The sequence below is a fragment of the Microbacterium sp. 22296 genome (assembly GCF_052045385.1).
Taxonomy (GTDB): domain Bacteria; phylum Actinomycetota; class Actinomycetes; order Actinomycetales; family Microbacteriaceae; genus Microbacterium.
Window position 1 is genome coordinate 115,344 of the sequence record NZ_JBQEOS010000002.1, and the last position, 54,641, is coordinate 169,984.

Annotated in this window: 60 protein-coding genes, 1 tRNA gene and 1 riboswitch (2 of these 62 cut by a window edge); of the genes, 15 read left to right on the forward strand and 46 right to left on the reverse strand. The window is 70.0% G+C overall.

Annotation, left to right across the window (positions count from 1 at the left end):
• On the forward strand, positions 1 to 541 hold the final stretch of the coding sequence (gene glpK / locus ACTJJP_RS04175; protein ID WP_440773770.1) for a glycerol kinase GlpK. Its footprint begins 971 nt before the window's first position; only the last 541 of its 1,512 coding nucleotides appear in the window; the start codon falls outside the window, past its left edge; its stop codon occupies positions 539 to 541.
• 215 nt (positions 542 to 756) lie between these two features.
• Here glpK and ACTJJP_RS04180 read toward each other — a convergent pair whose 3' ends face one another.
• Both ACTJJP_RS04180 and ACTJJP_RS04185 read right to left on the reverse strand, forming a co-directional pair.
• Positions 757 to 1,236 carry a hypothetical protein gene (locus tag ACTJJP_RS04180; RefSeq protein WP_440773771.1) on the reverse strand — a complete coding sequence of 160 codons (480 nt, stop codon included), beginning with the start codon at positions 1,234 to 1,236 and terminating at the stop codon, positions 757 to 759.
• A 78-nt stretch (positions 1,237 to 1,314) separates the two neighbouring features.
• A complete protein-coding gene (locus ACTJJP_RS04185; RefSeq protein ID WP_440773772.1) occupies positions 1,315 to 1,785 on the reverse strand; it encodes an OsmC family protein in 471 nt (156 codons plus the stop codon).
• Positions 1,786 to 1,888: 103 nt separating this feature from the next.
• Between ACTJJP_RS04185 and ACTJJP_RS04190 the strand changes: the two genes are divergently transcribed.
• Positions 1,889 to 2,869, forward strand: coding sequence for an asparaginase (locus tag ACTJJP_RS04190; RefSeq protein WP_440773773.1), 981 nt, complete (start codon positions 1,889 to 1,891; stop codon positions 2,867 to 2,869).
• Positions 2,870 to 2,886: 17 nt separating this feature from the next.
• Here the strand turns inward: ACTJJP_RS04190 and ACTJJP_RS04195 are convergent, their stop codons facing one another.
• The 16 genes from ACTJJP_RS04195 to prmC all read right to left on the reverse strand — a co-directional run bounded on the left by ACTJJP_RS04195 (position 2,887) and on the right by prmC (position 17,594).
• Complete coding sequence (locus tag ACTJJP_RS04195; RefSeq protein WP_440773774.1) at positions 2,887 to 4,419, reverse strand: APC family permease; 1,533 nt, start codon at positions 4,417 to 4,419, stop codon at positions 2,887 to 2,889.
• Positions 4,420 to 4,629: 210 nt separating this feature from the next.
• Positions 4,630 to 5,403: a PP2C family protein-serine/threonine phosphatase gene (locus ACTJJP_RS04200; RefSeq protein ID WP_440773775.1), complete on the reverse strand. Its 774-nt coding sequence runs from the start codon at positions 5,401 to 5,403 to the stop codon at positions 4,630 to 4,632.
• Between the two features lie 252 nt (positions 5,404 to 5,655).
• Positions 5,656 to 6,303 carry a large exoprotein gene (locus ACTJJP_RS04205; protein WP_440773776.1) on the reverse strand — a complete coding sequence of 216 codons (648 nt, stop codon included), beginning with the start codon at positions 6,301 to 6,303 and terminating at the stop codon, positions 5,656 to 5,658.
• A gap of 95 nt (positions 6,304 to 6,398) precedes the next feature.
• Positions 6,399 to 7,154, reverse strand: coding sequence for a YaaA family protein (locus ACTJJP_RS04210; protein ID WP_440773777.1), 756 nt, complete (start codon positions 7,152 to 7,154; stop codon positions 6,399 to 6,401).
• A 70-nt stretch (positions 7,155 to 7,224) separates the two neighbouring features.
• Positions 7,225 to 7,485, reverse strand: a complete 261-nt coding sequence (locus ACTJJP_RS04215) for a F0F1 ATP synthase subunit epsilon (protein WP_440773778.1) — start codon at positions 7,483 to 7,485, stop codon at positions 7,225 to 7,227.
• 1 nt (position 7,486) lies between these two features.
• Positions 7,487 to 8,935 (reverse strand): F0F1 ATP synthase subunit beta, encoded by a 1,449-nt coding sequence (gene atpD, locus ACTJJP_RS04220; RefSeq protein WP_440773779.1) that lies wholly within the window; start codon positions 8,933 to 8,935, stop codon positions 7,487 to 7,489.
• A gap of 22 nt (positions 8,936 to 8,957) precedes the next feature.
• A complete protein-coding gene (locus ACTJJP_RS04225) occupies positions 8,958 to 9,857 on the reverse strand; it encodes a F0F1 ATP synthase subunit gamma (protein ID WP_440773780.1) in 900 nt (299 codons plus the stop codon).
• A gap of 25 nt (positions 9,858 to 9,882) precedes the next feature.
• Positions 9,883 to 11,514, reverse strand: a complete 1,632-nt coding sequence (gene atpA / locus ACTJJP_RS04230) for a F0F1 ATP synthase subunit alpha (RefSeq protein WP_440773781.1) — start codon at positions 11,512 to 11,514, stop codon at positions 9,883 to 9,885.
• Between the two features lie 62 nt (positions 11,515 to 11,576).
• A complete protein-coding gene (locus tag ACTJJP_RS04235; RefSeq protein ID WP_440773782.1) occupies positions 11,577 to 12,365 on the reverse strand; it encodes a F0F1 ATP synthase subunit delta in 789 nt (262 codons plus the stop codon).
• Positions 12,365 to 12,925: a F0F1 ATP synthase subunit B gene (locus ACTJJP_RS04240; RefSeq protein WP_440773783.1), complete on the reverse strand. Its 561-nt coding sequence runs from the start codon at positions 12,923 to 12,925 to the stop codon at positions 12,365 to 12,367. The genes ACTJJP_RS04235 and ACTJJP_RS04240 overlap by 1 nt, the downstream gene beginning before the upstream one ends.
• Positions 12,926 to 12,959: 34 nt before the next feature.
• Positions 12,960 to 13,193, reverse strand: coding sequence for a F0F1 ATP synthase subunit C (atpE, locus tag ACTJJP_RS04245; RefSeq protein WP_043360904.1), 234 nt, complete (start codon positions 13,191 to 13,193; stop codon positions 12,960 to 12,962).
• Between the two features lie 44 nt (positions 13,194 to 13,237).
• Positions 13,238 to 13,957 carry a F0F1 ATP synthase subunit A gene (gene atpB, locus ACTJJP_RS04250; RefSeq protein WP_374206528.1) on the reverse strand — a complete coding sequence of 240 codons (720 nt, stop codon included), beginning with the start codon at positions 13,955 to 13,957 and terminating at the stop codon, positions 13,238 to 13,240.
• Positions 13,958 to 14,269: 312 nt separating this feature from the next.
• Positions 14,270 to 14,758, reverse strand: coding sequence for a hypothetical protein (locus tag ACTJJP_RS04255; RefSeq protein WP_440773784.1), 489 nt, complete (start codon positions 14,756 to 14,758; stop codon positions 14,270 to 14,272).
• On the reverse strand, positions 14,755 to 15,930 hold the full coding sequence (locus tag ACTJJP_RS04260; RefSeq protein ID WP_440773785.1) for an MraY family glycosyltransferase: 1,176 nt from the start codon (positions 15,928 to 15,930) through the stop codon (positions 14,755 to 14,757). The genes ACTJJP_RS04255 and ACTJJP_RS04260 overlap by 4 nt, the downstream gene beginning before the upstream one ends.
• Entirely contained in the window at positions 15,927 to 16,664 is a 738-nt protein-coding gene (locus ACTJJP_RS04265) for an L-threonylcarbamoyladenylate synthase (RefSeq protein WP_440773786.1), read from the reverse strand. The genes ACTJJP_RS04260 and ACTJJP_RS04265 overlap by 4 nt, the downstream gene beginning before the upstream one ends.
• A gap of 39 nt (positions 16,665 to 16,703) precedes the next feature.
• Positions 16,704 to 17,594 carry a peptide chain release factor N(5)-glutamine methyltransferase gene (prmC, locus tag ACTJJP_RS04270; protein ID WP_440773787.1) on the reverse strand — a complete coding sequence of 297 codons (891 nt, stop codon included), beginning with the start codon at positions 17,592 to 17,594 and terminating at the stop codon, positions 16,704 to 16,706.
• 98 nt (positions 17,595 to 17,692) lie between these two features.
• Between prmC and cysK the strand changes: the two genes are divergently transcribed.
• The 3 genes from cysK to ACTJJP_RS04285 all read left to right on the forward strand — a co-directional run bounded on the left by cysK (position 17,693) and on the right by ACTJJP_RS04285 (position 20,716).
• The gene (cysK, locus tag ACTJJP_RS04275) at positions 17,693 to 18,631 is read left to right on the forward strand and encodes a cysteine synthase A (protein ID WP_440773788.1); all 939 of its coding nucleotides are present in this window, start codon (positions 17,693 to 17,695) and stop codon (positions 18,629 to 18,631) included.
• 2 nt (positions 18,632 to 18,633) lie between these two features.
• The gene (gene epsC, locus ACTJJP_RS04280; protein WP_440773789.1) at positions 18,634 to 19,203 is read left to right on the forward strand and encodes a serine O-acetyltransferase EpsC; all 570 of its coding nucleotides are present in this window, start codon (positions 18,634 to 18,636) and stop codon (positions 19,201 to 19,203) included.
• 112 nt (positions 19,204 to 19,315) lie between these two features.
• Entirely contained in the window at positions 19,316 to 20,716 is a 1,401-nt protein-coding gene (locus tag ACTJJP_RS04285) for an amidase (RefSeq protein WP_440773790.1), read from the forward strand.
• A gap of 161 nt (positions 20,717 to 20,877) precedes the next feature.
• Here ACTJJP_RS04285 and prfA read toward each other — a convergent pair whose 3' ends face one another.
• The 6 genes from prfA to lysA all read right to left on the reverse strand — a co-directional run bounded on the left by prfA (position 20,878) and on the right by lysA (position 29,260).
• Positions 20,878 to 21,954, reverse strand: a complete 1,077-nt coding sequence (gene prfA, locus ACTJJP_RS04290) for a peptide chain release factor 1 (RefSeq protein ID WP_440774153.1) — start codon at positions 21,952 to 21,954, stop codon at positions 20,878 to 20,880.
• A gap of 33 nt (positions 21,955 to 21,987) precedes the next feature.
• Complete coding sequence (gene rho, locus ACTJJP_RS04295; protein ID WP_440773791.1) at positions 21,988 to 24,315, reverse strand: transcription termination factor Rho; 2,328 nt, start codon at positions 24,313 to 24,315, stop codon at positions 21,988 to 21,990.
• A 151-nt stretch (positions 24,316 to 24,466) separates the two neighbouring features.
• Complete coding sequence (gene thrB / locus ACTJJP_RS04300) at positions 24,467 to 25,399, reverse strand: homoserine kinase (RefSeq protein WP_440773792.1); 933 nt, start codon at positions 25,397 to 25,399, stop codon at positions 24,467 to 24,469.
• On the reverse strand, positions 25,396 to 26,478 hold the full coding sequence (gene thrC / locus ACTJJP_RS04305; RefSeq protein WP_440773793.1) for a threonine synthase: 1,083 nt from the start codon (positions 26,476 to 26,478) through the stop codon (positions 25,396 to 25,398). The genes thrB and thrC overlap by 4 nt, the downstream gene beginning before the upstream one ends.
• Before the next feature lie 2 nt (positions 26,479 to 26,480).
• Complete coding sequence (locus ACTJJP_RS04310) at positions 26,481 to 27,833, reverse strand: homoserine dehydrogenase (protein WP_440773794.1); 1,353 nt, start codon at positions 27,831 to 27,833, stop codon at positions 26,481 to 26,483.
• Positions 27,830 to 29,260 carry a diaminopimelate decarboxylase gene (lysA, locus tag ACTJJP_RS04315; protein ID WP_440773795.1) on the reverse strand — a complete coding sequence of 477 codons (1,431 nt, stop codon included), beginning with the start codon at positions 29,258 to 29,260 and terminating at the stop codon, positions 27,830 to 27,832. Before lysA ends, ACTJJP_RS04310 begins: the two co-directional genes overlap by 4 nt.
• A gap of 318 nt (positions 29,261 to 29,578) precedes the next feature.
• On the opposite strand from lysA, the gene ACTJJP_RS04320 reads away from it, so the two are divergent.
• Positions 29,579 to 30,682, forward strand: coding sequence for a hypothetical protein (locus tag ACTJJP_RS04320; protein WP_440773796.1), 1,104 nt, complete (start codon positions 29,579 to 29,581; stop codon positions 30,680 to 30,682).
• Positions 30,683 to 30,700: 18 nt separating this feature from the next.
• Here ACTJJP_RS04320 and ACTJJP_RS04325 read toward each other — a convergent pair whose 3' ends face one another.
• Genes ACTJJP_RS04325 through ACTJJP_RS04350 form a run of 6 tightly spaced genes read right to left on the reverse strand, consistent with a single transcriptional unit; the run spans position 30,701 to position 36,150 of the window.
• Positions 30,701 to 31,483, reverse strand: coding sequence for an LmeA family phospholipid-binding protein (locus ACTJJP_RS04325; protein ID WP_440773797.1), 783 nt, complete (start codon positions 31,481 to 31,483; stop codon positions 30,701 to 30,703).
• A 2-nt stretch (positions 31,484 to 31,485) separates the two neighbouring features.
• Positions 31,486 to 33,150, reverse strand: a complete 1,665-nt coding sequence (argS, locus tag ACTJJP_RS04330; protein ID WP_440773798.1) for an arginine--tRNA ligase — start codon at positions 33,148 to 33,150, stop codon at positions 31,486 to 31,488.
• A 39-nt stretch (positions 33,151 to 33,189) separates the two neighbouring features.
• A complete protein-coding gene (locus tag ACTJJP_RS04335; RefSeq protein WP_440773799.1) occupies positions 33,190 to 33,999 on the reverse strand; it encodes a transglutaminase-like domain-containing protein in 810 nt (269 codons plus the stop codon).
• Between the two features lie 54 nt (positions 34,000 to 34,053).
• Positions 34,054 to 34,617, reverse strand: a complete 564-nt coding sequence (locus ACTJJP_RS04340) for a hypothetical protein (protein WP_440773800.1) — start codon at positions 34,615 to 34,617, stop codon at positions 34,054 to 34,056.
• Positions 34,614 to 35,864 (reverse strand): serine/threonine-protein kinase, encoded by a 1,251-nt coding sequence (locus tag ACTJJP_RS04345; protein ID WP_440773801.1) that lies wholly within the window; start codon positions 35,862 to 35,864, stop codon positions 34,614 to 34,616. Before ACTJJP_RS04345 ends, ACTJJP_RS04340 begins: the two co-directional genes overlap by 4 nt.
• A gap of 31 nt (positions 35,865 to 35,895) precedes the next feature.
• A complete protein-coding gene (locus ACTJJP_RS04350; protein WP_285135798.1) occupies positions 35,896 to 36,150 on the reverse strand; it encodes a DUF6458 family protein in 255 nt (84 codons plus the stop codon).
• Between the two features lie 119 nt (positions 36,151 to 36,269).
• Between ACTJJP_RS04350 and ACTJJP_RS04355 the strand changes: the two genes are divergently transcribed.
• Positions 36,270 to 36,467 (forward strand): DUF2188 domain-containing protein, encoded by a 198-nt coding sequence (locus ACTJJP_RS04355; RefSeq protein WP_440773802.1) that lies wholly within the window; start codon positions 36,270 to 36,272, stop codon positions 36,465 to 36,467.
• Positions 36,468 to 36,519: 52 nt separating this feature from the next.
• On the opposite strand, the gene ACTJJP_RS04360 is transcribed toward ACTJJP_RS04355, so the two are convergent.
• From ACTJJP_RS04360 to ACTJJP_RS04370, 3 genes are all read right to left on the reverse strand, one after another.
• Positions 36,520 to 36,595 (reverse strand) — tRNA-Arg (locus ACTJJP_RS04360).
• Between the two features lie 90 nt (positions 36,596 to 36,685).
• The gene (locus ACTJJP_RS04365) at positions 36,686 to 36,871 is read right to left on the reverse strand and encodes a hypothetical protein (protein ID WP_440773803.1); all 186 of its coding nucleotides are present in this window, start codon (positions 36,869 to 36,871) and stop codon (positions 36,686 to 36,688) included.
• Between the two features lie 84 nt (positions 36,872 to 36,955).
• On the reverse strand, positions 36,956 to 37,405 hold the full coding sequence (locus tag ACTJJP_RS04370; protein WP_440773804.1) for a hypothetical protein: 450 nt from the start codon (positions 37,403 to 37,405) through the stop codon (positions 36,956 to 36,958).
• A gap of 109 nt (positions 37,406 to 37,514) precedes the next feature.
• On the opposite strand from ACTJJP_RS04370, the gene ACTJJP_RS04375 reads away from it, so the two are divergent.
• On the forward strand, positions 37,515 to 37,907 hold the full coding sequence (locus ACTJJP_RS04375) for a DUF5684 domain-containing protein (RefSeq protein WP_440773805.1): 393 nt from the start codon (positions 37,515 to 37,517) through the stop codon (positions 37,905 to 37,907).
• A gap of 64 nt (positions 37,908 to 37,971) precedes the next feature.
• Here ACTJJP_RS04375 and ACTJJP_RS04380 read toward each other — a convergent pair whose 3' ends face one another.
• From ACTJJP_RS04380 to ACTJJP_RS04395, 4 genes are all read right to left on the reverse strand, one after another.
• Positions 37,972 to 39,141, reverse strand: coding sequence for an RtcB family protein (locus tag ACTJJP_RS04380; protein WP_440773806.1), 1,170 nt, complete (start codon positions 39,139 to 39,141; stop codon positions 37,972 to 37,974).
• Positions 39,142 to 39,474: 333 nt separating this feature from the next.
• On the reverse strand, positions 39,475 to 39,828 hold the full coding sequence (locus ACTJJP_RS04385) for a hypothetical protein (protein ID WP_440773807.1): 354 nt from the start codon (positions 39,826 to 39,828) through the stop codon (positions 39,475 to 39,477).
• A gap of 70 nt (positions 39,829 to 39,898) precedes the next feature.
• A complete protein-coding gene (locus tag ACTJJP_RS04390; protein ID WP_440773808.1) occupies positions 39,899 to 40,078 on the reverse strand; it encodes a hypothetical protein in 180 nt (59 codons plus the stop codon).
• Complete coding sequence (locus tag ACTJJP_RS04395; RefSeq protein WP_440773809.1) at positions 40,075 to 40,623, reverse strand: MarR family winged helix-turn-helix transcriptional regulator; 549 nt, start codon at positions 40,621 to 40,623, stop codon at positions 40,075 to 40,077. The genes ACTJJP_RS04390 and ACTJJP_RS04395 overlap by 4 nt, the downstream gene beginning before the upstream one ends.
• 113 nt (positions 40,624 to 40,736) lie before the next feature.
• On the opposite strand from ACTJJP_RS04395, the gene ACTJJP_RS04400 reads away from it, so the two are divergent.
• From ACTJJP_RS04400 to ACTJJP_RS04410, 3 genes are all read left to right on the forward strand, one after another.
• Positions 40,737 to 41,120 carry a DUF7882 family protein gene (locus ACTJJP_RS04400; protein ID WP_440773810.1) on the forward strand — a complete coding sequence of 128 codons (384 nt, stop codon included), beginning with the start codon at positions 40,737 to 40,739 and terminating at the stop codon, positions 41,118 to 41,120.
• 1 nt (position 41,121) lies between these two features.
• On the forward strand, positions 41,122 to 41,463 hold the full coding sequence (locus tag ACTJJP_RS04405; RefSeq protein WP_440773811.1) for a hypothetical protein: 342 nt from the start codon (positions 41,122 to 41,124) through the stop codon (positions 41,461 to 41,463).
• A 125-nt stretch (positions 41,464 to 41,588) separates the two neighbouring features.
• The gene (locus ACTJJP_RS04410; RefSeq protein ID WP_440773812.1) at positions 41,589 to 41,759 is read left to right on the forward strand and encodes a hypothetical protein; all 171 of its coding nucleotides are present in this window, start codon (positions 41,589 to 41,591) and stop codon (positions 41,757 to 41,759) included.
• A 128-nt stretch (positions 41,760 to 41,887) separates the two neighbouring features.
• On the opposite strand, the gene ACTJJP_RS04415 is transcribed toward ACTJJP_RS04410, so the two are convergent.
• From ACTJJP_RS04415 to ACTJJP_RS04430, 4 genes are all read right to left on the reverse strand, one after another.
• The gene (locus tag ACTJJP_RS04415; protein ID WP_440773813.1) at positions 41,888 to 42,712 is read right to left on the reverse strand and encodes a DNA-formamidopyrimidine glycosylase family protein; all 825 of its coding nucleotides are present in this window, start codon (positions 42,710 to 42,712) and stop codon (positions 41,888 to 41,890) included.
• A 2-nt stretch (positions 42,713 to 42,714) separates the two neighbouring features.
• Entirely contained in the window at positions 42,715 to 44,196 is a 1,482-nt protein-coding gene (locus ACTJJP_RS04420; RefSeq protein ID WP_440773814.1) for a phytoene desaturase family protein, read from the reverse strand.
• The gene (locus ACTJJP_RS04425; RefSeq protein ID WP_440773815.1) at positions 44,193 to 44,696 is read right to left on the reverse strand and encodes an SRPBCC family protein; all 504 of its coding nucleotides are present in this window, start codon (positions 44,694 to 44,696) and stop codon (positions 44,193 to 44,195) included. Before ACTJJP_RS04425 ends, ACTJJP_RS04420 begins: the two co-directional genes overlap by 4 nt.
• Before the next feature lie 141 nt (positions 44,697 to 44,837).
• Complete coding sequence (locus ACTJJP_RS04430; RefSeq protein ID WP_440773816.1) at positions 44,838 to 46,013, reverse strand: sensor histidine kinase; 1,176 nt, start codon at positions 46,011 to 46,013, stop codon at positions 44,838 to 44,840.
• A 110-nt stretch (positions 46,014 to 46,123) separates the two neighbouring features.
• Here ACTJJP_RS04430 and ACTJJP_RS04435 point away from each other — a divergent pair, with 110 nt between their 5' ends.
• Positions 46,124 to 46,408 carry a hypothetical protein gene (locus tag ACTJJP_RS04435; protein ID WP_440773817.1) on the forward strand — a complete coding sequence of 95 codons (285 nt, stop codon included), beginning with the start codon at positions 46,124 to 46,126 and terminating at the stop codon, positions 46,406 to 46,408.
• A 63-nt stretch (positions 46,409 to 46,471) separates the two neighbouring features.
• On the opposite strand, the gene ACTJJP_RS04440 is transcribed toward ACTJJP_RS04435, so the two are convergent.
• From ACTJJP_RS04440 to ACTJJP_RS04460, 5 genes are all read right to left on the reverse strand, one after another.
• Positions 46,472 to 47,785, reverse strand: a complete 1,314-nt coding sequence (locus ACTJJP_RS04440; protein ID WP_440773818.1) for a hypothetical protein — start codon at positions 47,783 to 47,785, stop codon at positions 46,472 to 46,474.
• Between the two features lie 129 nt (positions 47,786 to 47,914).
• Entirely contained in the window at positions 47,915 to 48,238 is a 324-nt protein-coding gene (locus ACTJJP_RS04445) for a DMT family transporter (RefSeq protein ID WP_440773819.1), read from the reverse strand.
• Positions 48,239 to 48,248: 10 nt separating this feature from the next.
• Positions 48,249 to 48,313, reverse strand: a riboswitch (guanidine-III (ykkC-III) riboswitch).
• A 64-nt stretch (positions 48,314 to 48,377) separates the two neighbouring features.
• Positions 48,378 to 49,238 (reverse strand): CPBP family intramembrane glutamic endopeptidase, encoded by an 861-nt coding sequence (locus ACTJJP_RS04450; RefSeq protein WP_440773820.1) that lies wholly within the window; start codon positions 49,236 to 49,238, stop codon positions 48,378 to 48,380.
• Positions 49,235 to 49,957 (reverse strand): tRNA (guanosine(46)-N7)-methyltransferase TrmB, encoded by a 723-nt coding sequence (gene trmB, locus ACTJJP_RS04455; protein ID WP_440774154.1) that lies wholly within the window; start codon positions 49,955 to 49,957, stop codon positions 49,235 to 49,237. Before trmB ends, ACTJJP_RS04450 begins: the two co-directional genes overlap by 4 nt.
• Before the next feature lie 59 nt (positions 49,958 to 50,016).
• A complete protein-coding gene (locus tag ACTJJP_RS04460; RefSeq protein WP_440773821.1) occupies positions 50,017 to 50,850 on the reverse strand; it encodes a DUF3097 domain-containing protein in 834 nt (277 codons plus the stop codon).
• Between the two features lie 135 nt (positions 50,851 to 50,985).
• Here ACTJJP_RS04460 and ACTJJP_RS04465 point away from each other — a divergent pair, with 135 nt between their 5' ends.
• From ACTJJP_RS04465 to ACTJJP_RS04475, 3 genes are all read left to right on the forward strand, one after another.
• Positions 50,986 to 53,112 carry a TPM domain-containing protein gene (locus ACTJJP_RS04465; RefSeq protein WP_440773822.1) on the forward strand — a complete coding sequence of 709 codons (2,127 nt, stop codon included), beginning with the start codon at positions 50,986 to 50,988 and terminating at the stop codon, positions 53,110 to 53,112.
• A gap of 93 nt (positions 53,113 to 53,205) precedes the next feature.
• Positions 53,206 to 53,961: a PspA/IM30 family protein gene (locus ACTJJP_RS04470; protein ID WP_285135773.1), complete on the forward strand. Its 756-nt coding sequence runs from the start codon at positions 53,206 to 53,208 to the stop codon at positions 53,959 to 53,961.
• Positions 53,962 to 54,027: 66 nt separating this feature from the next.
• Positions 54,028 to 54,641, forward strand: partial view of an arginase family protein gene (locus tag ACTJJP_RS04475; protein WP_440773823.1) — the 5' portion only. It continues 199 nt past the right edge of the window; the window shows 614 of its 813 coding nt (coding positions 1-614); its start codon is at positions 54,028 to 54,030; its stop codon lies off the right edge, out of view.

A 54,641-nucleotide genomic window follows, 5' to 3' on the forward strand; every position in this document is an offset into this window, starting at 1 on the left:
CTCCTCGGCCCCCGAGGTGGAGGCCCTGGCCCGTACCGTCGACGACAACGGCGGGGTGTACTTCGTCCCGGCGTTCTCGGGGCTCTTCGCGCCCTACTGGCGTCCCGACGCCCGTGGCGCCATCGTCGGCATGACCCGCTTCGTCAACAAGGGCCACATCGCCCGCGCGGCGCTGGAGGCCACGGCCTTCCAGACCCGCGAGGTGCTCGAGGCCGTGAACGCCGACTCGGGCGTTGATCTGACCGAGCTCAAGGTCGACGGCGGCATGACCGCCAACGACGAGCTCATGCAGTTCCAGGCCGACATCCTCGGCGTCCCGGTTGTTCGCCCCGTCGTCGCCGAGACCACGGCGCTCGGCGCCGCATACGCCGCGGGTCTCGCCGTGGGCTTCTGGGACAACCTCGACGACCTCCGCGCGAACTGGCAGGAGGACAAGCGCTGGGAGCCGAACATGGACTCCGGCGAGCGCGACCGCGAGCTGCGCCTGTGGAAGAAGGCCGTCACCAAGTCGATGGACTGGGTCGACGACGACGTCCGCTGACCCCGCTCTCGAGAACCCCGTCGGCTTTTGCCGGCGGGGTTCTCCCTTTCTCGGGCGGGGCCTGCTCGCACTCGGCGATCCGCGCATCCTGCACCGTCGGATCCCGGATGCCACGGAGAGCGGATCGATGACACCCGCGGCGCCGCTCCCGGTCCCCGAGCCTGCCGAACGGACCGAGCCCCCGAGGAGTGCCCGTTCTCATGGTGTCCGTTCGGTCAGCGCTTCGGCTTCGGGAACGCCGCGCGCACCGCATCCGACTGCAGGTAGTCCGAGACTCCGATCAGCAGGATCGCGAAGAGGATCTGTTCGGTGACCACCCAGAACGGGTAGAGGCCGGGGATAGCCGCGAGGACGAGCGCGACGACGGGGAAGATGCGGCTGAACAGCTGCAGACGCCGGAACGCCCAGTACCATCCCGCCCGCGCCCGCCAGAGGAAGTAGAACAGCGTGGTGGTGATCGCCGGCACCACGAGGCAGCGCATCCACACCGCGAACCCGACGTCGTCGCCGTTCAGCGTCATCACGAAGGCGATGGCCACGGTCGCGACGCCGAGCACGAAGCCGGCGGCCAGCAGGAGGGTCATCGCGCGGAACGCGCGCCCGACCTTCGGCTCCTCGGAGACGGCCACGCGATGGTGGGCCATGCGCCCGCCGGCGAATCGGTCGAGGCGGCGCAGGGCGGGTTCGAGCTGCATGCGCTTACTGTACGACGCCGCTCCCGCACCGCCGTCTCCGGTGCCGCCGGTCGCCATCGCCCTCCCCGCGCGTCACCCTCAGCCGACGGTGATCTCCGGCTCGTGTCGGACGGGGAAGTTGACCGAGTTCGCGATGAAGCACCACTCGCGCGCCTGTCGATGCGCCGCGCGGGCGGCATCCACCATCGACTCGTCCGCGACTCGCACGCGGGGGCGCAGCACCACCTCGGTGAACGCTCCGCCGCTGTTGCCGTCCTCCTGCATCGTGCCGATCGCGTCGTCCTCGTACGCGGTGACGACGACCCCGGTCGTGGTGCACGCGTGCAGGTAGGACAACAGGTGGCACTCGCTGAGAGCCGCGAGCAGCAACTCCTCGGGGTTCCACTTGGCCGGGTCGCCCCGGAAGGGTTTGTCGGCGGATGCCGCGATGACCGGCTTGCCCTTGACCTCGAGGGTGACGGCGCGGTCGTAGTCGCGGTAGCCGCTGGTGCCGCTCCCCCGGTCGCCGGTCCAGGTCGATCGCAAGCGATAGTGATGCTCTCCGTTCATGCCCCCAGTCTGCCGCCCCCGGTTCCTGTTCGGGCCGCTCGCCCTCGCGGGTTCGCCCCGGCGCCACCGGTGCCCCTGGAGGTGTCCGGGATACGATGGAAGGATGCCCACGCCCCCCGCTTTCGCCGAGCTCGCCGTCGTCGACCGCAACGGATTTCCCGAGTCACGGCACCACGGTGTCGCGGTCGTACTCGCCCCCGACGGGTCCGAGAAGCTCGCCCTCGGCGACGCCACGGCCGCCTTCCTCCCCCGTTCGAGCATGAAGCCCCTGCAGGCGCTCGCGTGCCTGTCAGCCGGGGTCGACCTCGCCGACGAGCGACTCGCGATCTCGATGGCGAGTCACTGCGGCACCGAGCGGCACGTCGAGGTCGCCCGCGGCATCCTGCAGTCGGCGGGACTGACCGAGGACGACCTGGGCTGCCCCGCCGCGTGGCCGACCGACACCGCGTCGCGCGACGAAATCGTACGCGACCATGGTGCGCCCTCGCCGCTGCGCATGAACTGCTCGGGCAAGCACGCGGCCATGCTGCTCACCTGCGTCGCGAACGGGTGGGCGACCGAGGGGTATCTCGATCCCCAGCACCCCCTTCAGGTGCACATCCGCGAGGTGATCGAGCGTCTCGTCGGCGAGCGACTCACCACCACCGCGATCGACGGCTGCGGAGCACCGGTCTACGCGATGAGCCTCGTGGGCCTGGCGCGTGCCATCCAGCGCATCGCGACGTCGTCGGAGCGGTCGCCCTTCGCCCTGCACCGCAGCGCCGGAACACTGGTGCGCGCCGTGCGCGAGCACCCCTGGACGATCGACGGGCCGGGCCGCCCCGATACCGTCGTCATCGAGCGTCTCGGCGTCTTCAGCAAGATGGGCGCCGAGGGCGTTCAGGTCATGACCGCACCCGACGGCACGACGGTCGCCCTGAAGATGCTCGACGGGTCGAACCGCGCAGGGCACGTGGTCGCTCTGCGCCTGTTGGAACGTGTCGGAGCGCTCGCACCGGATGCCGTTGCCGACGTCCTCTCCCACCTGTCTCTGTCGGTGCTCGGCGGTGGCCACGAGGTCGGCGCCATCCGTTCCGCCGTCTGAGGGCGACGACCCGGGGCTCAGATGCCGCCGTCGACCGACCTCGGGTAGGCGATCGGCTCGTCGGGCACGAGCACCTCGGTGTCGCGGTTCAGGCTCTCGCCCCGGAAGAACGGCTTCGCCCCGGGGAAGGCGAACCAGATCAGCATGAGCACGACTCCGACCGCGAGCGCTCCGATCCCCACGACGAAAGTCCCCCCGATCCCGAGCAGCACCGTGTTGCCGTACTCGGGGTCGTACATGTCGATCGCCGACTGGATGAAGGCGTAGGTGAGCATGAGGGCTCCGAGAAGCGGCAGGATGCCACGGGTGACGAGGTTCTTCGCCGAGCTGGTCAGCTCACGGCGGAAGTACCAGACGCAGGCGTACCCGGTCATCGCGTAGTAGAACGCGATCGCTAGTCCGAGGGACAGGATCGAATCCTGCAGGATGTTGTCGCTGATCAGCGTCATGCCTACGTAGTACACGCTCGCGACGATGCCCATCACGAGCGTCGAGAACGACGGAGTGCGGTAGCGGGGGTGCACCGTCTGGAAACGGCGCGGCAGGGCCTTGTACGCCGCCATGGCCAGGGTTCCGCGCGCGGTGGGGAGGATGGTCGTCTGCGTCGACGACACCGCGGAGATGAGCACCGCGATGATGAGCACCCACCCGAAGGGCCCGAACAGATCGTCCTTCAACGCGAGGAAGACGTCGTCGGCGTTCTCGGCGTTGGCGAGGCCCGAGCCGTCTTCGCCGACACCGGCGTACATCATGGCTGCCACGGTCACCGTGACGTACGTGCCGAGCAGGATCACGGTCGTCAGCAGGGCCGCCCGACCGGGGATGCGGGTGGGGTCCTTGGTCTCCTCGTTGAGGGCGAGACAGGTGTCCCAGCCCCAGTAGATGAACAGCGCCAGCAGAACAGCCTCGATGAAGCCGCTGTAGTCGCTGAAGCCGAACGGGTTGAACCACGCGAAGTCGAACGGGGTCGGATGGGGGGCGGTGCCGTCGAAGAACTTCCACAGCGCCAGCACCACGAACAACGCCAGCACCAGGTATTGCACCCCGAGCAGGACGTTCTGGATTCGCTCGCCGATCTCCACCCCGCGGTAGCTGACGTAGGTCATCGCCGCGATGAAGGCGACACCCGTCGCCGTGACGAGCGGCACGTTCTCCGCCAGGGACCCGTCGCCGAACAGCGACCACAGGTAGATGCCTGCGATCTGGGAGAGGTTCGCCAGCACCACCATGCCGGCCACGGCCACGCCCCACCCGCCCATCCACCCGATCCACGGCCCGAAAGCCTTGGTGCTCCACGTGAACGTCGTGCCGCAGTCGGGCACATCGTTGTTCAGCTCGCGGTAGGCGAACGCGATGAACAGCATCGGGACGAACGCGATGATGAAGGCGATGGGTGCCGAGGACCCCACGGCGAGCACGACGAAGCCCAGGGTGGCCACGAGGGAGTACACCGGGGCCGTGGATGCGAGACCGATCACGGTCGAGCCCCACAACCCCAGGGTGCCGGAGGCCAGGCCCTTGCCGGCCGTGCGTTCGGGTGCAGCGGTCATGTCCTGAACGTAGGATCCGTGGCCCACCGCGGTCAAGCGCAGGCGTCGAGTCGGGCGAGGCGCGATGTCAGGCGTCGCCGTCGCGCCGGCCTCGGGCGCACCACGTGATCGCGCGTCGCGGCGGGGCCGTCGGGCGGCGCGGCGATCTCAGCGACGCCGGGGCGGGCGGGCGCAGACGGCGGGCGTCACGGCCGCAGGGACGTCGGGATGTCAGGCGTCGCGGCGCACGACGTCGAGGATGACGATGGTGATGTTGTCGCGGCCGCCGTTCTCGAGGGCAGCCGCCATCATCGCCTCGACGGCGGCGGCGGGGTCGGAGTTGGCCTCGAGGAAGTGACGGATGCCGAAGTCGGTGAGCTCTTTGGTGAGCCCGTCCGAGCAGATCACGAACCGATCGCCGTCGAGGACGTCGAGTCGCAGGTAGTCGGGCTTGACGCTGTCGCTGGGTCCGACGGCGCGGGTGATGACGTTGCCGTACGGGTGGTTCTCGGCCTCTTCGGGGCTGAGCCGACCCGCGGCGATGAGTTCTTGGACGACGGAGTGATCGGTGGTGACCTGCACGATCTCGCCGTCGCGCAGCACGTACACCCGCGAGTCGCCGATGTTCAGGGTGACCCAGTGGGGCTCTTCGGTATGCGTTTCGAGGTAGACCCCGGTGAGTGTCGTCCCGGTGCCCTCGTCGGTGGTCTCGGGATGCGAGACGATGTCTTTCACCGCGCGGGACAAGGCTTTCTCGATGTTCTTCGTCGAGACCGCGCCCCCTTCCACGACGGCACGCAGACGGTCGACCGTGCTCGCACTGGCGATCTCTCCGCCCAGATGACCGCCCATTCCGTCGGCGACGACGAAGAGCGGGAACTCGGCGAGGACGGCATCCTGATTGACCTCGCGCCGCCGACCGGTGTCGGTGCCCGCAGCCCACGACAGCTCCAGCGTCGTCGACCCCAACGGGACGTTGCGCGTGTGGGTGGTCACCTCGGGCACGAACGATCCTCCGGTTGGCCGACGACAGCGCCGGCGGAACCGCGCGGCTCTGTCATCCTAGTAGACGCCTGGACGCGAGCCGCGAACCTCCCCCTCGGGGTCGGTCCATCCGGGGGTCGCCCCGGTCCCCTGGGCGCATCTCACCTTCCGCTCGGATCAACCCCGAGGCAGCCCCTCGCCGGTCCCGATCGACACCTCCGGCCGCGGCGACGACGAAGGGCCCCTCGCACGCGCGAGAGGCCCTCCCCCGGATCAGTACTGCGGCGGAGCGGGCGGCGGGGGCGTGGTGCCCGGAGCCGGCGGAGGCGTGGAGCCGGTTGCGGGGCCGCCGTAGCCGGGGCCGCCGTAGCCGGGGCCGCCGGTGACCTGCTGGCCGGGCTGCACCGGCACACCCTCCCAGACGGTCTTGTCCGCGGCGATGGTGTTCGCCCACGGCGCCGGCGCGATGGCCGGGTTCCAGCGGGCGGAACCGAACGCGAGGATGCCGAGCCAGATCAGCGTCCCGATGCCGGGGATGAGCCACAGCAGCAGCAGCGGCCAGTCCTTGCCGAACTTCAGACCGATGCGCCAGGCGACCACGATGCTGGCCGCGACCGCGACGAGACCGAAGACGAAGCCGATGACCGGGATGTTGCTCAGGACGCTGGCACCGACGACCACGATCAGGTAGGCCCAGGGCGAGACGTCGCCGAGCTTCGCGGCCACGAGGGTGTTGTAGATCGGTACCCAGGCGCGCCACTTGCCCTGCACTCCGGCCTTCTCGAAGATCTTCATGAGGAAGAACGACGAGATGATGTAGCCCGCGAAGATGCTGATGAGCAGCAGGGGCAGAAGAACGATCAGGAACGCGAGGGCCGCGAGGCCGCTCCCGTCGTCGTAGGTGTAAGACGGATCACTCATGTGGATTCCTTTCCAGGCGAGTGCGCGACGAAGCATCCGTGCGCCCCGTGTGCTCACATGCTAGCGAAGCTGTGAGAACACTGAAAGACGCGTCTTCACCGCTGCACGACGAGGGCGATTTCGCCGTCTCGGCCATCGACGATCGTCCACCCCGACGATGTCGCCCACGCGCGAAGCTCGTCGACGTCCGCGATCTCCGGCCGATCGAGCGCGAGCGCACGAACGAACGCGCCCTTCGCGTGCTTGTTGAAGTGATTCAGAGCGCGCGCCGCTCCCCCCGGCGTCGGCGTCACGACACGGACGAACGCGGACGCGACGGTCGATGGAAGGGGCCCGAGTGCCACATACGCCTCCGATCGGAGGTCGAGCACGAAAGCAGGGGCGCTCGCGGCGATCGCATCGCGGACCGCCTCGGCCCAGATGCGTCGCAGCGACGTGACACCCGGGAGCGAGGTTCCCGCCGCCAGCCGATACGCCGGGATCAGATCGAGGGCGCCCACCGGGCCCAGAGGTGCCGACTGGATCGCGACGTGGGCCCCGAGCCACGACCGCGCCGCCTCGTCGAGAGACCCGGCATCCAGCGCGTCGTAGAGCACGCCGGTGTAGCGGTCGACGGCGGCCAGCGTGGGCGCGGTGCGAAGCGCGGCGTTGTCGGCGATCTCGTGACGGCGCTTGACGCTCAGCTTGAGCACCCGCGCGGCCGCGTCCTCATCGGCCGACAGGGTGATCAGGGCCTCCACGACGGCCTCGCGGGGCTCACGGAGGGCCGGGAAAGCGAGACGACCGATGTCGAGCGGGACGCTCTCGCCTCCGAGGCGCTTGGTCTCGGAAGGGGGAAGCAGGACGAGCATGTGCACTCCGGAAAAACGCGACGCGCGCCGCCCGAGTGATCGGGCGACGCGCGTCGGAGATGAAGCGGCGTCAGGAGACGAGCGAGGCGTTTCCCGCGACGATGGTCAGCTCGTCGTTCGCCATGGACAGGAAGCCGTCCGCAGCGCTCGCGAGGATCTTCGTGCCGTCGGTGCGGGTGATGCGCACCTCGCCCTGCGCGAGGATCGCGAGCACCGGCTCGTGCCCCTGCATGAAGCCGATCTCGCCCTCGACGGTCTTGGCCACGACGAGAGAGGCTTCTCCCGTCCACACCTCGGCGTCGGCCGAGACCAGGCTCACGCGCAGCGGCATGTCAGCCGTTCTCCTTCTGGATCTGCGCCCACTTGGCCTCGACGTCGGCGATGCCACCGACGTTGAAGAACGCCTGCTCGGCGACGTGGTCGAAGTCGCCCTTGACGATCGCGTCGAACGACTCGATGGTCTCCTTGATCGGGACCGTGGAGCCCTCGACACCGGTGAACTTCTTGGCCATGTAGGTGTTCTGCGAGAGGAACTGCTGGATACGACGCGCACGCGACACGACGATCTTGTCCTCTTCCGAGAGCTCGTCGACACCGAGGATCGCGATGATCTCCTGCAGCTCCTTGTTCTTCTGCAGGATCTGCTTCACCGAGGTGGCCACGCGGTAGTGGTCCTCGCCGATGTAGCGCGGGTCGAGGATGCGGCTCGTCGAGGTGAGCGGGTCGATGGCCGGGTACAGACCCTTCGACGCGATCTCACGCGAGAGCTCGGTGGTGGCGTCGAGGTGCGCGAAGGTCGTCGCGGGAGCCGGGTCGGTGTAGTCATCGGCGGGCACGTAGATGGCCTGGAGCGACGTGATCGAGTGACCGCGGGTCGAGGTGATGCGCTCCTGGAGCACACCCATCTCATCGGCGAGGTTCGGCTGGTATCCCACGGCCGAGGGCATACGGCCCAGCAGCGTCGAGACCTCGGAACCGGCCTGCGTGAAGCGGAAGATGTTGTCGATGAACAGCAGCACGTCCTGCTTCTGCACGTCGCGGAAGTACTCCGCCATCGTCAGCGCCGACAGGGCGACGCGCAGACGCGTTCCCGGCGGCTCGTCCATCTGGCCGAACACGAGGGCGGTCTTGTCGAAGACACCCGCCTCTTCCATCTCGGCGATGAGGTCGTTGCCCTCGCGGGTGCGCTCGCCGACACCGGCGAACACCGACACGCCACCGTGGTCCTGCGCGACGCGCTGGATCATCTCCTGGATGAGCACGGTCTTGCCGACACCGGCGCCACCGAAGAGACCGATCTTGCCACCCTGGACGTAGGGGGTCAGGAGGTCGATCGACTTGATGCCGGTCTCGAACATCTCGGTCTTGGACTCGAGCTGGTCGAAGCTCGGCGCCTTGCGGTGGATGCCCCAGCGCTCGGTGACCTCGATGGTCTCACCGGGAACGCCGTTGAGCACCTCACCGGTGACATCGAACACCTTGCCCTTGGTGACGTCGCCGACGGGCACCGAGATCGGGCCGCCGGTGTCGCGCACTTCCTGGCCGCGGATCATGCCGTCGGTGGGCTTGAGCGAGATGGCGCGGACCAGGTCGTCGCCGAGGTGCTGAGCGACCTCGAGCGTGATCTCGGTCGACTCGTCACCGATGGTGATCGTGGTCTTCAGCGCGTTGTAGATCTCGGGGATCGCGTCATGCGGGAACTCGATGTCGACGACCGGGCCGGTGACGCGCGCGACGCGCCCGACGACGGCCGCGTCGGTCTTCTCGGCGGTGAGGCTCATGGCTTCTTCTCTCCTTGGGAACTTACTTGCCGGATGCCAGGGCATCGGCGCCGCCGACGATCTCGGCGATCTGCTGCGTGATCTCCGCCTGACGCGCGTTGTTGCGCAGGCGGGTGTAGTCGGTGATGAGCTTGTCGGCGTTGTCGCTCGCCGACTTCATGGCCTTCTGGGTCGCGGCGTGCTTCGCGGCCGACGACTGCAGGAGGGCGTTGAAGATACGGCTCTGCACGTACGTCGGCAGGAGCGCGTCGAGCACGGTCTCGGCATCGGGCTCGAACTCGTACAGCGGGTAGACCTCCGACTGGGCCGGCGATTCGTCCGCCTCGATCACTTCGAGCGGAAGAAGTCGCACGGACTCCGGCGACTGGGTCATCATGCTGACGAAACGGTTGTACACGAGGTGGATCTCGTCGACGCCGTCGTTCTCTCCGCCGGCCCGGTACGCCTCGAGGACGGCATCCGAGATGGCTTCCGCCGTCGAGAACTGCGGGGTGTCGGTGTCGCCCACCCACTGCGCGACGCTCGGCATGCGACGGAACTGGAAGTATCCGACGGCCTTGCGCCCGACCAGGTAGTAGACGACCTCTTTGCCCTGCGACCGCAGCAGCTCGCTCAACTCGAGACCCTCACGGAGGATCTGCGAGTTGAAGGCGCCGGCGAGCCCGCGGTCGGACGTGAAGATGACCACGGCCGATCGGCGGATGTTCTCGCGCTCGGTCGTCAGCGGGTGGTCGACCGACGAGTACGTGGCCACCGCGGAGACGGCGTTCGTCACGGCTTTCGCGAAGGGCGACGCCGCGCGCACACGCGCCATCGCCTTCTGGATGCGAGAGGCCGCGATGAGCTCCATCGCCTTCGTGATCTTCTTGGTCGTCTGAGCAGAAGAGATCTTCTGCTTGTAGACCCGCAGTTGTGCGCCCATGATTCCGTTCTCGTGTCGTCGCTACTCAGCGACGGCCTTTGACGATCCGCTCCTGGTTGACGTCTTCCGGGCCGGCCGCGTCGACCTTCTCGGCGCCGACGACGCTCTGGTCCTTGCCGGGCTGGAACTCCTTCGAGAATGCATCGACGTGCTTCTCGAGCTCGGCGAGGGTGTCGTCGCCGAGCGCGTTGGTCTCACGCAGGGTGTCGAGCACCGTCGAGTTGCGGCGGAGGTAGTCGAGCAGCTCGCGCTCGAAGCGGAGCACGTCGGAGACCTCGACGGTGTCGAGCTTCCCGTTCGTTCCCGCCCAGATCGACACGACCTGCTCCTCGACCGGGTACGGCGAGTACTGCGGCTGCTTGAGCAGCTCGGTCAGACGCGCACCACGGGCCAGCTGACGACGCGACGCCGCGTCGAGGTCGCTCGCGAACATCGCGAACGCTTCGAGCGAGCGGTACTGGGCCAGCTCGAGCTTCAGCGTTCCCGAGACCTTCTTGATCGACTTCACCTGGGCGTCGCCACCCACGCGCGAAACCGAGATGCCCACGTCGACCGCGGGACGCTGGTTGGCGTTGAACAGGTCGGACTGCAGGAAGATCTGGCCGTCGGTGATCGAGATCACGTTGGTCGGGATGTACGCCGAGACGTCGTTGGCCTTGGTCTCGATGATGGGCAGACCCGTCATCGAGCCGGCACCGAGCTCGTCGGACAGCTTCGCGCAACGCTCGAGCAGACGCGAGTGGAGGTAGAAGACGTCACCGGGGTAGGCCTCACGGCCCGGCGGACGACGGAGCAGCAGCGACACGGCGCGGTAGGCCTCGGCCTGCTTCGACAGGTCGTCGAAGATGATGAGGACGTGCTTGCCGCCGTACATCCAGTGCTGGCCGATGGCCGAACCGGTGTAGGGGGCGAGGTACTTGAAGCCGGCGGGGTCGGACGCCGGGGCGGCGACGATGGTGGTGTACTCCATCGCGCCGGCGTCTTCGAGGGCACCCTTCACCGAGGCGATGGTGGAACCCTTCTGGCCGATGGCGACGTAGATGCAGCGCACCTGCTTGTCGACATCGCCGGATTCCCAGTTCGCGCGCTGGTTGATGATCGTGTCGATCGCGATCGCCGTCTTGCCGGTCTGGCGGTCGCCGATGATGAGCTGACGCTGGCCACGGCCGACGGGGATCATGGCGTCGATAGCCTTGATGCCCGTCTGCAGCGGCTCGTGCACGCTCTTGCGCTGCATGACACCGGGAGCCTGGAGCTCGAGTGCGCGACGACCTTCGGTCGCGATCTCGCCGAGGCCGTCGATCGGGTTTCCGAGCGGGTCGACGACGCGACCCAGGTAGCCGTCACCGACGCCGACCGAGAGGACCTCGCCCGTGCGGGTGACGCTCTGACCCTCTTCGATGCCGGAGAACTCGCCGAGCACGACGACACCGATCTCGTTCTCGTCGAGGTTCTGGGCCAGGCCCAGCGTGCCGTTCGCGAAGCGGATGAGCTCGTTGGCCATCACGCCGGGAAGGCCCTCGACGTGCGCGATGCCATCGGCCGCGTCGACGACGGCGCCGACCTCGGTCGCCGCGGCCCCGGTGGGCTCATAGGCGGTGACGAAGTCTTTCAGCGCGTCACGAATGACGTCGGGGCTGATAGAGAGATCTGCCATTGTCTTCCTTCGTTCGTGGGGCACTCGGCCCCCAGATCCACGCCCGCTCGGGCGGAAAGTCTTTAGCCGGCGATCCGCTGGCGGAGATCGGCGAGGCGTGCGGACACGCTCGCGTCGATGACGTCGTCGGCGACCTGCACGCGCAGTCCGCCGAGAACCGTCGGGTCGATCACTGTGTTGAGCGTGACCGCTGAGCCGTACCGCGCGCTGAGGGAGTTCTGCAGTCGGACCTGCTGGTCGTCGCTCAGGGGGGCGACGGCGTAGACGGTCGCGACGATGCGCGCGCGCTGGTCGGCAACGATGCGCTCGGCCCGGCGCAGCAGCGCACGCACCCGACGACCGCGGGCGTGCTTCACCAGCGATGAGACGATGAGCGCGGTACCGGCGCTGGTACGTCCGTCGAGCAGCTTCGAGACGAGGTCGCTCTTCGCCGTGGCTCCGCCGAGGCGACCGCCCAGCGCGAGTTCGAGCTCGCCGTTGGAGGCCACGGTGCGCGAGAACGAGAACAGCTCCGCCTCGATGTCGGCCGGCTCGGCGACCGAGGTCGCCTGCACGGCGAGCTCTTCGAGCCCCTCGATGAACTGGCCGGGGTTCGACCAGCGCTGCTGGGCGGCGCTGGAGAGCAGCGCAACCGTCGCGGGCTGGTACGACGGACCGAAGACCGCCGAGACGAGACCCGCACGGGCGGCGGGCGGCACCGACGAGTCGGACAGCGCGCCGCTCAGCTGCGCCGAGCCGCTCACGGCGGCGACGGCCGCGAACAGTTCGCGCGCGACGTCGAGATCGACGCCCGACGTGGAGGCCACGGCCTCCGACGTCGCGGTTCGGGCCTGAGTGGTCGCGCTGCCCATTACTTGGCCGCCTTTTCGGAGGCCTCGAGCTCGGCGAGGAAGCGGTCGACCACGGCGTTGGCGCGCGCGTCGTCCGACAGGGTCTCCCCGATCACGTTGCCCGCGAGGTCGACCGCGAGGGTACCGACCTCCGAGCGCAGCTGGACGAGAGCCGTCTGACGCTCGGCCTCGATCTGCGCGTGCGCACTGGCGGTGATGCGCGCGGCCTCGGCCGCAGCGGTCTCTTTCGCCTCGGCGACGATCTTGCGACCGTCCTGCGTCGCGCCCTCACGGATCTCGCCGGCCTGCTTGCGCGCCTCGGCGAGCTGGGCGGTGTACTCCTCGAGGGCGGCCTCGGCCTGTCGCTGGGCCTCGTCGGCCTTGGCGATGTTGCCCTCGATGGCAGCACTGCGCTCGTCGAGCAGCTTCGCCATGCGAGGCAGAGCGACGCGCCACACCACCACGGCGATGATGACGAAGCACACCGCCGACCAGATGATGTCGTACGCGGCAGGCAGGAGCGGGTTCTGCGCTTCCTCGCCCGCGGGCTCCGCGGCGAGTGTGACAAGAGCGTTCAGCATCCTGTCTCCTTACAGTGAGTCGAGAGCGGCCGGATCAGGTGAAGATGAAGCCGGTCGCGATACCGATGAAGGCGAGCGCCTCGGTGAAGGCGATACCGATGAACATCAGGACCTGCAGGCGGCCCGCGAGTTCGGGCTGACGGGCGACGCCCTCGATCGTCTTGCCGACGACGATGCCCACGCCGATGGCGGGGCCGATGGCGGCGAGGCCGTAGCCGATCGTGGCGACGTTACCGGTGACCTGGGCGAGAACCGTAGTTGCGTCCACGGGTTTTTTCCTTTCGTTGGGTGGCTCGGCGTTCGCCGGGCCGCTCAGTGCTCTTCTGCGACCGCGAGCTGGATGTAGACCGCGGTGAGGATCGCGAAGACGTACGCCTGGAGGAAGGCGACGAAGATTTCGAACAGGGTGAAGGCGAGACCGAAGGCGAGGGATCCGGCGCCGAGCGCCGTCCACCAGCCGCCGAGCCCGACGACGAAGAACTGCGTCGCCGAGAAGAACAGCACGAGCATGAGGTGACCGACGACCATGTTCATCAGCAGTCGCAGCGTCAGTGTGACGGGGCGGATGATGAAGGTCGAGAGGAACTCGAGCGGGACGATGATGATGTACAGCGGCCACGGCACGCCGGAGGGCAGCAGGGCGTTCTTGAAGAAGCCGCCGGGGCTCTTCTTGATACCCGCGTAGATGAAGGTGACATACGCGACGATCGCGAGCAGCATGGGCACCGCGATGACGCTGGTGCCGGCGATGTTCAGGAACGGGATGACGCCCGTGATGTTCATGAACAGCACCATGAAGAAGATCGTGGTGAGGATGGGCAGGAACCGACGCCCGTCCTTCTTGCCCAGGATGTCTTCGGCGATGTTGACGCGCACGAAGTCGAGACCCATCTCGGCGACGCTCTGGAAGCGACCGGGGACGATCTTCATGCGCCGAGTGCCGAGCACGAGGAAGAGGACGAGGGCCAGCGTCGCCAGCATCTGCGTGAGGTTGATACGCGTGATCGCGAAGATCGTGCCCTCGAACAGCACCGCATCGGGGAAGAACTCCGAAATGGACGGCGGGTGGAACTCCGCCCCCGCGGACGCGAAGTTCGTGATCAGGGTCGCAGCTTGAGTAGTCAGCGCTGGCTCCAGCTTCGGGGCATCGGTGTGAACCGTTGCGACGATGGTCGGTGATGGTACCCGATGAGGAGACCTGGAAAAGAGTTCCGATCGCGGGTGGGTACGTATGCCACCCTATCAAACTCCCAGGCTGTCCACGTCTCGGGCCGGAGGTTCCTCTCGCCGCCGGACTAACGCGCGGCGAGAGTCGTCGTCGTGGACTATGCGCCCGCGGCGCCCCTACGAGCGGCGGTCGCCCGCGTCGGGGTCGGTGGGCAGTGTCACGTCGCTGGCGCTGGGGATGCGCATGCGCATGAGCACCACCACGTCCACCGCCAGCGAGGCCAGCACGCTGATGACGAGCGCGACGTAGAAGACGACGAGGTCGACCCAGTCCTGGCCCCGCAGCACGGCGATGGCGACGATGAACAGGATCAACTTCAGCAGCCAGCCGCCGAGGACGATGCCGAAGAAGATGGGGACGTAGAGCGGGTCGCCGTACCACCGGTTGGCCACCAGGATGCTGGTCGCCGTCACGGCCAGGAAGATCGCGCTCACGGCGACTCCCGCCAGCGCGCTGCCGAGACCGGGCGCTCCCCCGACGGCGAAGCCGACGGCGGCGCCCACCACCAGCAGGGCGGCGGTCACGATCCCTCCCCAGACCAGGGCGGTGCGCAGCACCGGCGTACTCGAGAGGGGGCGGCGGGCGTCGGGCAGGGCGCTGCTCATGAGGGGGTCTCCGGTCGGGTGGGTCGGGCACGACGGGTCAATCGCCGCAGACGGTGCTGTGAGGGAAGGAGGGTAAGGACGGCGCACGCGGCCACGCCGGTGAAGCCGAAGAGAATGCCGATGAGGTAGTCGCCGGGCCAGCTCTGCTGCGTTCCGATGTACATCAGCAGGAACGCCAGGCTGACCACGGCGGTCCAGCTGTAGAAGATGAGCACCGCGTCGCGGTCGCTGTGGCCCATGTCGAGCATGCGATGGTGCAGATGCTTGCGGTCGGGCGAGAAGGGCGACCGGCCGGCCCACTGACGTCTGAGGACCGCCAACCCGAAATCGAGCAGGGGCAGCAGCACGATCACGACCGGCAGCAGGATCGGGATGAAGGCACCGAGCAGTTGCGAGCGACCGATCTTCTCGGGGTCGAGCACGGCCGGGTCGAGCTGGCCGGTGATGGCGATGGCCGAACTGGCCATGAGCAGTCCCAGCATGAGCGCGCCCGCGTCGCCCATGAACAGCTTCGCCGGCGTCCAGTTCATGGGCAGGAACCCGAGGCACGCGCCGATCAGGACAGCGGCGATGAACGAGGCGAGGTTGAAGTAGGTGCTGGCTCCGGTGTCGCGAACGAGGAGGTACGAGTAGGCGAAGAACACACCGTTGGCGATCAGGCAGACACCCGCGACGAGGCCGTTGAGTCCGTCGATGAAGTTGACGGCGTTCATCACGACCACGAGGGCGAAGACGGTGAGCAGGAAGCTCACCCACCCCGATCCGACCGTGAGCGCCCCGATCGGCAAGGACAGGATCTGCAGTTGCCCGAACCAGGCGATGATGCCGGCGGCGATGAATTGCGCGCCGAGCTTGATCATCCAGTCGAGGTCCCACAGGTCGTCCGCGACCCCGATGAGCACGATGAGGAGCACGGCGCCCAGAAGGGAGAGCACCGGCACCGGGTCCGCCCAGAGAATGGCGAAGTACGGGTTGCGACTCGACAGGGCGAACGCCGCGGCGACACCGAGGAACATCGCCACCCCGCCGAGACGGGGGGTCGGCGTCTGATGGACGTCGCGATCCCGGATGCCGGGATACAGCTTGAACCGCAGAGCGAGCTTCCACACCACCCACGACAGTGCGAGCGTGACCGCCGCCGTGAACAGGATGATGAGGAGATATTGGGTCACGGACCCGGCGCCTCGGAATCCGGCGACGGATCGACCGACGGCACGAGGGGGGTGACGGCGTCGTCGTCCGGGTCGGGCTCGAGCAGGTCGCCGAGCACCGCACGCAGGCGCTCGCGCGAGATGGCTCCCTCGCGCAGCACGCGCACCTGGGGCTCGGCGCCGCCGACCAGGGTCGTGGCGTCGACGATCGTCGAGGCGACGCCCGTCTCGCTGGGGCCGGCGTCGAGGTAGGCCGCGACGGTGTCTCTCAGCATGTCGCGAGCGGAGTCGATGTCGACCGCGGCCGCCATGCCGGTCAGGTTCGCGCTCGAGACGGCGAGGGGGCCTGTCTCCTCCAGAAGCTCGAGCGTGAGCTTCTGCGCGGGCATGCGCACCGCGACCGTTCCGTGCGTGTCACCGAGGTCCCACGAGAGCGACGGCTGTGCGGGCAGGACGATGGTCAGTCCGCCGGGCCAGAACTCTCGCACGAGGTCGTCGACGGCGGGCGGGATCTCGGCGACGAGCGCGCGCAACGTCGCCACCCCCGGCACGAGCACGGGCGGTGGTTGTTGACGCCCCCGGCCTTTCGCCTCGAGGAGTCCCGCGACGGCGCGCGCATTGAACGCGTCGGCGGCGATTCCGTAGACGGTGTCGGTGGGGAGCACGACGAGTTCGCCTCGGCCGATCGCCTGACGCGCGTGGCGCATCCCGGACCGCAGCTGCGACTCGTCACGGCAGTCGTAGACGGGTGACATGTCGCGCGTCAGTCTAGCCGTGCCCCGCTGAGAGCGCGGTCACGGACGAACGGCCGTCGTCGCGCGGTCCCGCATCGTCAGGTCGATGTGCGTGGCGGCCGAGCGCCAGCCGTCGGCGGTCAGGATGCCGCGGATCGCCTCGCCCTGCCACTCGCCGTGCTCGAGCACGATGGAGCCGCCCGGGTGGGCGAGACGCAGACCCACCTGACTGAGCCGGCGCACGGCATCCAATCCGTCGGGACCGCCGTAGAGGGCCGCGGGCGGATCATACAGCCGCACCTCGGGGTCACGCGGGATCGCGTCGTCCGGAACGTAGGGCGGATTGGAGGCCACGACCGACACGGTGCCGTCGAGGTCGGCGAAGGCGACCGCGAGATCGGCGAAGGCGAGGGTGAGGTTGTCGGCCCCGACGCGGGAGTGGTTGAGCTTGGTCCAGATGAACGCGTCGACCGAGTTCTCCGCGGCGAACACGCGCGCGTGGGGCACCTCGGTCGCCATGGCGAGGGCGATCGCTCCGCTGCCGGTGCCGAGGTCGACCGCGATCGGGGACTCGGACGCCGCGGCACGGAGCGCGTCGATCGCGAGCTGGGCCACCATCTCGGTTTCGGGGCGGGGCACGAAGACGCCCGGGCCGACGGCCAGCTCGAGCGAGCGGAACGGGGCGAGCCCCGTCAAGTGCTGCAGCGGCTCTCGCTGACAGCGTCGGTCTACCAGCGACGCGAGGGCAGCGGCGACGGCGGGCGGCATCCGATCTCCGCGGACGGCGGCGGCCTGCACTCCCCCGCGGGAGGTCTCGAGCACGTGGGCGACGAGGAGCTCGGCGTCGACCTGCGCGTCGGGGATACCGGCCATCCCGAATCGGCGGGCGGTTTCGCGGACGACGTCGCCGACGAGAGAGGGGGAAGGCGAGGGCGGAGGCGTCTGCAGCATGACGGAAGCCCAGCTTAGTAGCGCAACGTCACACAAGAGTCGGTGTCGGAGGCCTCGCCTAGGATCATCACGTTCTGATCGACGGCGAAAGGCGCCCCATGCCCGGCATTCACTCCGACATCACCTCCGCGTTCGGCGACACCCCCCTCGTGCGGTTGAACCGCGTCGCGGAGGGGACAGAGGCGCAGATCCTGCTGAAGCTGGAGTTCTACAACCCGGCCTCCAGCGTCAAGGACCGTCTGGGCATCGCGATCGTCGATGCGGCCGAGGCGTCGGGTGAGCTGAAGCCCGGCGGCACCATCGTGGAGTCCACGAGCGGAAACACCGGCATCGCCCTCGCCATGGTCGGCGCGGCGCGCGGCTACAAGGTCATCCTCACCATGCCCGCCTCGATGTCGAAAGAACGCCGCATCCTGCTCAAGGCGTTCGGCGCCGAGCTCGTGCTGACCGACCCCACCAAGGGCATGAAGCTCGCCGTCGACGAGGCCAAGCGCATCGTCTCCGAGACCCCCGGCGCCGTCTGGGCCCGCCAGTTCGAGAACGAGGCCAACCCGGCCATCCACCGCAAGACCACCGCCGAGGAGATCCTCCGCGACACCGACGGCAAGGTCGACTACTTCGTCGCCGGCATCGGTACCGGCGGCACCATCACCGGCGTCGGCCAGGTGCTGAAGGAACGCATCCCGGGCGTGCAGATCGTCGCCGTCGAGCCGGCCGACTCCCCCATCCTCACCAAGGGCCACCCCGGGCCCCACAAGATCCAGGGCATCGGCCCGAACTTCGTTCCCGAGATCCTCGACCGCGACATCCTCGACGAGGTCATCGACGTCGAGTTCGACGACGCGATCCGCCTGGCCCGCGAAACGGCCGCCAAAGACGGCATCCTGGTCGGCATGTCGTCGGGTGCGGCCATTTGGGCCGCTCTGGAGGTCGCCCGTCGTCCCGAGGCCGCGGGCAAGAACATCGTCGTGATCATCCCGTCTTACGGCGAGCGCTACCTCTCGACGGCGCTGTACGAGCACCTGCGCGAAGACTGACGGTGGGGGTCCTCTCCCGCGTCCGCGAAGACATCTCCTCCGCCAAGCTCCGCGACCCCGCGGCGCGCGGCGCGCTCGAGATCGCTCTGCTGTACCCCGGGCTTCACGCCGTGTGGTCCTACCGCATCGCGAACCGCCTGTGGCGACGGGGTCTGCGGTTTCCGGCGCGCGCCCTGTCGCAGGTGACCCGGTGGCTCACCGGTGTCGAGATCCATCCCGGCGCGACGATCGGGCGACGTTTCTTCATCGACCACGGCATGGGCGTCGTCGTGGGCGAGACGGCCGAGGTGGGTGACGACGTGATGCTGTACCACGGCGTCACGCTCGGCGGCCGGCAGCGCGAGGGCGGCAAACGTCACCCCACGCTGCACGATGGGGTCGCCGTGGGCGCGGGGGCCAAGATCCTCGGACCCATCACGTTGGGCGCCGGAACGGTGGTCGGTGCCAACGCCGTCGTGACCCGTGACGCCCCCGCCGACAGTGTGCTCGTGGGCGTGCCGGCGAAGGCGCGGACGCGGCGGAGCGGCGAAGACACCCGCGCCCTCCTGACCACGCCCGAGTACTGGATCTGACGCTCTCCCGATAGTCCGGACGGCCCCGCGACGGCGGTGNGACGGCCGACGGTCCCGGGACGACAGGCCCCTCCGTCGCACCGACGACCGGGTCGCGCCGTAGTCTCGACTCATGGCCCGTCTGCACGACCTGTCGCTCGTCGCCCAGACCGAGGCATTGCGTACGGGCGGCCTCTCCCCCGTCGATCTAGCCACGCACTACCTCGATCGCATCCGGCTCCTGAACGACCTCGGCGCGTTCGCCGAAGTGACGGCGAGTTCCGCGCTGCAACGGGCTGCCCAGTTGGAGCGACCCACCGCTGCGGTCCTGTGGGGCATCCCCCTCGCCGACAAGGACCTCGTCGCCCGCGCCGGTGTACCCACCCGCTACGGCTCGCGCTCCCGCGTCGATCACGTTCCCACGGCATCCGATCCCCTCGCGGCGGCACTCGACGACGCCGGCGCGGTCAGTGTCGGAAAGACCAGCACGTCGGAGTTCGGCCTGACGGGGTTCACCGAGCCGCTGATCCACCCGCCGGCGCGCGACCCCTGGAGATTCGGGGCGGGGGCGGGAGGCTCCAGTGGCGGCGCCGCCGTCGCGGTCGCGGCGGGCCTGCTTCCCGCGGCCGTGGGCTCAGATGGTGGCGGCTCGATCCGCATCCCCTCCGCAACGGTCGGCGTCGTGGGGCTCAAGCCCTCGCGGGGCCGCCTGCCGATCGGTTCGGGCTTCGACTCCCCCGATGGCCTGTCGGTCACCGGCCCGATCGCCCGTTCCGCAGAGGACGCCGGCCTGCTCCTCGACGCGCTCGTCGAGCTCGCGCCGTTCCGGTACGCCACCACGGCGCCCGGGTCGGGGCCGTTCGTCGACGCCGCCCGTCGCCCTCCGGGCCATCTGCGCGTCGGGGTCACCACCGTGTCGCCGTGGGATGACGACGAGGACATCGTGCTCCATCCCGACGCGCGCACCGCTTTCGAGACGGCCGCCGCCTGGCTGAGCGACGCGGGGCACGACATCACGGATGCCGAGTGGCATCCCTTCGGCTACGCGTTGCTCTTCCATGTGCTCTGGCGCGCGAGCGCCGCGCGGATCCCGCTGAGTGAAGGCGACATGACGCTCGTCGAACCGCTGACCGCGTGGCTCGTGAGAGAGGGACGCCGGCTGCCCTCCCTCGATCTGCTCGACGGACTCGCCTCGGCTCGGGCCTTCGAGCGCCGCACGATCGCCGACTTCGCCCCCTTCGATGCGGTGCTCACCCCGGCGCTCGCTCAGGCGCCGCAACCGGTGGGTGCGTACGCCGGGCACAGCCCCGAACGCACCTTCGCGATGCAGGTGGAGTACGCCCCGTACTCGAGCTTCGTCAACGTCGCCGGGCTCCCGGCGCTCACGCTGCCGGTGACCACGGATGCCGAGGGGCACCCCGTCTCCGTGCAGCTCGTCGGTCAGCCGGGTGGCGAGGCGACGCTGCTGTCGCTGGGCGCGCAGCTCGAGCAGCGCCGCGGACCTCTCCCCCACCCGCCGGTCTGGGACGCCTGACGCGCCGGCTGCACACCACGGAGCACGCCGAGAGAGCACCGGCGAGGTGCCCGAGGTCGGCGCAGACGCACTCGATGAGGGGGGACGTGCCGCCCGGAGCGGCAGGTCGCGCGGATAACCGCGGCGAAACTGCGACCACCCCGTGTGACGGCTCGAGCGCGTCAGTCTCCGGAGAGGGCCGCGAGCCGGGCTTCCTCATCGGCGGTGATCGCCGAGTCGATGATCGGGCCGAGCGCGCCGTCCATCACCTGGTCGAGGTTGTACGCCTTGTAGCCGGTGCGATGGTCGGCGATCCGGTTCTCGGGGAAGTTGTACGTGCGGATGCGCTCGGAACGGTCCATTCCGCGGATCTGCGACTTGCGCGCGTCGGCGGCCACCGCGTCGCGCTCCTCCTGCTGCTTGGCGAGCAGGCGTGCACGGAGAACCCGCATACCGGCCTCTCGGTTCTGCAGCTGGGACTTCTCGTTCTGCATCGACACGACGATGCCCGTGGGCAGGTGCGTGATGCGCACGGCGGAGTCGGTGGTGTTGACCGACTGTCCGCCGGGACCCGATGAGCGGAACACGTCGATCTTGAGGTCGTTGGGGTCGATCCCGACCTCCTCGGGCTCGTCGACCTCGGGGAAGACGAGCACACCCGTCGTCGAGGTGTGGATGCGGCCCTGCGACTCCGTCGCCGGCACGCGCTGCACGCGGTGCACGCCGCCCTCGTACTTCAGGTGCGCCCACACCCCCTGCGCCGGGTCGCTCGAGGAACCCTTGATCGCGACCTGGACGTCCTTGTATCCGCCCAGATCGCTCTCGGTGCGCTCGAGCAGTTCGGTCTTCCACCCCATGGACGCCGCGTACTGCAGGTACATGCGCAGGAGGTCGGCCGCGAACAGCGCGCTCTCGGCCCCGCCCTCACCGCCCTTGATCTCCATGATCACGTCGCGCGCATCGTCGGGATCACGCGGTATCAGCAGGCGCCGCAGGCGCTCCTGCGTGTCGGAGACGCGCTCTTCGAGCGCGGGGACCTCTTCGGCGAAGGCCTCGTCTTCGCGGGCGAGCTCGCGCGCCGCCTCGAGATCATCGGATGCCGCCGTCCACGCGTCGTACGCGTGCACGATGCGGTTGAGTTCGGCGTACCGCCGATTCACCCGCTTCGCGCGCGCCGCATCCGCGTGGACGGCCGGGTCGTTGAGCTCGAGCTCGATCTGCCGGTGCTCATCGAGCAGCCCGCGGACGGACTCGAAGATGCCGGATGTCTCGGCAGGCTCAGCGGCCACGGGTCAGCGGATGCTGTTGTCGTCACCGCCGCGCGCGGGCGCCGGGATCGACTTCTGCATCTGCACGAGGAACTCGACGTTGGACTGGGTCTCCTTGAGCTTGCCGAGCACGACCTCGAGGGCCTGCTGGGGCTCGAGACCGGCCAGGGCCCGGCGGAGCTTCCAGGTGATCTTGACCTCGTCGGGCGACAGCAGCATCTCTTCGCGGCGGGTGCTCGAGGCGTTGACGTCGACGGCCGGGAAGATTCGCTTGTCGGCGAGCTGGCGGTTCAGGCGCAGCTCGCTGTTGCCCGTGCCCTTGAACTCCTCGAAGATCACGTCATCCATCTTGGAGCCGGTCTCGACCAGCGCCGTGGCAAGGATCGTGAGCGATCCGCCGTTCTCGATGTTGCGCGCCGCGCCGAAGAAGCGCTTGGGCGGGTACAGCGCCGAGGCGTCGACACCGCCGGAGAGCACGCGGCCCGAGGTGGGGGCGGCGAGGTTGTACGCGCGGCCGAGACGGGTGATCGAGTCGAGCAGCACGACGACGTCGCGACCGAGCTCCACGAGGCGCTTCGCGCGCTCGATGGCCAGCTCGGCGACCGTCGTGTGGTCTTCGGCCGGACGGTCGAACGTCGAGGCGATGACCTCGCCGCGGACGGTGCGCTGCATGTCGGTGACCTCTTCGGGGCGCTCGTCGACGAGCACGACCATGAGGTGGACCTCGGGGTTGTTCGTGGCGATCGCGTTGGCGATCTGCTGCAGCACGATCGTCTTGCCGGCCTTCGGGGGCGCGACGATCAGTCCACGCTGGCCCTTGCCGACCGGGGCGACCAGGTCGATGATGCGCTGCGTGAGCTTCTCGGGGCCGGTCTCCAGGCGCAGGCGCTCCTGGGGGTACAGGGGGGTGAGGTTGTTGAACTCCACGCGGGCGGCGGCGTCGTCCACCGACAGGCCGTTGATGGAGTCGACCTGAACGAGCGCGTTGTACTTCTGGCGCCCCTGCTGCTCACCCTCGCGAGGCTGCTTGATGGCACCGACGACGGCGTCGCCCTTGCGCAGGTTGTACTTCTTGACCTGGCCGAGCGAGACGTAGACGTCGCTCGGGCCGGGCAGGTAGCCGGTGGTGCGCACGAACGCGTAGTTGTCGAGCACGTCGAGCACGCCGGCGATGGGGACGAGCACGTCGTCCTCGCCGATCTCGGTCTCGAACTCGTCGCCGGTGGCGCTCTGGCCGCGGCGCTTGTTGCGCTGACGGTTGCGACTGTTGGCCGCTCCCTGCTGCTGCTGGGCCTGCTGGCCGCCCTGCTGTGCGTTGTCGCGCGGGGATGCGCCGCCCTGCTGACCGTTGTCACGCTGGCCGTTGTCACGCTGGCCGTTGTCGCGCTGGCCGCCCTGCTGTGCGTTGTCGCGCTGCGAGGCACCCTGCTGGCCACCCTCGCGCTGGCCGCCCTGCGTGGGCGCCTCGGCGTCGTCGGAGCCGGCGTCGGACTTCTCGACTGCGGCGTCCGGCTTGTTGCGGTTGCGGTTGCGCGAGCGGCTCCGACCACGACCGCGAGCAGGTGCCTCATCGGACTGCTCGGCGCTGTCGGAAGCGGCGTTCTCGCCGTCGTTCGCGTCGTCTGCCGCTGCAGGCTCCGACGCCTCGGAGGCGCCGGATTCTTCGCCGACGACGTCTGCGGACGGCGCGTCACTGGACGGGGCGTCGGTGCTCGATGCCTCCGCGCTCGACGCGTCGGTCGTCTCGGCGACGATGGGCGATTCGGCGGCGGCGTCCTCGGCGACATCGGCCGCGGTCGTGACGGGAGTCGTCGGCTCGTCCGACGCCGCGTCGGCGACCGGAGCGTCGGCGACAGCGGCTGCTTCGGCGGTAGCTGCCTCAGCGGCGGCGGCTTCAGCGGCGGCGGCTTCGGCAGCGGCCTTCTCTTTCGCGGTGGCGGTCGTCGCGCGACGGGGGGCCCGCTTGCGCGGGGCGCGTGCGGGCTTCTCCGGGGGGGCGGTCTCCTCCGCGGGGGCCGTCTCGGCAGCCGGCTCGGCCGCGAGCGCGACGTCGGCGGATGCCGTGTCGTCGGCCGCGGCGGCGGCTTCGTTGGCCGGGGCGTCGGGGGCCGAAGCGTCTTCGGCCGGGGCGTCGGCGATGGCGTCGTCGGCGAACAGCGGCTCGGGCTGCGCATCTGCAGCTGTGACGGCCGGGGCGTCCGTGCCCTCGGTCGTCACTGCGTCGAGCGAGCTCTGTTCGGCGTCGGTGTCCGGCGCGACGGTGCCCTGCGCGTCAGCCGTGGGCTGCTCTTCGGCGGGGATCTCGGCGCCCTCGGGCGCGTCGACGGAATGGGTCTCGGAGATGGACTCCACGAGTGCTCCTCAGAATGAAACGTGTCAGATCGCGCTTCGCCGTGCAGATCGCAGACGAAGAGACACCAGCGGTTCGGGAGATTGCAGCCAATACCGGGTTCGCGATGTGTTGCGGATTTCGCAGGTGGTGCAGAGGCTCAGATTCGCGAAGTTACGCGGAACCCTCTGCGTTTTTCACTGTACCACCCTTGACGTCGACGGCGAGCATGAGCGCCTGCCACGGGGTGTCGACCACGGATGCCATAAGATCAGCGGCCTCAAGACGCTGCCCGGGGCCGTCGGCGAGCACCAGGACGCTGGGGCCGGCCCCCGAGACGACGGCCGCGTATCCCTCGGCGCGGAGCGCCCGCACGAGCCGGTCGGTCTCGGGCATGGCCTGCGCGCGATAGTTCTGGTGCAGTTTGTCTTCGGTCGCCGCCATGAGCAGTTCGGGGCTCTGCGTCATCGCCGCGATGAGCAGGGCCGAGCGCGAGACGTTGAACACCGCGTCCTCGCGCGGGACCTGCAGGGGCTGCAGGCTCCGCGCGACGGCCGTCGACATCGTGAAGCTCGGCACGAAGACCAGCGGCGACACGCCCCGGTGGACGATGAGCTGCTTGTGCTGCGGGCCGTCGGCATCCATCCACGCGATCGTCAGACCACCGAAGAGGCCCGGCGCGACGTTGTCGGGGTGCCCCTCGAGCTCGGTGGCCAGGCGCAGCAGATCGACGTCGCTGAAGACGACCTCGCCCTCGAGCAGGCCCTTCGCGGCGAGGATGCCGGCCACCACCGCCGCGCCCGACGAGCCCATGCCGCGCCCATGCGGGATGACGTTGTGCGCGGTCAGTCGCAGCCCCGGGAGGGTGCGGCCGACCGACGCGTAGGTGTGCGCCATCGCGCGCACCACGAGGTGAGACGCGTCGCGCGGCACGTCGGCCGTGCCTTCGCCCGCGACCTCGATCTCGAGGCGATCGGTGTCGAGCTGCTCGACGACGAGGTCGTCGTAGACGCTCAGCGCCAGACCGAGGGTGTCGAAGCCGGGCCCGAGGTTCGCGCTCGTGGCGGGAACGCGGACCGCGACTCGGCGACCGGGGCCTGAGCTCACGCGGTCACCGGCTGCAGGTCGAGCACCGAGGCGACCTCCGAGGTGGCCGCGTCGACGACGGTGGGCTCGACGGTCGTGCCGTCGGCGTTGCGCAGCGCCCACTGGGGGTCTTTCAGGCCGTGACCGGTGACGGTGAGCACGACCTTCGCGCCGGCCGGGATGATCCCCGCCTCGGCACGGCTGAGCAGACCCGCGACGCTGATCGCCGACGCGGGCTCGACGAAGACGCCGACCTCGCCCGCGAGGATCTTCTGCGCCTCGAGGATGCCGTCGTCGTCGATCGCCCCGAACCAGCCGTCGGTGGCGTCTCGTGCTTCGAGCGCGAGGTCCCACGAGGCGGGGTTGCCGATGCGGATCGCGCTGGCGATCGTCTCGGGGTTCTTCACGACCTCGCCGCGCACGAGCGGGGCGGAGCCGGCGGCTTGGAAGCCGAACATGCGGGGCACGCGCGTGGCGGCACCGCGTGCGGCCTCTTCGCGGTATCCCCGGGAGTAGGCGGTGTAGTTGCCCGCGTTGCCCACGGGGATGAAGTGGAAGTCGGGGGCGTCGCCGAGCTGCCCGACGACCTCGTAGGCCGCGGTCTTCTGACCCTCGATGCGGTCGGGGTTGACCGAGTTGACCAGGTGCACCGGGTAGTGGTCGGCGAGCTCGCGCGCGATCTCGAGGCAGTCGTCGAAGTTGCCGCGGATCTGGATCAGTCGACCGTTGTGAGCGACCGCCTGGCTGAGCTTGCCCATCGCGATCTTGCCCTCGGGCACGAGCACGGCGGCGGTGATGCCGGCGTGGGCGGCATAGGCCGCCGCCGAGGCCGAGGTGTTGCCGGTCGAGGCGCAGATGACGGCCTTCGCGCCGTGCTCGACGGCACGCGAGAGCGCCACCGTCATCCCGCGGTCCTTGAAGGATCCGGTGGGGTTCATGCCCTCGAACTTCACCCACACGTCGGCGCCGGTGCGGCGCGACAGCGCGGGAGCGGGGATGAGGGGCGTGCCGCCCTCCCCCAGGGTGACGACGGTGGAGGCGTCGGTGACGCCCAGACGGTCGGCGTACTCGCGGAGGACTCCGCGCCAGAGATGAGCCATGTTCAGTTCCCTTCCACGCGCAGCACGGAGACCACGCGCTCGACGACGCCGCTGGCGGCGAGACGCTCGACGGTCTCGCTCAGGTCCTGCTCGCGGGCCTTGTGTGTTCCGATGACCAGGCGGGCCGAACCCGCACCGGTGCTCCCCGTCGCGGCGACCGCTTCGGCGGCTTCCGAGGACGTTTCGATGACGGTCTGCTCGACGGTCGCGATCGACACGCGACCCTCGCTCAAGATGCCGGCGACCGTGGCGAGCACGCCCGGCCGGTCATCGACCTCGAGCGTGATCTGGTATCGCGTGATCACGCGCCCGATCGGCACGGCGGGGAGGTTCGCACGGGTCGACTCCCCCACGCCCACTCCCCCCGCGATGTGCCGGCGGGCGGCCGAGACGACGTCCCCGAGCACGGCCGAGGCGGTCTGCACGCCGCCGGCTCCGGCGCCGTAGAACATCAGGTCGCCCGCGGCCTCGGCCTGGACGAACACGGCGTTGTTCGCACCGTGCACACTCGCGAGCGGGTGCGCGCGATCGACGAGAGCCGGGTAGACGCGCACCGAGATCGACTCGGTGCCGCCGTCTTCGGCGGCGAGGCGCTCGCACACGGCGAGCAGCTTGATGACGTAGCCGGCGTGACGAGCGGACTCGATCATCGCGGCGTCGACCGACGTGATGCCCTCGCGGTGCACGGCATCCAGGGGAACCGTGGTGTGGAACGCGAGGCTCGCGAGGATGGCCGCCTTCTGCGCGGCGTCGTATCCCTCGACGTCGGCGGTGGGGTCGGCTTCGGCGTAGCCGAGCGCCTGGGCCTGGGCCAGCACGTCGGCGAAGTCGGCGCCCTCGGTGTCCATGCGGTCGAGGATGTAATTGGTGGTGCCGTTGACGATGCCCATGATCCGCACGACGCGGTCGCCGGCGAGCGAGTCGCGCAGCGGCCGGATGATGGGGATGGCGCCGGCGGCGGCGGCCTCGTAGTAGACCTCGGCCCCGACCTGGTCGGCGGCCTCGAAGACCTCGGAGCCGTGGGTGGCGAGCAGCGCCTTGTTCGCGGTGACGACGTCGGCGCCCGAGGCGATCGCGTGCAGCACCTGCGTCCGCGCGGGCTCGATCCCACCCATCAGCTCGATGACGATGTCGCTGCCGACGATGAGCGTGTCGGCGTCCGTCGTGAAGAGCTCACGAGGCAGATCGACGTCGCGCTTCGCATCGAGGTTCCGTACGGCGATGCCGGCGAGCTCGAGCTTCGCGCCCGCGCGGTCGGCGAGTTCGTCACCGTGTCTGAGCAGCAGGTCGGCGACCTGGGAGCCGACGGCGCCGGCGCCGAGGAGCGCCACGCGCAACGTGCGGTAGTCGGTCATTCGGTGTCTCCGTGGGGTGTGAGGGGCGTGATGGATGCCGGGACTCCGGCGTCGCGGGCGAGCAGATCGTCGACGGTCTCGCCGCGGACGATGACGCGCGCCTCGCCCCCGCGCACCGCCACGACGGGCGGGCGAGGGGTGTAGTTGTAGTTGCTCGCGAGCGAGAAGCAGTAGGCGCCGGTCGCGGGCACACCGAGCAGATCGCCCGGCGTGACGTCGGCGGGGAGATACTCGGCATCCACCACGATGTCTCCCGACTCGCAGTGCCGCCCGACGACCCGCGTCAGAGCCGGTTTCTCGTGACTCGTGCGCGAGACGATGCGCGCCGAGAAGTCGGCGCCGTACAGCGCCGGTCTCGCGTTGTCGCTCATGCCGCCGTCGACGCTGACGTAGGTGCGGTCGAGACCCTCGGCCGCCGTGACGGTCTTGACCGTGCCCACCTCGTACAGCGTCACGCCCGCCTGAGCGACGATGACGCGCCCGGGTTCGGTGGCGACATCGGGCATCGGGATACCGCGCACCGCGCACTCGTCGGCGATCGCGTCCAGGATGCCGTCGGCGATCTCCTCGATCGGCTTCGGGTCGTCGACCGAGGTGTAGGAGATGCCGAAGCCGCCGCCCACGTTCATGAGCGGGATCTCTCCCCCGGCCAGCAGGTCGGCGTGCAGGTCGACCAGGCGCGCGGCCGACTCGCGGAAACCGGAGGAGTCGAAGATCTGCGAGCCGATGTGCGCGTGCAGGCCGACGAAGCGCAGGCTCGGAAGCTCGCGGATGCGCGAGACCGCCTCGGCCGCCCCCTCGAGGGAGAAGCCGAACTTCTGGTCTTCATGAGCGGTCGCCAGGAACGCGTGGGTCTCGGCGTGAACCCCGGTGCGCACCCGCACGAGCACGGGCTGCACCGCACCGCGGCGGTCGGCGATGGCGGCGAGCCGCTCGATCTCGATGGGGCTGTCCACGACGACCGAACCGATGCCGACCTCGACCGCACGCTCGAGCTCACCCACGCTCTTGTTGTTGCCGTGGAAGCCGAGCCGCGCGGGATCAGCGCCGCCGGCCAGGGCCACCTCGAGCTCTCCGCGGGTGCAGACGTCGACCGCGAGTCCTTCGTCGACGACCCACCTCACGACCTCCGTCGAGAGGAACGCCTTCCCCGCGTAGTACACGCGAGCCCGGATGCCGTGCCGCGCGGCCGCGGATTCGAAGGCCGCACGGGCGCGACGAGCGTGGGAGCGCACCTCGTCTTCGTCGAGGACGTAGAGCGGGGTACCGAAACGGTCGCGCAGGTCGAAGACCGAGACCCCGCCGATCTCGACGGACCCGCCGTCGACGCGTCGAGCGGACGCGGGCCAGACAGGGGCGACGAGCTCATTCGCTTCGGCCGGGGCGGTGAGCCACTCGGGCACGAGCGCGGAGTGCGAGGCGGACACAGGGGGACCAATCGGGTTTGCGGCGACGCGACGGCCGCGGATCACGGCTCCACCCCCGGCGGAGAGTCACGCGAGGGGTGGTGGTTGCAGTCTACGGCACGGTGTATGCCGCTCCCTTCCCGTCGCTCCGCGTGTACGCGCGGTCGCCCGCCGCGCTCCGTCCGGGAGCAGCCCCCACGGGGCGTCCGCGCCTGCGGGGCGACCCGGGTGACACCGCGCGCCGAGTGAGGTGAGGTCGTGGGCGATGCCGAGGACCGGGCGCGAGTGGTGCAGGCGCCGGCGCGCGGTGGGCGCGCGACAGCGCCATACGGTGTCGACGTGACGCCGCTTCCCCTCCCCCCGCTCGTCGTCGACGCCGTCGGTGTCCGCGTCGGGATCGACCTCTCCGGGCTGACCCCCACCGATCGCGACACCGTATGGCGCGCATGGGAGGACGCACGCGTGATCGACCCGGCTCCCGCGCAGGTGGTCGTCACCCCTGTCTCGAGCGACCGCGACGGACAGACGCTGTCCGACCTGTCGAGCAGGGTGACCCAGGCAGCGATCGAAGCGCGACGGGGCGAGTCGTGGATGCTGCACGCGGCCGGACTCGCGGCGCGCGACGGTGGCGTCGTCGTCCTCGTCGGCCCCTCGGGCGCCGGCAAGACCACCGCCACCCGGCTTCTCGCACGGTCGTGGGGGTACGTCTCCGACGAGACGGTGGGCATCGAACCCGATGGAGCGGTCCGCAGCTACCGCAAGCCGCTCTCGGTGATCACCGAGGGGCAGGGCTTCAAGGTCCAGCACGCTCCTCGCGATCTCGGGCTGCTCCCCCTCCCGACCGCGCCGTTGCGCGTGCGTCGCATCGTGCTCCTCGACCGCGACCCCCTCCACGCACGGGCGCGCCTCGTCCCCGTGCCCGCAGCGGAGGCCCTGGTCCTCTTGGCGCCGCACTCGAGCGCCCTCGCCTCGATGCCGCGTCCGCTGCACGTCATCATGAACGCGCTGACGCGGACCGGCGGCGCCCTGCGGGCCGAATACGCCGAGGCGGAGCAGCTGGTCGACCTCGTCGACGACATGATGGTCGCCGACCTCCACGGTGGACCGACACCCGATCACACGCCGTCCCGCGCGATCGTCGCCACGCCTCACCCACCGTCGTCGCGGGGCGGACGACGCTACCGGCGCGGCACCGTGGTGGACTCCTACCCGCTCCCGGAGGACCGCCTGGCGGTGCTCACCGGGGAAGCCGACGGACGAGGCACGTTGCGCGTCCTCGCCGGAGCTGCACCCGCGCTCTGGCGCGCCGCCGATGACGCCACGCGAGACGATCTGCTGCACGCCGCGACCGACGGCACCCCCGACGAAGAAGCCGTGCGCGCTGTCGACGACATCCTGGAACAGCTCGTCGAAGCGGGGCTGCTCGCCGTCACCATCAGCTGAGAGCGCGGCGCCGCGCGATCAGCCGCAGGTGCCGTCGGCCTGGAGCGCGGGATCGCTGATGATCGCGCCGGCGATGTCGAAGGTCGCCACCAGGTCCTGGCCCTGGACGGTCGCCGACGTCAGGGTCAGTCCCGCCGGCAGCCGGTCGGCGATGCAGAGACTGCGCGTCTGCACGAGTGTGTCGGCGACGCCGCCGAACTGGCCCCGCAGGGTGTCGGTGTCGATGGCGTTACCCGCCACCTGGAAGCCCGTCGGCGTGATCGTGAGGTCGCCCTCGGCGGCCCCGGGCGTGGCCGTCACCCCGACGGGGATGCCGATGCCGAACAAGGTGAGGGTGGTCTCGAAGGTGACGTCCGGTGCGGCGACCTCCACCGTCCCGGCGGGAAGATCGGGCAGCTGCGCGAGGAGCGTCCGCAGCTGCTCCTGGTCGAGTCGGACGGAAGCGACTCCCCCCTCGGCGGCCGATCCCGCCGACACCGGCACGCCGCGGAGGTCGACGCGCACATCGCCGGTGATCGGCCCCAGGGTGACGTCGTCGGACGCCACGGCGACCTCGTCGAGGCGCCCCGCGATCACCTGCGGCAGCACGAGGCCGGCGACCTGCACGTCGACGTCCTGATCGTCGGGCAACCCGACGTTCGTGACGACGAGGGAGCGCACCGTGCTGGTCACGACCGACCGGGCGATGAATTCCGCGGCGACCACCGCGGCCACCAGCAGCACGACGACCACGACGATCACCGCGATCCAGCGACCGGTTCTCCGGCCCGACCGGCTGTTCGGTGTCGTGGCATCCGTCATGGTCACATCCGTTCCGGCGCGCTGACGCCGAGCAGCGTCAGACCGTTGCGCAGCACCTGTCCGGTCGCGTCGTTCAGCCACAGCCGCGTGCGATGCACCGGTTCGACGGGCGCGTCGCCCAGCGGGATGACGCGGCAGTTGTCGTACCAACGGTGGTACAGCCCGGCCAGTTCTTCGAGGTAGCGCGCGACGCGATGCGGCTCGCGCACCTCAGCGGCGAAGGACACGATGCGCGGGAACTCCTGCAGCGCGCCGAGCAGCGCCGACTCGGTGTCGTGGTCGAGCAGCTGGGGCGAGAACTCCGAACGGTCCACTCCGGAGGCGTGCGCGTTTCGTGCGACGTTGTGCGTGCGCGCGTGGGCGTATTGCACGTAGAAGACGGGGTTGTCGTTCGTGCGCTTCTGCAGCACGTCGAGGTCGATGTCGAGGTTCGAGTCGGCGGAGCTGCGAGTCAGGGCGTAGCGGGCGGCATCCACTCCGACGATCTCGACCAGGTCCTCGAGGGTGACCACGGTGCCGGCGCGCTTGGACATGCGCATGGGCTGGCCGTCGCGCACGAGATTGACCATCTGGCCGATCAGCACCTGGAGGTTGACGTTCGGCTCGTCGCCGAAGGCGGCGCACATCGCCATGAGTCGCTGCACATACCCGTGGTGGTCGGCGCCGAGCATGATGATGCAGCGGTTGAAGCCGCGCTCGCGCTTGTCGAGGTAGTAGGCCAGATCACCCGAGATGTAGGCGGGCTGCCCGTCCGACTTGATGATCACGCGGTCTTTGTCGTCGCCGAACTCGGTCGAGCGCAGCCAGGTCGCCCCGTCGGCCTCGAAGATGTGGCCGAGCTCGCGCAGACGCGCGACGGCCCGGTCGACGGCCCCCGAATCGTGCAGGTCGTTCTCGTGGAAATACACGTCGAAGTCCACGCCGAAATCGTGCAGCGACTGCTTGATCTCGCCGAACATGAGGGTCACACCGAGCTCGCGGAACGCTTCTTGCTTGGCATCCGGGTCGAGGGCGTCGATGTCGCCGTCGTACTGCTCGGTGACGCGCGCGGCGATGTCGTGGATGTACGCGCCGCCGTAGCCGTCCTCGGGCGTCGGGTCGCCCTGGTGGGCTGCGACGAGGCTGCGGGCGAAGCGGTCGATCTGGGCGCCGTGGTCGTTGAAGTAGTACTCCCGGGTGACCTTCGCACCCTGCGAGGAGAGGATGCGCGCGAGCGCGTCGCCCGCCGCGGCCCAGCGGGTGCCGCCGAGGTGGATCGGACCGGTCGGGTTGGCGCTGACGAACTCGAGGTTGATGATCTCGTCGGCACGCGAGTCGTTGGTGCCGAAGCCCGAGCCCTGGTCGACGATCGTCTTCGCCAGCGCACCGGCTGCCGCGGCATCCAGACGGATGTTGATGAAGCCGGGACCGGCGACCTCGACGCTCGCGATGCCGTCGACGGCCTCGAGACCGGCGGCGATCTCGGCGGCGAACTCGCGCGGGTTCGTCCCGACGACCTTCGAGAGCTTCAGCGCGGCGTTGGACGCCCAGTCACCGTGATCGCGGTTCTTCGGGCGCTCCAGCGGCAGGTCGGCGACCGTGATGCCCGCCGAGGACCCCTCTCGTCGCGCCTCCGCGAGCGGAGTGACGACGGCGAGCAGGGCAGCGGAGAGGGCAGCGGGATCCATAGCCCGTCAAGTCTAGGGCGCGACGCCCGGGTGGCCGCGTCAGCCGATCTGCACCAGGGCCTCGTGGTCGTCGGGGCTCGTGGCATCCGGGGAGTCTCCGTCGAACATCGCGTCGACGTGCATCCGCTCGAGCCCGACGTACCCGCCGTGGTAGCTGAGGAAGGCGCAGTCGGCGGCGTCGCGCCCCGTGGCGATGCGCACCAGCGAGCGGCGGTCGGCGAGTCGCGTGGCGTCGACGACGTACCAGGCACCGTCGATGAACGCCTCGGCGACGGCGTGGAAGTCCATGGGCTCGAGGCCCGGGGCGTAGCACGCGGCGTAGCGCGCGGGCATGTCCATCGCGCGGAGGAGGGCGATCACCACATGGGCGTAGTCGCGGCAGACGCCCTGACCGGTCATGAGCGTCGTCACCGCACTGTCGGTGCCGAGGCTGAGACCGGGCGTGTAGGTGACCGTCGAGGCGACGAAGCCCGACACCGCCGCGAGCAGGTCTTCTCCCGCGAGACCGCGGAACTGCCGACGCGCCTGGGCGAACACCTCGTCGGACTGGCAGTACCGGCTCGGGCGGAGGTAGGTGATGGTCTCCAGGTCACTCGTCCGAGGGCTCTGAGACGCCCCCGAGACCACGGCGTCGTAGCGGACGGAGAGAGGCCCCTGCTCCCCCGAGAGGCGGTGCAGGCGACTGCCCGACTGATCGACGATCTCGGTCGGCGTGTACACGCGATCGCCCTGCGAGAAGGTGAGCCGCTCGTCGGCGACCGGCACGCCCTGCGCTGCGGTGATCTGGAAGATGAGGTCGACGGACGCCCCCAGATCGAGGTCGAGTTCAGCGGTCACGCGGCGCAGCACCGGGCAATCCTCGCATGCTGTCGGGGGCCCTCGGACCATCGCCGACGAATCGACTCACCCGTCCTTCTTGCCCGGGCCGGGTGATGCTCCCTGAGTGGGCTTCTGGTCGTCTTTGCCGCCGGGCCCGCCGTTTCCCGGACCCTTGTCACCGCCGCCGTTCGGCGGGGTTCGATCCTCGTCGTCGGCGCCGCTGCCCGGCTCCTCGGGTGTCGGTTCCGTCGTCGGCGCGGCGGTCTCGGTGGGTTCCGGTTCGGTGGTCTCGGTCGGCTCCGGAGCGGTCGTCTCGGCCGGCTCCGGCGCACCGGTCTCCTCCGGCGCCGGAGACGACGGTGCGGGGGCGAGCGAGGTGAGGTCTACGCGGACGGTGGCGATGCGGACCAGGATGCCGTCGGCCTCCGCCGCCGTGATCTCGCCCGCGTCGCGCCGCGCGAGGACGTCGGCCTCGAGGGCGTCGAGGCTCGCGAGCGCGGAGGTGTAGTCGCGCGACGAGGCCTGCTCGGCGACGGTCTGCACCGACTGCTGCCACGCGGTGGGAGCCGCGGAGGGCGGCGTGCAGGCGGCGAGCGCGACGGTGGCGGCGAGCAGGAGCGCGGCCGCCGGCGCGATGCGGCGGATCACGGGCCGACCTCCGTCCACAACTCGTCCATGTGCTGGTCGAGTGGTTGCGGAAGCGTCGGCAGGTCGGCGCGGCCGTCCGCGCCCGAGCCCGCGAGCGAGATGGCGGCGATGACCACCCCGACGGCGAGGACGACGGCCGCGACGGCTGCCACCACGAGGTTCTTCCTCGATCTGCGGCGGGACGAAGGCGCCGTGGCGCGCTCACCGCCGACTGCGGGGGCACTGGGCGACCGGACGCCGGCCGTGGGCGGGAGCACCTGCGTGCGGTCCGCGTTCGACGACAGGGGGCGGCCGTCGGACTGCGGCAGCACGCGGGTGCGGTCATCGCTCCCCCCGAACGCCCGGGTCGGAGTCGTCGCGTGCGGCAGGACCGCCGTGCGCGCGTCGACCGATGCCGGCGCTGTGTCCGCGACGGTTCTCAGCGCCACGATCACGCCCGTGGCATCCGGTCTCTCCGCGGGTTCGAGGGCGGTCATCCGCTGCAGCACCTCGCGCCACGCTGCGGGCAGGTGCGCGGGGATCTCGGGTGTCGAGACGAGCCGTGCCGCGAGCGCCTCGTGAGGCGTACGTGAGCCGAACGGACGCGCTCCGGTCAGCGCTTCGAGCAGCACGAGCCCGAGCGAGTACACATCGCTAGAGGGGGCGGCGGGTAGTCCGCGCGCCTGCTCCGGGCTGAGGTACGCGGCGGTGCCGATCACGGTGTCGGCGCGGGTGACCCGCGTGGCGCCCACCAGGGCCGCGATGCCGAAATCGGCCAGAGTCGCCCGCGGCGTTTCGCCGACGTGGGCTGCGGGGCGGATGAGGATGTTGGACGGCTTCACATCGCGGTGCACGATCCCTCGCGCGTGGATGACGGCGAAGGCCTCGGCGATCTCTCGACCGATGAGAGCCACCTCGGGCGCCGGCAGCGGGCCGCGCGCGATGCGGTCGGACAACGTGGGGCCGGAGATCAGCTCCATGACGAGGTAGGCCGGACTCCCCTCCAGCCTCGCGTCGTAGAGGGTGACCAGCGACGAGTGCGACACCGACGCGAGCAGACGGATCTCCGACCGCACGCGCGCGACATCCGAGGGATCGGCGCCGTCGCCCTCGATGATCTTGAGCGCGACGCTGCGTTCCAGCGCGGTGTCGACGGCTTCGTGCACACGTGCGTAACCCCCGCGACCGAGGAGTCGTCCCACGCGGTAACGGCCGTCGAACATTTCCCCGTCGACCGCATCGGCGACGGTGGGTGTCTGCTCGCTCATGAACGCAGCCCGGGGTGCGGCCCCGAGCGCATCAGACGAGGTCGTCGTTCGAGGATCGCGTGGTCGAGCGGGTGACCTGCGCGCCGCCCACTCCCTCGGTGCGCGTGACCGTGTCGGTCTGACGGCGCTTCATCAACAGCACGATGCCGATGAGGAAGACGACGACGCCGGCTCCCATCATGATGTAGCCGATCATGCTCAGGCTGACGTAGTCGTTGGGAAGGTTCACCGCGAAGGCGAGGATGGCCCCGATGACGAACAGGGCGATGCCGGCTCCGATGCTCATGTCAGACCCCTTTCGAAGGAGGTCCCAGCATGTCAAGGAACACCCCCGACCGGTCATGCTCTTGACAACGCCTGTCAAGACGGGTTCGACGAGGCGGGGTCGGGTGTGACATGGATGCCATGAGCCAGAACGATGTGACCACCCGATCCAACCGCGGCCAGTGGGAGAACGCGGTCGAGGGCCGCCCCGAGCTGTCCGCCAGCTTCTCCAGCAGGGAGGAGGCGGTGGATCGAGGGCGCGCGACGGCCGACGAGCTCGGTTCCGAGCACATCGTGGAGGATGCCGAGCCGACCGGCGCGGTCACCGACGAGACGTGACCGCTGCGGAACCGAAGAAGGCCGCGATCGTGGATCGCGGCCTTCTTCGTGGTGGTGCCCCCGACAGGATTCGAACCTGCGACTTCTGGTACCGGAAACCAACGCTCTATCCCCTGAGCTACGGAGGCGGACAGGTTCAGGTTATCACCGCGGCGCAGCACACCCCGACGGCGTGGGGCGGCATCCGGAACGTCGGAGGCCACCCCGCGGCATCCGGATCACTCGTCGCCGATGACTCCGATGCCCGTGGCCTGGTGGTCGGCGTTCGGGTCGTCCTTCGTCGGAGCCTTCGACGCCTCTTCGGGGTCGTTCTCCTGGCTCGGCCTCACCGTGGGGTCGTCGCCGAGGTCGGCGGCGTCATCGGTCGGCTCCTCCGTGGGGGCGGAGTCCTGGGGGTCGCTCATGGGGTATCCCTTCGTCGCGTGGAACACCAGCCTGACAAGGTGACGCACCCGGATGCAGCGGCTTGACCACGGGGGCGTGCGGGCTTATCGACCGAGCATCGTCCGCAAGCGGCGGGCCAGCGGTTGCGTCAGGACGACATGACGCCCGTTCACCTCGAGGGTGAGGGTCGACCCTCCCCATCCACGGCCGCGCGCCGGCCGCGCGTCGCCGCGGACGTACGCTTCGGCGATGTCGACGTACGCGGCGAGCAGCTGGGCGCTCTGGTCCTTCGAGGAGTTCGCGTCGACCAGCTGCAGCCGGTGCCCGGTGTCGGTCTCGACCGAGAACCACCGGGATCCGGGGGTCGAGACGAGCGCCCAGCGCTCGTCGCGTTCGAACCGCGCCCACGCCGCGCCACTCCTCAGGGCCGTGGTCACCGCCAGGTCGGCTTGTGCGATACACAGCACCTCGAGCATGGCGAGGGCCTCTGCCGCCGTGACGTAGTCGCCGCGGTCGGCGCCCAACCCGCCCCACTCGAATCTGCGCTCGCTCATCCCGCCACCGCCCGCACCCTCTTCCTCCCCAGAGGGTAACCCCGTGTTCGCGTGCCGGCTCCGCACGCAGAGGACTTCGCACGCGACGGCGGGGCCCTACGATGAGCGCATGCTGACCTCGTCGCCGTCATCGATCACCGATCAGACCTCGATCTTCGCCCTGAGCGGCACCACGTCGTTCATCGCCTTCGCCGTCTACGTCCTCACCGTCGTGGCGCTGTGGAAGGTCTTCACCAAAGCCGGGCATCCCGGCTGGCTGGCGATCATCCCGATCGTCAACATCGTCTTCCTGACGAAGATCGCCGGGTTCTCCGGCTGGTTCGCCCTGCTCTACGTCATCCCGATCGTGGGGGTCGTCTTCCACATCATCGTGCAGCTACGGGTCGGGCGGGCGTTCGGCCACGGGTGGGTGTTCTCGCTCTTCCTGCTGGTGTTCCTCTACGTGATCGGCTACCTCATCATCGGCTTCAGCGACGACAGGTACCGGCCCGAGCGCATCTGACGGCCTGGCAGGCCGCGCGAGGACGACGGATGCCACGGGGTCGCGCCCCGTGGCATCCGTCCTCTCAGTCGCCCTTCACGTTGACGATCTGCCGCAGCGTGTGGCGGATCGTGACCAGGTCGGCGGCATCCGCCATCACCCGGTCGATCGGCTTGTAGGCCTGCGGAATCTCGTCGATGAAGGCGTCGGTGTCGCGGTACTCGATGCCAGTCATCGCCTCGCGCAACTGCTCGTGCGTGAAGGTCTTACGCGCCGCCGACCGGGAGTATTCCCGACCCGCACCGTGCGGTGACGAGTTCAACGCGACCGGGTTGCCCCGGCCTTCGACCACGTACGAGGCCGTGCCCATCGATCCGGGGATGAGGCCCGGGCGCCCGGCGTCGGCCATGATCGCGCCTTTACGCGACACCCATACCTGCGTGCCGAAGTGCCTCTCAGACTCGGTGAAGTTGTGGTGGCAGTTGATGCGCTCCCGTTCCTCGACGGGGGTGTCGAGGAACCGACCGAGCTGGTTCGCGACCCGGTCCATCATCTCCTCGCGGTTGAGCAGGGCGAAATGCTGCGCCCACCGCAGTTCTCGGATGTACCGGGCGAACTCGGGCGTTCCCTCGACGAGGTAGGCCAGGTCGGGGTGCGGGAGCTCGATCCACCACTGCCGCGCGAGGCGCTGCGCCACCTTGATGTGGTGCTGCGCGATGCGGTTGCCCACGCCCCGGGAGCCGGAGTGCAGGAACATCCACACGTCGTCGTTCTCGTCGAGCGAGATCTCGATGAAGTGGTTGCCGCTGCCCAGCGAGCCCAGCTGATTGCGCCAGTGGCCGGCGTAGGACGCGGGGTCGAACTCGGCCGTCTCGGCGAGCGCCTCAAGCTCGGCGATGCGCGGCTCGGCGGTGGCGACGATCTTGCGGTTGTCGCGACCGGCCGAGAGCGGAATGGCGCGCTCGATCTGCTGCCGCAGCTCGGCGAGGTCGCGACCGGCGAGGTCGGCGGCGCGGAACTGCGTCTTGACGGCGATCATTCCGCAGCCGATGTCGACCCCGACGGCGGCGGGCATGATGGCCCCGCGCGTCGGGATGACCGAGCCGACCGTCGCGCCCAGGCCGAGGTGGGCGTCGGGCATGAGGGCCAGGTGGGGGTAGATGAACGGCATGCGTGACGAGGTGCGGGCCTGTTCGATCGTCTTGTCGTCGATCAGGCTCGCCCACGACACCAGTCGTTCGGTGAGCTTCTGCATGGATCCTTTCCTTCGTGTGATGCGCGGCTGCGCGGTGAGTGAGCCACGGGTCAGAGCACACTCCCCACCGAAGGGAAAGAGAGACGCCCCGACCTGACGGTGCGGGGCGTGAGAAGACAGGTTCTAGACGACCGGCGCCGGAGGGTACGACGAGGGGAGGAACGGCAGGTGCTGCTGCTGCTCCGGACGCAGATCGCGCGTGGCGGTCATGGCCTCGTCCTCTCTCGACTCTTCGTGCCGAACGGCACGGACTTGCGAACGTAGCGGATGCCGCGCGTTCCTCGCAAGGCTGCCCCCTGGCGCGTCACCCGGCGGTTCGCCCGAGCGCGGGTGTCAGCCCCGGGTGGGTTGATCGAAGTCCCAGTCGATCGGTTCGTCGTCTCCGCCGGGATCGGGCTCGACGGCGCGGAGGCGAGACCGGGGGAAGAGCCGGTGGGTGCGCAGCTCCTGTGCCGCGGCGGCGAAGTCCGGCTCCTCCTCGTCCCACTCGAGGGGAGCGGAGAGCACGTCGTTGCCGACACCGATCACCAGCTCCGCCTGCGCGACTTTCCCCGCATCGGTGACGATGGGGATGCTGACCGCCTCGGCCTGCCCCTCTTTCGCCACCGCCGCGGTCAATTCGATCAGCGACGCGGCGACGTCGTCGGTGGTCATCACGGTCTCGCCGGCATAGGTCACGCATCGCATCCCCCCACCCTGCGGGTCCGACCACGGGGCGAGGGGGTGGGTTGCCGGGGCGCGACCGGTGAGGTACGCCTCAGCTTCTTCGCTGGGAAGACCGGAACATCGCCTCGTCGAGTTCGAACCACACCGCACGCACGGTGGCGAAGTCGCCGAACGGTTCGGGCTGAGGGTCGCTGAGTGAGAGGCGGTAGCCGCGAGGCAGATCGTCCACGTGTTGTCCGTCGCGCGGGCCGCCGACGAGCACGTAGATCACGGCGAATCGACCGTGGGTGCCTCGACGGCCACGCCGTCGACGGCATCGCTCATGCGCCGGAGGAAAGCGACGACGGCTGCCGACTCGTCGGGGGTCATGTCGATGACCGCAGCCAGCATACGGTCGTGCATGTTGCCCAGCGTCTGCCGCACCTCGGCGTCGGCACGCGGTGTCACCGCGATGAAGACGCTCCGCCGGTCGTCGGGGTTCGCGGACCGGGTGATGTGACCGGAGCGTTCGAGGCGATCGAGAATCGCCGTCGTGGACGCCGTCGACAGCCCCAGGTAGCGGGTGAGCTCCCCCGGACGGACCTGTCGCTTCGGGTCGCGGAGCAGGTAGCGCAGAACCAGCAGCTCGTTCTCACCCATCGACATCGAGTCCCGTGTGCGTCGCCGCATGGCCACCTCGGCGGCACGATACACCCGCAGGGATTCGAGCACGGCTTTGCTCCGTTGCCGACGGTCGGCCGGTTCGTCGCCATACCAGTAAGTCACGTCACCGGCGGAGGTCGAGGGTGCGCGGGGCGTGGTTTCGACGTCTGTCATGTCACACCTTTCCGCTCGTATCGCGACTATACAGCGGAAATAATAGTTAGGCAAACTAGTTACTAAGCGAGTATGTTCTCAGCACAGCTAATCGCTTTCGAAGGGAGCACCCCATGGGCCACCTGTTCTACGGAACGTCGACCGAACCAATCCGGATTCCCGACCGCCTGCTCTCCCACCTGAAGGTGGTCTCGACCACCAAGCTCCGCCGCAGCGAGAGCTTCACGCTCACCTGGACCCACGTCGACGGCACCCCCGGCCGCTCCACCGTCTGGCTGCAGCCGGCGATCCCGCTCCGCTTCGTCTTCGACGCCGCTGAGCCGGAGTCCCTCAACGCCGCGGCGCTGAAGGACATGGCGGACATGGCCAACTCGTCAGCCGGCCTCGTCATCGACCTCGCGGCCGAGATCCCCGCAGCGCACATCGACACCCGCGCCCCCGCGCGCCGGACGGCCGGGCCCGTAGCTCGTCGTTCGGTCCTGTCCGTGGCGGCCTGACGTGTCCTCCGCAACCTCCCCCGCCCCGACTCCCCTGTCGTCGGCGCGCGTCCTCTGGGCGAAGGTCGACACGGGCTTCTGGGTCGCCCATCACGGCGGCGAGTACTTCGGTTGCGTCGACGCGGTGGCCGGAGGCTTCGTCGCGCGTGACGCGCACGGCGTGCCCATCGGTCGTTTCGACACGCTCGACAGCGCCAAGTCGTCGTTGCGGTCGACCACGCACCCCGTGAACGTCTCGCGCCGTCGGCTTCTCGACCGCGCGTCACTGACGGCGGCGACCGCGCTGGGCGGAACGGCTCTCGCCCTCGGCCTGACCGCGGGCGCCCTCGCGCCCTATCTCTGACGGGAGGCGCCACCCTGGCCACCCCGAACGCGGGGACCTCGTGCGAGTGGGGTGTCGTCGACCCCCTGGACACCGCACAGGCGGCGTGCGAACGTCGGTGACTCAGACACGATGGACGGAGAACCATGACGCATCACGACGGTCACTCGAACGACGCTCACGACGACCGCACGGCCGCACCCGACGGGTCGGCGAACGGGGCCGGGAGCGAGTCGCCCGAGGAGGGCGCTGCCGCGCAGAAGGTCGCCGACGACGCGTCCGACACGGGCGGCTCCCCCACCGGCGAGATCGGCTGAGGAGGGCGAGCGCGAAGCGGATCGCGCAGAACGTCGACCGTCGTGAGATGAGCTCGACGAGAGCGGGGGACCGCTGAGCCGACGCAGGGATGCACAGAGGTCCGCCCGTCCGACCGCCGCCCTGCGCTCTACCCCGCTTCCCCGGCATCGCTGCCGGACGGCGACGGCTGGCACCGCGGACACCACCAGGTGCGGCGCTGCTCCGGATCGTTCGCCACCTCCTCGCGCACCCGCACCCGTGTCCCGCAGCGCAGGCACGGCCGCCCCGCACGACCGGCCACCCAGTGCGACGACCCCCGCCGGCGGTCGCCGGTGGTGACCTGATACATCCCCGGCACCGTCGCCGAGGTGCGCAGGCATCGCGCCGCCAACGTGACCAGTGCGTGCAGATCGGTGGACCCGATCGGGGCGAAGGGATGGATGCCGCGCAGGAACGCCAACTCGTTGACCCACAGGTTGCCGAGTCCCGCGATGCGCGTCTGATCCCGCAGCGCCGCTACGAACGGTCGGTCGGGACGCGCCGACAATCGACGGATCGCCTCGGCCGCGTCCCAGTCCTCCCGCAGGGGGTCGGGACCGAGGTACCCGACGACGTCACGCTCGCGCGCCGTCGCAACCAGCTCGACGACCGGCAGATCGAGACCCCAGATCTCCCGGCCGTCTGCGAGGCGAAGGCGGACGCGAGCCTTCCCCCGCTCGGCGGAGGGGAGGGCCCGACCGGCGCGAGTGATCGTCCAACGGCCCTGCATCCGGAGATGCGTGTGGAGGGTCGACAGGTCGTCGAAACGCGTGAGCAGATGCTTGCCGTGGGTGTCGTACGCGACGATCGTCCGCCCCGCGAGCGAGAGCCCGGCGGCGTGACCCGACCGCAACTCGCCCTCGACCACCCGCGCACCCCGCGTCGCGGCGTCCAGGCGCTCCCGCAGCCGGTAGACGCTGTCGCCCTCGGGCACGGTCAGGATGCCGCGGCGGCGAGCTGATCGTCACGCGGGGCCAGGTCGGGGCGAAGGCGCGTTCCGAATTCATGGCGCAGGGCGGAGAGCGCCGCCTGCCAGCCGGCCAGGCCGTGCACCCCCGGGCCGGGACTCGTCGACGACGAGCACAGGTAGACCCCCTTCAGGGGCGTGCGCCACGGATCGGGACTGTACACCGGCCGCCCGAGCAGCTGCGTGAGGGTCGGCGCCCCCGCGGAGATGTCTCCCCCGGGGAAGTTCGGATTCCACGCCTCGACATCGACTGCCGTCCGCGACGCGCTGGCGAGGATGGTGTCGCGGAAGCCCGGAGCGAAACGCTCGATCTGCGCCACGACGGCCTCCTCGCGGTCGGCGGGACTCCCCGCCGGCACGTGCGTGTAGGCCCAGAACACGTGTCTGCCCCCGGGGGCGCGCGTCGCATCGAAAAGCGTCGGCTGTGCGGCGAGCACGTACGGCCGATCGGGCAGGTCCCCGCGCGCGACGGCGTTCTCGGCCGCGGCGATCTCGGCTCGGGTCCCCCCCAGGTGCACGGTCCCGGCCCGCGCGATCTCGGCATTCGTCCACGGCACGGGCTCGGACAGCGCGAAGTCGACCTTCGCGACACCGCCCCCGTAGCGGAAGCGTTCGAGGGCCCGGCGGTAGGCCGTCGGCATCCGCTCCCCCGCCAGGGCGATCAGGGCGCGCGGCGTGGTGTCGAGCAGCACCGCGCGCGCGGGCGGGAGCTGGTCGAGAGACGTCACCTCGACACCGGCGTGCAGTACTCCCCCGTGCGCCCGGATGTCGGCGATCATCGCGTCGGCGATCGCCTGACTGCCGCCGACCGGGATCGGCCACCCTCGACCATGCCCGTAGGTGGCGAGCACGAGCCCCGCACCACCGGCGGCGAGGCTCGGCTGATGCAGGATCGTGTGCGCGGAGACGCCCGTGATCAGACTCGGAGCGACCTTTTCGCGGAAGCGCGCGCTCCACCACGGCCCCCCCTGCTCGAGGGCCCGGATGCCGAAGAAGAACGCCGCGAGCGGGTCACCCGGCACGCGCAGCAGCGCGTTACCGGTGAAGTCGGCGACCCCGCGGAGATGATCGACGAGCGGGCGCATGAGGCGTTCGTAGGCGGGTCCGTCGACGCCGAGAGCGGCGGACGTCCGGGCGAGGTCGCGGAAGGCGAGTCCCGCTCGCCCCCCGTCGAGCGGGTGGGCGTAGGAGATCTCGGGGATGGTCAGCCGGATGCGGCGATCGAGGCCGAACTCGCGGAAGAACCACGACTCCAGAGCCAGCGGGTGAACGGCCGATCCCACGTCGTGGAGGAACCCCGGCAGCGTGAGCTCCGCCGTCGACGACGCTCCCCCGAACGTCGCCGACCTCTCGTACACCGCGACCGACAATCCCGAGCGCGCGAGCGTGACGGCCGCGGCCAGACCGTTCGGGCCCGAACCGACGACGATCGCGTCGTACCCCTCGCTCATCGCTCGATCGGCTCTTCTTCGGCGGTGGACGCGTGCCCGACGTCATGGGCGCCGCCGTCGGTGCCGGGGGCCCCTCCCTCGGCGAGGTAGGCGAGGCGATGCAGCGTCTCGGCGTTGCGCCACCGCGTGATCGCATCGAACACCGTGTCGGGGAGGATCGTGGTGGGGCCGGTGACAGGTTCTTCCTGGATGCGCACCACGCAGCCGTCGCCGCGCGGCTTGACGTCGATCGCGACGCGGGCGACGCCGATGGGTCCGCCGTGGGGCTCCATCACCGCGCGATGCGGCGGGTCCCACACGCGCATGACGGTCGTGTCGTCGATCAGCACGGGCCACGAGCCGAAGGAGTGGTGCAACGCCGCCCCCTCGGCGGGCCAGGTGTCGCCGACGTCGCGCATGCGCGAGGCGCCCACGACCCAGAGGGGGTACAGCCATCCGTTCGCGAGGACGCGGAACACGTCGTCGGCGGTGCAATGCATGACGCGGACGTTGCGTGCCATGGACTGTTCCTCCTATTCGATGCGATGGGACGGATGCCGAGACGCTGCGGCCCCGGCATCGCCCACGCTACGGCCCGGCGAGGTCGACGGTCTCCGAGGTTGCGCCGCGACGCTCGGGCGGGTACCACCCCGTGGGATGCCTCACGCCGCCGCGGGCAGGACGAACCACGCGCGCGTGCCGCCCGACGGGGAGGCGTCGAGCCCGATCGATCCGCCGTGCGCGTCCACGATGCGCCGGCAGGTCGCCAGACCGATGCCGATGCCCTGCACCTCGGCCCCGTGCCCGCGCTGCATGGGTTCGAATAGGCGATCGCGCAGCTGCGGATCGACGGCATCGCCGTTGTCATCGACGCTGACGCGCCACCCGTCGGGCAGCGTCTCCACACTCACACGGATCACGGGGACCCTCTCGGCCGCCACGGTGAACTTCACCGCGTTGGCGATGAGGTTCTGCAGCAGCACGCGCAGCAGCGTGTCATCGCCGCGGACGAAGGTGGAGGTATCGACCGTCACGCGAGCGCCCGCACGGACGACCGCGCCGTCGAGGTCTTCGAGAACGGCGTCCACCGTGTCGGCGATGTCGACCTCGGTGATGTGCGGTCGCGTGCCGCCGACGCGCGCGAAATCCAGAAGATCGTTCAGCATGGTCGACATGCGCGTGGCAGCGGCATCCGCACGGGCGAGGGACCGAGCCGCGCGCGGCGCTTGGCTCATCTCGGGGCTGTCGGCGGCGAGCTCGAGGAAACCGGCCAGTGCGGTGAGGGGGTTCCGCAGGTCGTGGCTCACCTGCGTCGCGAAATCCTCGAGAAGGGCGTTCGAGCGCAGCAGGTCGCGCTGAACGCGACGCAGTTCGAGGACGTCGATGACCTGCCGCGCGAGAAGGTCGAGACCGTGGGCCGCGGCATCCGACAGGGCGCCGACCTCCGTGTCGAACACGCAGAGCGTGCCGATGGCGATGCCCGACGGGGTGATGAGCGGACTCGACGCGTAGAAGCGCGTCGAAGCGATCTCCCCCGTCACGAACGCGTTCGTGGCGAAGCGGGGATCGAGGCGGGCGTCGGCCACGACGACGCGGCGCGGATCGGAGATGACGGCTGCGCACATGGAGTCCTCCCGCGCGCATGACGCCGCCTGCACACCGACCGCGGCGACCTGGTGCTGCATCCGGTCGTCGATGATGTTGATCACCGCCGTCGGCACACCGCACACCGTCGCGGCGAGCTCCACGAGTCCTTGGAGGTCGGGCTCGGTGGGTTCGCCGATCACGCGGTACTGCGCGATCGCCTCCCGCCGGGTCACATCATGCGCCGTCGACACGTCATCCCCTCGCCGTCGTCCTCTCCGTGAGCCTAACGGTCGCGGTACACCGTGCGCGGCGCATCGGGAAGGGGCTCGCGCGCGTCGGCCGGATCGCGCAGAGTCGGCGCATGAGCACCCCCGCGATCCCCCCGACACCGTCCGAGCCCGGAGCACCCTCCCCCGGGGAGCCCATCGCGCCCAGCCCCAGCGAGCCGACAGCGCCCACCCCGGCTGAGCCCACGATCCCCCTCACGCCCGAGACAGCGCCCGCGCCCTCAGGGGGAGGCGACGGGGCCGGCGCGTTCGCGCACGACGCCGATACCTCCGGCGTCGGGTCCGCGGAGATGGATGCCGACAACGCGGTGGAACAGGACGTCATCGACGCCGTCGATCCCGGCGGGAGTCCCGACTGACGACCCCGGACGCACGAGAGGGCGGAGCCGTTCGGCTCCGCCCTCTCGTGCGTCAGACGCGGATCACGGGTTGCCGCGAGTCCACAGCAGCAGGATCGCGACGGCCTGGAGCACGAGGCACCCGACGAGGATCGCCACCCGTCGACGCGGTGTCGACGACCAGCGCTCGTCGCCGAGCAGGGGTGCCATCGGCATGAGCAGGCGGAACGTGCTCTGCTGCGGCAGGAACACCGCGAGGATGTACACGGCGTAGCTGAAGCCGTAGGCCACGACCATCAGCCCGAGCTTTCGCACCGGTCGCGACCACATCAGGGCGAGGAAGCCGACGATGAGCGCGATGACGAGGATGATGCCCACGACCCCGAGGTGCGTTCCGGCCTGCCGGAACCACGGGGTGAACGGGGTGAACTCGTCGTTGCCGACGTAGTCGAGCCACCATCCGAGTTCGGTGCGGATGTACGCGTTGTGCGTACCGGTGACGTACTGGGCGATGTGGTTCCACGACAGTCCGGTCACCGCGATGGCGAGGCCGGAGGCCATCAGGGGCGCCCACTCCTTCATCGGGAACGGATCGACTTTGCGGCGGAAGAAGCGGACGAGGAACACGATGCCCAGGGCGAGCCCGAGAGCGAGCACGCCGGGCCGCGTGTACGCGGTGAGAACGCCGATCGGCAGGATCCAGAAGTAGCGGCGTTTGATCGCCAGCAGCATGCCGGCGAACATCAGCAGCATGAACAGGCCTTCGCTGTAGCCGATCACGAAGAGGAACGACATCGGCGCGAAGGAGAAGAGCACCACGGCCCACCAGGCCGGCTGGGGCTTGGTGACGGTGCGCATGAGCACGAACAGCAACCACGTGGCGCCGAGGCTCGCGCCCAGGCCGAGCAGCACCGCAACGGGTTGCCACCCGAGACCGGTCCCGCCCGAGATGACGCGGATCAGCGTGGGGAAGACGGGGAGGAAAGCCCAGTTGTTCGGCAGGATGTCGCCCGAGACGTTCATCGGCAGCGACATCGGGTAACCCTCGGCCGCGATCTGCCCGTATCGATCGGCGTCCCACCCGGTCAGGTAGTCGAAGAAGGTGCCGAGGCGCTCGCTGTCGGGACCGAAACCCCAGCGCGCAGCCTTCGCGATCGAGTAGTAGCCCCACAGCATCCCGAAGTTGACCACGCGCGCCACGGCCCACAGCAGGAGGATGCGCGCGAAGGCGCCCCGCTCGATGGGGACGATGCCCTCGGGCTTGCGCAGGACGTCGTGGCCGTACTGGCGCAGGGCGCGCCCGATGCGCGAATCGCGGAGGCGATCGAGGCGGCGCGGTGGGGCGATGACACGCGACGGACGTGTCGGGGAGGCAAGCTCGCTCGGCGGTGCGCTCACTCGGAACCTTTCACAAGGGAAGATGTGGGCGAGTGACGACGGTGTCGGGCCCGGATAAGTGCAGGAAACCAGATGGTACCGGATGAAAATGGACGTTCCATCCCGTTGACTTTCAGACGAAGCCCCAGGTCAGTGGGCATCTCCGACGAGCTTCAAGCCGATCACGCAGCCGACGAGGCCGAGGACGAGCAGCACTTTCACCAGCGAGATCGCCTCCGCGCCCGTGACCATCGCCACCACGACGGTCAGCGACGCGCCGATTCCCACCCATACCGCATAGGCGGTACCGGTCGGGATGTCGCGCATCGCGAAGGCGAGGCCGCCCATGGACAGCACCAGGGCCGCACCGAAGATCACGCTCGGCCAGAGCTTGGTGAAGCCCTCCGACCGACCGAGGGCCGTCGCCCACACGGCCTCGAGGACGCCGGAGAGGATGAGGATGATCCACGACATGACTGTGCTCCTTGGCCAGTCTTGTCGCTGTCCGGGTACTGATCCCTCGTCCGGTGACGCGGTGGGCGTCCGAGCATCAGGCTAGCGAACGCACCTGGGCAGTGCCCGTGCACGTTCGCCGGGGCGGCGGCATCCGGGATCAGATGAGGAAGATGGATGCCGCGTCGGGATTGTGGGCGTGGACGAGCACGCCGAACACGACGGCGTCGAACAGCAGGTGCACCGTGACGACGTACCAGAGCGATCGCGTCTTGAGGAAGAGGAACCCCTGCACGATGGCGAAGGGGATCGTCAGCAGCGGCCCCCACGCCTGATAGCCGAGTTCCCACAGGAACGACACGAACACGATCGCCTGCAGCAGGTTGGCGGTGAGGTCGGGGAAGTGGCGGCGCAACAGCACGAAGACCGTGCAGATGAAGAACAGCTCGTCCCAGATGCCGACCGCGCCGACGCCGACGAACAGGCGCGCGATGAGGTCGCCCGTGACGACCTCGGGCCAGTTGCGGTAGACGCCGGAGGTGATGAAGTAGAACGGCAGGATCAGGTAGCCCAGCACGATGACTCCGCCGAGCCACACCCACTGCCACCACGTCCACCGGCCGCCGCCGCGCCAGGGGAAGCGGATCGCGTAATCGCGGTAGACGAAGCGCGAAACGACGTAAGGCACCAGCACCGCGCCACCGAGGGCGAGGGTGAAGCGCACGAAGGCGGCGTTGTCGAGCTCGGCCTGCAGCGGGATGAGGCTGACGATGAACTGGCCGATCGCGATCAGCGACACATCGCGCGCGATGCTCGGCTCCTCACCGCGCGCGAGGGGCACGCCGTTGCGACGATCCACGAAGACCGCGGATGCCACGGCGAGAGCGAGCAGGATCCAGCCGAGCCACACGATCTGCACGACGAAGAGCGCCGGAGCGGCCAGGCACACCGCGAGCGCCGGGACGAGCTTCGGCGTCCACGTGGAACGCTCGCGCACGGGCACCGCGGTGTGCGCGGTCACGGAGAGACCCGCGTGTAGGCGAGGTCGCGGATGTCGCGCCCGACGCGCAGCCCCTTGTTCTCGAAGGCGGTGAGGACGCGGCCCTCGAAACGGTCGGCCCACTCCCCCGTGAACGCCCGCTCGAAGCCCGGGGCGTCGTCGAGCACGTCGCGCATCTGGTCGGCGTAGTCCTGCCAGTCGGTCGCCAGACGCAGGGTGCCGCCCGGACGCAGGGCCAGCGCGGCGATCCGCGCGAAGTCGGGGGCGACGAGACGGCGCTTGGTGTGCTTGTTCTTGTGCCAGGGGTCGGGGAAGAAGACCCACAGCTCGTCGACGGATGCCGCCGGCAGTAGATGTTCGAGAGCCTCGGGTGCGTTCGCCTCGACGAGGCGGAGGTTCTTCACGCCGTCGCGGTCGGCGTCGAGCATCGTGCGGGCGAGTCCCGCCGTGAACACCTCGACGGCGAGGAAGTCGGTGCCCGGATCGGCGGCCGCCGCCGAGACGATCTGATGCCCCTGTCCGGAGCCGACCTCCACGACCAGTCGGGCGCGACGGCCGTAGACCTCTTCGAGGTCGACAGCCGTGCCGGCCTTGACGCTCGTCGTCGCGGCGGCACGCTCGACGGGGAGCAGGTAGAACGGCGACAGCTCCGCCCACGCGCGGTCCTGGGCTTCCGACATGCGGCCGCTGCGGCGCACGAACGAGACCGGCTTGTCGCGGAAGACGGGCGCGGCATCCATGGCATCCAGGCTAGGCGTCTGGACGTCGGGGGTGTGCCGCACCGGCACCTTGCGGCCGCTCACGGGACGGTCACGAAATCGATGAGTTCCTCGACGCGGCCGAGGAGGGCGGGCTCGAGGTCGCGGAAGGTCGTGACCTTCGACAGGATGTGCTGCCACGCCCGCGCCGTGTCGGCCTGCTCCTCGGCGGGCCAGCCGAGAGCGCGGCATACCCCGATCTTCCACTCGATACCGCGGGGGACCTCGGGCCACGCCGAGATGCCGAGGGCGCGCGGGGTGACGCACTGCCACACGTCGACGAAGGGATGGCCGACGATGCGCACGTGCGCGCCGTGACGGCCCCGGGCGATCTTGTCGGCGATGCGCGACTCCTTGGAGTTCGGCACGAGATGGTCCACCAGCACGCCGTAGCGGCGTTCGGCGGTGGGGGGCTCGGCATCCAGTTTCTGCTCGAGTAGATCGACGCCCTCGAGGAACTCCACGACGACGCCCTCGGCTCGCAGGTCTGCGCCCCAGACCTTCTCGACGAGTTCGGCGTCGTGCTTGCCCTCGACGAAGATGCGGCTGGCGCGGGCGGTGCGCGCGCGCTGGTCGGCGGCGGCGAAGGATCCGGATGCCGTGCGCGTGCGGCCCTTCGCTGCGGGGGCCGGAGCGGTGAGCACCGCCGGCGCGCCGTCGACGAGGAAACCGCCGCCGAGGGGGAACAGGCGCCGCTTGCCGAAACGGTCCTCCAGTTCGACGTTCATTCCGTCGACTCGGGTCACCGCCCCGACGTATCCGTCGCCGGCGACCTCGACGACCAGGTCGACGGCAGCAGTGACCTGCGCCGGCTTCTTGCGTCCGGCATCGCGCCAGCCGCGGGCGAGCACGTCGGTGCCGTAGCGGTCGTCCATCTGTACCTCCGAACGCCCGAGCCTAGGCGGCGGCGCGGTACGGCCGAAGCGGACGCGCCGATCCGATCCCGGGAGACGCCCGGATGTCGACGGTCGTTTGTAGGGTGGGACAGTCCGGCGACCGAAGGGGGAAGCATGCGAACGCCCAGAGCGGCCCACGTGCTGGCCACGCTGATGATCGTGTTCGCCGGCGTCCTGCTCGCGCCGCTGAGCGCGAACGCCGTCCCCCCGCCGTCGTTGGGCTCCAGCTACGTCATCGATCGGGCCGACGCCCTGACCGACTCCGAAGAGGCCGCCGTGCAGATCCGCATGGTGGCGCTGCGCGACCAGACCGGACTCGATCTCTGGGTCGTCTACGTCCCCGAGTTCACCGACCCGCCGGCCGCCGCCGACTGGGCGAACGAGACGGCGAACCGCAACGGGTTGGGCGCCGATCAGTACGTGCTCGCCATCGCCCTCAGCGGCGACACCTTCTCGTACTACCTCTCGGGCGACGCCGAGGACGGCGAGCTCTCCGCCGCGCAGCTCGGAGAGATCGAGCAGAACCGCGTGCAGCCCGCCCTCGAGGCCGGCGACGACGCGGGTGCGGCCATCGCGGCAGCCGACGGGATCCGTGCGGCGCACACCGCCGCCGGCGGGAGCGAGCCCGCCCCGCCCCCCTCGCCCGCCGGCTCCGGCGGACCCGCGCTCGGTCCCATCGTGCTCGTCGGACTCCTGCTCCTGGCCATCGCGATCGGTCTGGTGTGGTTCGCGCTGCGACGTCGGAAGCAGCGCGCCACCGCCGATGCCCCCACCGAGAGTGTCGACGACCTGGCACGGCGGGCGGGATCGGCGCTGGTCGCCACCGACGACGCCGTCAAGACCAGCGAGCAGGAGCTCGGTTTCGCTCGCGCGCAGTTCGGCGACGAGGCCGCGGCGCCGTTCACCGAGGTGCTGACGCAGGCCAAGGCCGACCTCGACCGGGCCTTCTCCCTGCAGCAGCAGCTCGATGACGACGTGCCCGAGACCCCGGAGCAGCAGCGCGCCGCGTACGCGGAGATCATCCGCCTGTGCACGGACGCCGACGAGGCACTGGATGCCAAGGCCGCGGCCTTCGACGACCTCCGCGCCCTCGAGGCCGACGCCCCCGCCGCGTTGACCGCCGCGCGGGAGCGTTACGCGGCTGCCGACGCCGCATCGACCACGGCCGAGTCCGACCTCGCGCGGTTGCGCGAACGCTTCGCCGACGACGCCCTCGAGGCCGTCGCCGACAATCCCGGGCAGGCGCGAGAGCGCCTCGCGCTCGCTCTCGCGCAGTCCCGCGCGGCCGAGACCGCGCTGAACGAGGGGCGCACCGGCGAGGCCGCCGTCGCGATCCGCGCCGCTCAAGCCGCCATCGCCCAGGCCGAGACCCTCGAGCGCGCCATCGCGACGCGCGGCGATGACCTCGCCGAGGCGCAGCAGCGCGCAGCGGCGCTCGTCGCCGAGATCGAGGGCGACCTGGCCGCGGCCGCGCGATTGCCCGATCCCGACGGACGTGTCGCCGCCGCCGCGACATCGGCGCGCACTCAGCTCGACGCGGCCCGCGGCGCCCTGAACGGTGAACGCCCCAGCCCGCTGCGGGCGGTCGACACGCTGCAGCAGGCGAACAGCACGATCGACACCGTCCTCGACGCGGTCCGCGACGAGACCGAACGCCGTCAACGCGCCGAGAGCCAGCTCGACGCCACTCTCGCTCAGGCACGCGCGCAGGTCTCCGCGACCGAGGACTTCATCTCGGCGCGACGGGGAGCGATCGGGCCCACCCCGCGTACGCGCCTCGCCGAGGCCGGCGCGGCCGTCGTCCAGGCGCAGCAGTCGCGCTCGACCGACCCCGTGGCCGCCCTCGCGACCGCCCAGCGCGCGGCCCAGCTGGCCGCCGAGGCCGCCTCGCTCGCCCAGAACGAGGTCGGCGCCTTCGGGGGCACCGCGGGTTTCGGAGGTAACGGTGGCTTCGGGGGGACCGGCGGCGGAGGCGGCGGCATGATGGGCGCAATCCTCGGCGGTATCGCGGTCGACGCCCTGCTCGGCGGCGGGCGGCGACGCGGCGGTTTCGGCGGCGGCGGACTCGGGAGTCTGGGCGGCCTGGGCGGCGGCTTCGGCGGCTCGAGCGGCGGGCGCTCCCGCTCCGGCGGCGGTCACGGCGGGTTCCCCGGCGGGGGGCGCAGCCGAGCCGGCGGGGGCGGCGGCTTCTCCGGAGGCGGACGCAGCCGCGCCGGCGGGGGAAGCGGCAGACGCCGCTAGTCCACCCCTCGCGAGCGCCCCGCTCGATCACAGAGAATTCGTAGCATCCGACACCAGACTCGACACCGTCGCCCTCAGGAAGGAACACCCCGCATGGCCAAGCAGTCCATCTTCGGTCGCATCTCGACCCTCGTCCGCGCGAACATCAATTCGCTCCTCGACCAGGCCGAGGACCCGCAGAAGATGCTCGACCAGCTCGTCCGCGATTACTCGAACTCGATCGCCGACGCCGAGTCGGCCATCGCCGAGACCATCGGCAACCTCCGCCTGCTCGAGCGCGATCACCAGGAAGACGTGCAGGCCGCGGCGGAGTGGGGCAACAAGGCCCTCGCCGCCAGCCGCAAGGGTGACGAGCTCCGGGCCTCCGGCAACGCCGGTGAAGCCGACAAGTTCGACAACCTCGCCAAGATCGCCCTCCAGCGCCAGATCACGGCCGAGGGTGAGGCGAAGGCCGCGGCTCCCACCATCGCCGCGCAGACCGAGGTCGTCGACAAGCTCAAAGACGGCCTCAACGGTATGAAGGGCAAGCTCGAGCAGCTCCGGGCGAAGCGCAACGAGCTCACCGCTCGCGCCAAGGTCGCCGAGGCGCAGAACAAGGTGCACGACGCCGTCAAGTCGATCGACGTGCTCGATCCCACCAGCGAGCTCGGTCGCTTCGAAGACAAGATCCGCCGCGAAGAGGCCCTGGCCGCGGGCAAGCAGGAGCTCGCCGCCTCCAGCATCGACGCCCAGTTCAACGCGCTCGACGACGTGGGAGAGCTCACCGAGGTGGAGGCGCGACTGGCCGCCCTCAAGGTCGGCGGGCCGCAGCGTGCCGCGATCGACGCGCCCAGCCCCGACCAGGTCTGACATCCTCGTGAGTGCATCGCCCGATCGTGCGGGCGGTGCACTCGCGTCTTTCGCCGAGGAGCACTCGTGACCCGATTCATCGTCGCCGCGCAATGGCAGGGGTCGTCGTCGTCACGCGCGATGCAGCTCATCGACGGCGCCGAGGCGATCGCCGGAGACCTGCCGCGCAGCGCGACCACCGTTCTCGAGGCGCCCACCGAGGCCGGAGACGCCCAGGGGACGGGCGTGCACCGCCTCAGCGCCCTGGTGCGCATGCGCGAACGCATCGCAGACGCCGTCCGCGGGTCCGACGAGCCGGCGATCGTGGTGGGCGGAGACTGCGGAGTCGCCCTCGGGTCGCTCACGCCCGTCGCCGCCGACGATCTCGCGGTGGTGTGGATCGACGCGCACGCCGACCTCAACACCCCCGCGACCTCCCCCAGCGGCGCCTTCCACGGCATGGTGCTGCGCGCGATCACCGGTGACGGCGACGGCCTTCTGCGCCTCGAGCCGGGGATCCCTCCCGCGCGCCTCGTGCTCGCGGGAACACGGTCCCTGGATGCCGAGGAGCAGCGCTTCATCGAGCAACACGGCATACGAGTGGTCGCCCCGAGCGAGATGGCCGACCCCGACGTGCTGGCCGACGCCGTCGCCGCGACCGGCGCGACCCGGGTGTACATCCACGTCGACCTCGACGTGCT

Excerpts from the sequence above, each read along its gene's own strand:
- ACTJJP_RS04180 (WP_440773771.1), bottom strand. The coding sequence starts at position 1,236 with ATGCAGCTCGAACCCGCCCTGCGCCGCCTCGACCGATTCGCCGGCGGG.
- ACTJJP_RS04185 (WP_440773772.1), bottom strand. The coding sequence starts at position 1,785 with ATGAACGGAGAGCATCACTATCGCTTGCGATCGACCTGGACCGGCGAC.
- ACTJJP_RS04190 (WP_440773773.1), top strand. The coding sequence starts at position 1,889 with ATGCCCACGCCCCCCGCTTTCGCCGAGCTCGCCGTCGTCGACCGCAAC.
- ACTJJP_RS04195 (WP_440773774.1), bottom strand. The coding sequence starts at position 4,419 with ATGACCGCTGCACCCGAACGCACGGCCGGCAAGGGCCTGGCCTCCGGC.
- ACTJJP_RS04205 (WP_440773776.1), bottom strand. The coding sequence starts at position 6,303 with ATGAGTGATCCGTCTTACACCTACGACGACGGGAGCGGCCTCGCGGCC.
- ACTJJP_RS04210 (WP_440773777.1), bottom strand. The coding sequence starts at position 7,154 with ATGCTCGTCCTGCTTCCCCCTTCCGAGACCAAGCGCCTCGGAGGCGAG.
- ACTJJP_RS04215 (WP_440773778.1), bottom strand. The coding sequence starts at position 7,485 with ATGCCGCTGCGCGTGAGCCTGGTCTCGGCCGACGCCGAGGTGTGGACG.
- atpD (WP_440773779.1), bottom strand. The coding sequence starts at position 8,935 with ATGAGCCTCACCGCCGAGAAGACCGACGCGGCCGTCGTCGGGCGCGTC.
- ACTJJP_RS04225 (WP_440773780.1), bottom strand. The coding sequence starts at position 9,857 with ATGGGCGCACAACTGCGGGTCTACAAGCAGAAGATCTCTTCTGCTCAG.
- atpA (WP_440773781.1), bottom strand. The coding sequence starts at position 11,514 with ATGGCAGATCTCTCTATCAGCCCCGACGTCATTCGTGACGCGCTGAAA.
- ACTJJP_RS04235 (WP_440773782.1), bottom strand. The coding sequence starts at position 12,365 with ATGGGCAGCGCGACCACTCAGGCCCGAACCGCGACGTCGGAGGCCGTG.
- ACTJJP_RS04240 (WP_440773783.1), bottom strand. The coding sequence starts at position 12,925 with ATGCTGAACGCTCTTGTCACACTCGCCGCGGAGCCCGCGGGCGAGGAA.
- ACTJJP_RS04255 (WP_440773784.1), bottom strand. The coding sequence starts at position 14,758 with ATGAGCAGCGCCCTGCCCGACGCCCGCCGCCCCCTCTCGAGTACGCCG.
- ACTJJP_RS04265 (WP_440773786.1), bottom strand. The coding sequence starts at position 16,664 with ATGTCACCCGTCTACGACTGCCGTGACGAGTCGCAGCTGCGGTCCGGG.
- prmC (WP_440773787.1), bottom strand. The coding sequence starts at position 17,594 with ATGCTGCAGACGCCTCCGCCCTCGCCTTCCCCCTCTCTCGTCGGCGAC.
- cysK (WP_440773788.1), top strand. The coding sequence starts at position 17,693 with ATGCCCGGCATTCACTCCGACATCACCTCCGCGTTCGGCGACACCCCC.
- ACTJJP_RS04285 (WP_440773790.1), top strand. The coding sequence starts at position 19,316 with ATGGCCCGTCTGCACGACCTGTCGCTCGTCGCCCAGACCGAGGCATTG.
- thrC (WP_440773793.1), bottom strand. The coding sequence starts at position 26,478 with ATGGCTCATCTCTGGCGCGGAGTCCTCCGCGAGTACGCCGACCGTCTG.
- ACTJJP_RS04310 (WP_440773794.1), bottom strand. The coding sequence starts at position 27,833 with ATGACCGACTACCGCACGTTGCGCGTGGCGCTCCTCGGCGCCGGCGCC.
- ACTJJP_RS04325 (WP_440773797.1), bottom strand. The coding sequence starts at position 31,483 with ATGACGGATGCCACGACACCGAACAGCCGGTCGGGCCGGAGAACCGGT.
- argS (WP_440773798.1), bottom strand. The coding sequence starts at position 33,150 with ATGGATCCCGCTGCCCTCTCCGCTGCCCTGCTCGCCGTCGTCACTCCG.
- ACTJJP_RS04345 (WP_440773801.1), bottom strand. The coding sequence starts at position 35,864 with ATGAGCGAGCAGACACCCACCGTCGCCGATGCGGTCGACGGGGAAATG.
- ACTJJP_RS04350 (WP_285135798.1), bottom strand. The coding sequence starts at position 36,150 with ATGAGCATCGGAGCCGGCATCGCCCTGTTCGTCATCGGGGCCATCCTC.
- ACTJJP_RS04355 (WP_440773802.1), top strand. The coding sequence starts at position 36,270 with ATGAGCCAGAACGATGTGACCACCCGATCCAACCGCGGCCAGTGGGAG.
- ACTJJP_RS04365 (WP_440773803.1), bottom strand. The coding sequence starts at position 36,871 with ATGAGCGACCCCCAGGACTCCGCCCCCACGGAGGAGCCGACCGATGAC.
- ACTJJP_RS04370 (WP_440773804.1), bottom strand. The coding sequence starts at position 37,405 with ATGAGCGAGCGCAGATTCGAGTGGGGCGGGTTGGGCGCCGACCGCGGC.
- ACTJJP_RS04375 (WP_440773805.1), top strand. The coding sequence starts at position 37,515 with ATGCTGACCTCGTCGCCGTCATCGATCACCGATCAGACCTCGATCTTC.
- ACTJJP_RS04380 (WP_440773806.1), bottom strand. The coding sequence starts at position 39,141 with ATGCAGAAGCTCACCGAACGACTGGTGTCGTGGGCGAGCCTGATCGAC.
- ACTJJP_RS04385 (WP_440773807.1), bottom strand. The coding sequence starts at position 39,828 with ATGCGATGCGTGACCTATGCCGGCGAGACCGTGATGACCACCGACGAC.
- ACTJJP_RS04395 (WP_440773809.1), bottom strand. The coding sequence starts at position 40,623 with ATGACAGACGTCGAAACCACGCCCCGCGCACCCTCGACCTCCGCCGGT.
- ACTJJP_RS04400 (WP_440773810.1), top strand. The coding sequence starts at position 40,737 with ATGGGCCACCTGTTCTACGGAACGTCGACCGAACCAATCCGGATTCCC.
- ACTJJP_RS04410 (WP_440773812.1), top strand. The coding sequence starts at position 41,589 with ATGACGCATCACGACGGTCACTCGAACGACGCTCACGACGACCGCACG.
- ACTJJP_RS04420 (WP_440773814.1), bottom strand. The coding sequence starts at position 44,196 with ATGAGCGAGGGGTACGACGCGATCGTCGTCGGTTCGGGCCCGAACGGT.
- ACTJJP_RS04425 (WP_440773815.1), bottom strand. The coding sequence starts at position 44,696 with ATGGCACGCAACGTCCGCGTCATGCATTGCACCGCCGACGACGTGTTC.
- ACTJJP_RS04435 (WP_440773817.1), top strand. The coding sequence starts at position 46,124 with ATGAGCACCCCCGCGATCCCCCCGACACCGTCCGAGCCCGGAGCACCC.
- ACTJJP_RS04445 (WP_440773819.1), bottom strand. The coding sequence starts at position 48,238 with ATGTCGTGGATCATCCTCATCCTCTCCGGCGTCCTCGAGGCCGTGTGG.
- trmB (WP_440774154.1), bottom strand. The coding sequence starts at position 49,957 with ATGGATGCCGCGCCCGTCTTCCGCGACAAGCCGGTCTCGTTCGTGCGC.
- ACTJJP_RS04460 (WP_440773821.1), bottom strand. The coding sequence starts at position 50,850 with ATGGACGACCGCTACGGCACCGACGTGCTCGCCCGCGGCTGGCGCGAT.
- ACTJJP_RS04465 (WP_440773822.1), top strand. The coding sequence starts at position 50,986 with ATGCGAACGCCCAGAGCGGCCCACGTGCTGGCCACGCTGATGATCGTG.
- ACTJJP_RS04470 (WP_285135773.1), top strand. The coding sequence starts at position 53,206 with ATGGCCAAGCAGTCCATCTTCGGTCGCATCTCGACCCTCGTCCGCGCG.